The sequence below is a fragment of the Nonomuraea sp. CX421 genome (genome assembly GCF_059358955.1).
Genome location: NZ_JCADBK010000025.1, coordinates 57,092 through 113,397 on the forward strand (window position 1 = coordinate 57,092; position 56,306 = coordinate 113,397).

At 71.7% G+C, this 56,306-nt stretch carries 52 protein-coding genes (2 of these 52 running past the window's edge); 34 read left to right on the top strand and 18 right to left on the bottom strand.

Features of this window, described 5'->3' with window-relative positions:
• Positions 1-285, top strand: the final stretch of a protein-coding gene (locus AC5L3X_RS32080; protein ID WP_494862006.1) for a cytochrome P450. It extends 861 nt beyond the left edge of the window; 285 of the gene's 1,146 nt are visible here — the last part of the coding sequence; its start codon lies off the left edge, out of view; its stop codon occupies positions 283-285.
• A 23-nt stretch (positions 286-308) separates the two neighbouring features.
• Here the strand turns inward: AC5L3X_RS32080 and AC5L3X_RS32085 are convergent, their stop codons facing one another.
• The 4 genes from AC5L3X_RS32085 to AC5L3X_RS32100 all read right to left on the bottom strand — a co-directional run bounded on the left by AC5L3X_RS32085 (position 309) and on the right by AC5L3X_RS32100 (position 4,182).
• On the bottom strand, positions 309-1,346 hold the full coding sequence (locus tag AC5L3X_RS32085) for an LLM class flavin-dependent oxidoreductase (protein ID WP_358486113.1): 1,038 nt from the start codon (positions 1,344-1,346) through the stop codon (positions 309-311).
• A gap of 50 nt (positions 1,347-1,396) precedes the next feature.
• Positions 1,397-2,164 (bottom strand): crotonase/enoyl-CoA hydratase family protein, encoded by a 768-nt coding sequence (locus AC5L3X_RS32090; RefSeq protein ID WP_189128084.1) that lies wholly within the window; start codon positions 2,162-2,164, stop codon positions 1,397-1,399.
• Positions 2,161-2,925 carry an SDR family NAD(P)-dependent oxidoreductase gene (locus AC5L3X_RS32095; protein ID WP_494862008.1) on the bottom strand — a complete coding sequence of 255 codons (765 nt, stop codon included), beginning with the start codon at positions 2,923-2,925 and terminating at the stop codon, positions 2,161-2,163. The genes AC5L3X_RS32090 and AC5L3X_RS32095 overlap by 4 nt, the downstream gene beginning before the upstream one ends.
• Positions 2,926-2,994: 69 nt before the next feature.
• Positions 2,995-4,182 carry a thiolase family protein gene (locus AC5L3X_RS32100; protein WP_494862010.1) on the bottom strand — a complete coding sequence of 396 codons (1,188 nt, stop codon included), beginning with the start codon at positions 4,180-4,182 and terminating at the stop codon, positions 2,995-2,997.
• Between the two features lie 136 nt (positions 4,183-4,318).
• On the opposite strand from AC5L3X_RS32100, the gene AC5L3X_RS32105 reads away from it, so the two are divergent.
• From AC5L3X_RS32105 to AC5L3X_RS32160, 12 genes are all read left to right on the top strand, one after another.
• A complete protein-coding gene (locus tag AC5L3X_RS32105) occupies positions 4,319-5,479 on the top strand; it encodes an acyl-CoA dehydrogenase family protein (protein WP_494862085.1) in 1,161 nt (386 codons plus the stop codon).
• A gap of 32 nt (positions 5,480-5,511) precedes the next feature.
• Positions 5,512-6,285, top strand: coding sequence for an SDR family NAD(P)-dependent oxidoreductase (locus AC5L3X_RS32110; RefSeq protein ID WP_494862011.1), 774 nt, complete (start codon positions 5,512-5,514; stop codon positions 6,283-6,285).
• A gap of 94 nt (positions 6,286-6,379) precedes the next feature.
• A complete protein-coding gene (locus tag AC5L3X_RS32115; RefSeq protein ID WP_494862012.1) occupies positions 6,380-8,029 on the top strand; it encodes an AMP-binding protein in 1,650 nt (549 codons plus the stop codon).
• 26 nt (positions 8,030-8,055) lie between these two features.
• A complete protein-coding gene (locus AC5L3X_RS32120; protein ID WP_494862013.1) occupies positions 8,056-9,222 on the top strand; it encodes an acyl-CoA dehydrogenase family protein in 1,167 nt (388 codons plus the stop codon).
• Positions 9,222-10,145 (top strand): HpcH/HpaI aldolase/citrate lyase family protein, encoded by a 924-nt coding sequence (locus AC5L3X_RS32125; protein ID WP_494862015.1) that lies wholly within the window; start codon positions 9,222-9,224, stop codon positions 10,143-10,145. The genes AC5L3X_RS32120 and AC5L3X_RS32125 overlap by 1 nt, the downstream gene beginning before the upstream one ends.
• A complete protein-coding gene (locus AC5L3X_RS32130) occupies positions 10,142-10,627 on the top strand; it encodes a MaoC family dehydratase (RefSeq protein ID WP_225263988.1) in 486 nt (161 codons plus the stop codon). Before AC5L3X_RS32125 ends, AC5L3X_RS32130 begins: the two co-directional genes overlap by 4 nt.
• Entirely contained in the window at positions 10,624-12,105 is a 1,482-nt protein-coding gene (locus AC5L3X_RS32135; protein ID WP_494862016.1) for an aldehyde dehydrogenase family protein, read from the top strand. The genes AC5L3X_RS32130 and AC5L3X_RS32135 overlap by 4 nt, the downstream gene beginning before the upstream one ends.
• 27 nt (positions 12,106-12,132) lie before the next feature.
• Positions 12,133-13,353 (top strand): CaiB/BaiF CoA transferase family protein, encoded by a 1,221-nt coding sequence (locus tag AC5L3X_RS32140; RefSeq protein ID WP_494862018.1) that lies wholly within the window; start codon positions 12,133-12,135, stop codon positions 13,351-13,353.
• Between the two features lie 33 nt (positions 13,354-13,386).
• A complete protein-coding gene (locus AC5L3X_RS32145) occupies positions 13,387-14,379 on the top strand; it encodes a PAS domain-containing protein (RefSeq protein ID WP_494862020.1) in 993 nt (330 codons plus the stop codon).
• Positions 14,380-14,570: 191 nt separating this feature from the next.
• Complete coding sequence (locus AC5L3X_RS32150) at positions 14,571-18,071, top strand: indolepyruvate ferredoxin oxidoreductase family protein (RefSeq protein WP_494862021.1); 3,501 nt, start codon at positions 14,571-14,573, stop codon at positions 18,069-18,071.
• Between the two features lie 194 nt (positions 18,072-18,265).
• The gene (locus AC5L3X_RS32155) at positions 18,266-19,486 is read left to right on the top strand and encodes a cytochrome P450 (RefSeq protein ID WP_494862023.1); all 1,221 of its coding nucleotides are present in this window, start codon (positions 18,266-18,268) and stop codon (positions 19,484-19,486) included.
• A gap of 50 nt (positions 19,487-19,536) precedes the next feature.
• Positions 19,537-19,755 (top strand): ferredoxin, encoded by a 219-nt coding sequence (locus tag AC5L3X_RS32160; protein ID WP_189128074.1) that lies wholly within the window; start codon positions 19,537-19,539, stop codon positions 19,753-19,755.
• A gap of 157 nt (positions 19,756-19,912) precedes the next feature.
• Here the strand turns inward: AC5L3X_RS32160 and AC5L3X_RS32165 are convergent, their stop codons facing one another.
• The 4 genes from AC5L3X_RS32165 to AC5L3X_RS32180 form a co-directional block, all read right to left on the bottom strand.
• Positions 19,913-20,596, bottom strand: a complete 684-nt coding sequence (locus tag AC5L3X_RS32165) for an SDR family NAD(P)-dependent oxidoreductase (protein WP_494862025.1) — start codon at positions 20,594-20,596, stop codon at positions 19,913-19,915.
• A gap of 70 nt (positions 20,597-20,666) precedes the next feature.
• On the bottom strand, positions 20,667-21,464 hold the full coding sequence (locus tag AC5L3X_RS32170) for a sugar phosphate isomerase/epimerase family protein (protein WP_189128072.1): 798 nt from the start codon (positions 21,462-21,464) through the stop codon (positions 20,667-20,669).
• Between the two features lie 114 nt (positions 21,465-21,578).
• Positions 21,579-22,217 (bottom strand): GyrI-like domain-containing protein, encoded by a 639-nt coding sequence (locus AC5L3X_RS32175; protein WP_494862028.1) that lies wholly within the window; start codon positions 22,215-22,217, stop codon positions 21,579-21,581.
• Positions 22,201-22,734: a PadR family transcriptional regulator gene (locus tag AC5L3X_RS32180; RefSeq protein ID WP_189128070.1), complete on the bottom strand. Its 534-nt coding sequence runs from the start codon at positions 22,732-22,734 to the stop codon at positions 22,201-22,203. Before AC5L3X_RS32180 ends, AC5L3X_RS32175 begins: the two co-directional genes overlap by 17 nt.
• A 231-nt stretch (positions 22,735-22,965) precedes the next feature.
• Between AC5L3X_RS32180 and AC5L3X_RS32185 the strand changes: the two genes are divergently transcribed.
• The 7 genes from AC5L3X_RS32185 to AC5L3X_RS32215 all read left to right on the top strand — a co-directional run bounded on the left by AC5L3X_RS32185 (position 22,966) and on the right by AC5L3X_RS32215 (position 29,646).
• Positions 22,966-24,144 (top strand): ABC transporter substrate-binding protein, encoded by a 1,179-nt coding sequence (locus AC5L3X_RS32185; protein ID WP_494862030.1) that lies wholly within the window; start codon positions 22,966-22,968, stop codon positions 24,142-24,144.
• 107 nt (positions 24,145-24,251) lie between these two features.
• Positions 24,252-25,112: a branched-chain amino acid ABC transporter permease gene (locus AC5L3X_RS32190; RefSeq protein ID WP_494862032.1), complete on the top strand. Its 861-nt coding sequence runs from the start codon at positions 24,252-24,254 to the stop codon at positions 25,110-25,112.
• Positions 25,105-26,181, top strand: coding sequence for a branched-chain amino acid ABC transporter permease (locus AC5L3X_RS32195; RefSeq protein WP_494862034.1), 1,077 nt, complete (start codon positions 25,105-25,107; stop codon positions 26,179-26,181). The genes AC5L3X_RS32190 and AC5L3X_RS32195 overlap by 8 nt, the downstream gene beginning before the upstream one ends.
• Positions 26,178-26,999 (top strand): ABC transporter ATP-binding protein, encoded by an 822-nt coding sequence (locus AC5L3X_RS32200; protein WP_494862036.1) that lies wholly within the window; start codon positions 26,178-26,180, stop codon positions 26,997-26,999. The genes AC5L3X_RS32195 and AC5L3X_RS32200 overlap by 4 nt, the downstream gene beginning before the upstream one ends.
• Positions 26,983-27,687 (top strand): ABC transporter ATP-binding protein, encoded by a 705-nt coding sequence (locus tag AC5L3X_RS32205; RefSeq protein ID WP_494862038.1) that lies wholly within the window; start codon positions 26,983-26,985, stop codon positions 27,685-27,687. The genes AC5L3X_RS32200 and AC5L3X_RS32205 overlap by 17 nt, the downstream gene beginning before the upstream one ends.
• A gap of 28 nt (positions 27,688-27,715) precedes the next feature.
• Complete coding sequence (locus tag AC5L3X_RS32210; RefSeq protein WP_494862040.1) at positions 27,716-28,375, top strand: hypothetical protein; 660 nt, start codon at positions 27,716-27,718, stop codon at positions 28,373-28,375.
• 89 nt (positions 28,376-28,464) lie between these two features.
• Entirely contained in the window at positions 28,465-29,646 is a 1,182-nt protein-coding gene (locus AC5L3X_RS32215) for an MFS transporter (protein ID WP_494862041.1), read from the top strand.
• Here AC5L3X_RS32215 and AC5L3X_RS32220 read toward each other — a convergent pair.
• A complete protein-coding gene (locus AC5L3X_RS32220) occupies positions 29,597-30,622 on the bottom strand; it encodes an amidohydrolase family protein (RefSeq protein ID WP_494862042.1) in 1,026 nt (341 codons plus the stop codon). The genes AC5L3X_RS32215 and AC5L3X_RS32220 overlap by 50 nt on opposite strands.
• Before the next feature lie 197 nt (positions 30,623-30,819).
• On the opposite strand from AC5L3X_RS32220, the gene AC5L3X_RS32225 reads away from it, so the two are divergent.
• Both AC5L3X_RS32225 and AC5L3X_RS32230 read left to right on the top strand, forming a co-directional pair.
• The gene (locus AC5L3X_RS32225) at positions 30,820-31,587 is read left to right on the top strand and encodes an SDR family NAD(P)-dependent oxidoreductase (RefSeq protein WP_494862043.1); all 768 of its coding nucleotides are present in this window, start codon (positions 30,820-30,822) and stop codon (positions 31,585-31,587) included.
• Entirely contained in the window at positions 31,587-32,348 is a 762-nt protein-coding gene (locus AC5L3X_RS32230) for an SDR family NAD(P)-dependent oxidoreductase (RefSeq protein ID WP_189128061.1), read from the top strand. The genes AC5L3X_RS32225 and AC5L3X_RS32230 overlap by 1 nt, the downstream gene beginning before the upstream one ends.
• A 37-nt stretch (positions 32,349-32,385) precedes the next feature.
• Here the strand turns inward: AC5L3X_RS32230 and AC5L3X_RS32235 are convergent, their stop codons facing one another.
• On the bottom strand, positions 32,386-33,096 hold the full coding sequence (locus tag AC5L3X_RS32235; protein ID WP_494862045.1) for a ThuA domain-containing protein: 711 nt from the start codon (positions 33,094-33,096) through the stop codon (positions 32,386-32,388).
• A gap of 216 nt (positions 33,097-33,312) precedes the next feature.
• On the opposite strand from AC5L3X_RS32235, the gene AC5L3X_RS32240 reads away from it, so the two are divergent.
• The 7 genes from AC5L3X_RS32240 to AC5L3X_RS32270 all read left to right on the top strand — a co-directional run bounded on the left by AC5L3X_RS32240 (position 33,313) and on the right by AC5L3X_RS32270 (position 41,043).
• Entirely contained in the window at positions 33,313-34,530 is a 1,218-nt protein-coding gene (locus AC5L3X_RS32240; RefSeq protein ID WP_494862047.1) for an NAD(P)/FAD-dependent oxidoreductase, read from the top strand.
• A 77-nt stretch (positions 34,531-34,607) separates the two neighbouring features.
• Positions 34,608-35,816, top strand: coding sequence for a cytochrome P450 (locus AC5L3X_RS32245; RefSeq protein WP_494862048.1), 1,209 nt, complete (start codon positions 34,608-34,610; stop codon positions 35,814-35,816).
• 131 nt (positions 35,817-35,947) lie between these two features.
• Positions 35,948-37,348 (top strand): metal-dependent hydrolase family protein, encoded by a 1,401-nt coding sequence (locus tag AC5L3X_RS32250; protein ID WP_494862050.1) that lies wholly within the window; start codon positions 35,948-35,950, stop codon positions 37,346-37,348.
• A gap of 171 nt (positions 37,349-37,519) precedes the next feature.
• Entirely contained in the window at positions 37,520-38,452 is a 933-nt protein-coding gene (locus tag AC5L3X_RS32255) for a TrmB family transcriptional regulator (RefSeq protein ID WP_494862052.1), read from the top strand.
• 173 nt (positions 38,453-38,625) lie between these two features.
• Positions 38,626-39,072: an SRPBCC domain-containing protein gene (locus AC5L3X_RS32260; RefSeq protein ID WP_494862054.1), complete on the top strand. Its 447-nt coding sequence runs from the start codon at positions 38,626-38,628 to the stop codon at positions 39,070-39,072.
• Positions 39,069-39,422, top strand: a complete 354-nt coding sequence (locus AC5L3X_RS32265) for an ArsR/SmtB family transcription factor (protein WP_494862055.1) — start codon at positions 39,069-39,071, stop codon at positions 39,420-39,422. Before AC5L3X_RS32260 ends, AC5L3X_RS32265 begins: the two co-directional genes overlap by 4 nt.
• A gap of 205 nt (positions 39,423-39,627) precedes the next feature.
• On the top strand, positions 39,628-41,043 hold the full coding sequence (locus tag AC5L3X_RS32270) for an MFS transporter (RefSeq protein ID WP_494862056.1): 1,416 nt from the start codon (positions 39,628-39,630) through the stop codon (positions 41,041-41,043).
• 21 nt (positions 41,044-41,064) lie between these two features.
• Here AC5L3X_RS32270 and AC5L3X_RS32275 read toward each other — a convergent pair whose 3' ends face one another.
• The 6 genes from AC5L3X_RS32275 to AC5L3X_RS32300 all read right to left on the bottom strand — a co-directional run bounded on the left by AC5L3X_RS32275 (position 41,065) and on the right by AC5L3X_RS32300 (position 48,611).
• Positions 41,065-42,417 (bottom strand): acyltransferase family protein, encoded by a 1,353-nt coding sequence (locus AC5L3X_RS32275; RefSeq protein WP_494862058.1) that lies wholly within the window; start codon positions 42,415-42,417, stop codon positions 41,065-41,067.
• Between the two features lie 134 nt (positions 42,418-42,551).
• Positions 42,552-44,588, bottom strand: a complete 2,037-nt coding sequence (locus AC5L3X_RS32280; RefSeq protein ID WP_494862059.1) for an NACHT domain-containing protein — start codon at positions 44,586-44,588, stop codon at positions 42,552-42,554.
• Between the two features lie 114 nt (positions 44,589-44,702).
• Positions 44,703-45,437 (bottom strand): hypothetical protein, encoded by a 735-nt coding sequence (locus tag AC5L3X_RS32285; protein WP_494862061.1) that lies wholly within the window; start codon positions 45,435-45,437, stop codon positions 44,703-44,705.
• Between the two features lie 143 nt (positions 45,438-45,580).
• A complete protein-coding gene (locus AC5L3X_RS32290; RefSeq protein WP_494862062.1) occupies positions 45,581-46,675 on the bottom strand; it encodes an ADP-ribosylglycohydrolase family protein in 1,095 nt (364 codons plus the stop codon).
• 84 nt (positions 46,676-46,759) lie between these two features.
• A complete protein-coding gene (locus tag AC5L3X_RS32295) occupies positions 46,760-47,530 on the bottom strand; it encodes a GntR family transcriptional regulator (protein WP_494862064.1) in 771 nt (256 codons plus the stop codon).
• Between the two features lie 100 nt (positions 47,531-47,630).
• Positions 47,631-48,611 carry a MaoC family dehydratase gene (locus tag AC5L3X_RS32300; RefSeq protein WP_494862066.1) on the bottom strand — a complete coding sequence of 327 codons (981 nt, stop codon included), beginning with the start codon at positions 48,609-48,611 and terminating at the stop codon, positions 47,631-47,633.
• A gap of 135 nt (positions 48,612-48,746) precedes the next feature.
• Here AC5L3X_RS32300 and AC5L3X_RS32305 point away from each other — a divergent pair, with 135 nt between their 5' ends.
• The 4 genes from AC5L3X_RS32305 to AC5L3X_RS32320 all read left to right on the top strand — a co-directional run bounded on the left by AC5L3X_RS32305 (position 48,747) and on the right by AC5L3X_RS32320 (position 53,229).
• On the top strand, positions 48,747-50,072 hold the full coding sequence (locus AC5L3X_RS32305) for a CoA transferase (protein ID WP_494862067.1): 1,326 nt from the start codon (positions 48,747-48,749) through the stop codon (positions 50,070-50,072).
• Positions 50,069-51,265: an acyl-CoA dehydrogenase family protein gene (locus tag AC5L3X_RS32310; protein WP_494862068.1), complete on the top strand. Its 1,197-nt coding sequence runs from the start codon at positions 50,069-50,071 to the stop codon at positions 51,263-51,265. The genes AC5L3X_RS32305 and AC5L3X_RS32310 overlap by 4 nt, the downstream gene beginning before the upstream one ends.
• Before the next feature lie 72 nt (positions 51,266-51,337).
• On the top strand, positions 51,338-52,216 hold the full coding sequence (locus AC5L3X_RS32315) for an amidohydrolase family protein (RefSeq protein WP_494862070.1): 879 nt from the start codon (positions 51,338-51,340) through the stop codon (positions 52,214-52,216).
• An 11-nt stretch (positions 52,217-52,227) separates the two neighbouring features.
• Positions 52,228-53,229: an LLM class flavin-dependent oxidoreductase gene (locus AC5L3X_RS32320; RefSeq protein WP_494862072.1), complete on the top strand. Its 1,002-nt coding sequence runs from the start codon at positions 52,228-52,230 to the stop codon at positions 53,227-53,229.
• Between the two features lie 45 nt (positions 53,230-53,274).
• Here AC5L3X_RS32320 and AC5L3X_RS32325 read toward each other — a convergent pair whose 3' ends face one another.
• Positions 53,275-54,489, bottom strand: coding sequence for a TIGR04053 family radical SAM/SPASM domain-containing protein (locus AC5L3X_RS32325; RefSeq protein ID WP_494862073.1), 1,215 nt, complete (start codon positions 54,487-54,489; stop codon positions 53,275-53,277).
• A 686-nt stretch (positions 54,490-55,175) separates the two neighbouring features.
• Between AC5L3X_RS32325 and AC5L3X_RS32330 the strand changes: the two genes are divergently transcribed.
• Positions 55,176-55,478 (top strand): hypothetical protein, encoded by a 303-nt coding sequence (locus AC5L3X_RS32330; protein ID WP_494862074.1) that lies wholly within the window; start codon positions 55,176-55,178, stop codon positions 55,476-55,478.
• Positions 55,479-55,962: 484 nt separating this feature from the next.
• Here AC5L3X_RS32330 and AC5L3X_RS32335 read toward each other — a convergent pair whose 3' ends face one another.
• Positions 55,963-56,306, bottom strand: partial view of an ABC transporter permease gene (locus AC5L3X_RS32335; RefSeq protein ID WP_494862076.1) — the final stretch only. It continues 415 nt past the right edge of the window; only the last 344 of its 759 coding nucleotides appear in the window; the start codon falls outside the window, past its right edge; the stop codon is at positions 55,963-55,965.

Genomic DNA, 56,306 nt, shown 5'->3' on the forward strand with positions numbered 1-56,306 from the left:
GAGGCCGGGGGCTTTGAGAACCCCGACGAGCTGGACATCGACCGCTGGCCCAACCGGCACACCGGCTTCGGCGTCGGCCTGCACCGCTGTGCCGGTTCGCACCTCGGGCGGGCCATGGCGCGCAGCCTGATCGGCCAGATCCTCGAGCGGATGCCCGACTACGAGATCGACCTCGACGGTCTCGTCCCCTACGCCCGGCAGGGTGTCAACATCGGGTTCCACAAGATCCCGGCCCGCTTCACCCCCGGACCGCGCCGGTTGCCGCGCGACGACCGGTCCGGGTGACGGCAGGCCGTCGCGCGGACCGGTCAGGCCCGCTGGAGGAAGTCCGCGAACTCCACCGACTCGAGGTCGCGCAGCGGCGCCACGATCTCCCGGCCCACCTCGTCCAGGTAGGCCGTGGCGTCGGCCGCCGACATCCCCGGCCAGTGCGGGCGGACCAGCAGCTGTCCCATCGGCAGGCGGCGTGCCAGCTCGCGCACCTGCCGGCGGCACTCCTCGGCGTCGCCGAGGATCACATGGTCCGCGACGGTCGAGGCGAACCGCTCACGGACCTGCTCCTGGGTCAGCGCCTCCATGCCCCGGTCGGCGTACGCCTCGTACTTGCCTCGGGCGACCGCCTCGAAGCGCCGGAGCGCATCGTCGCGATCGCCGCCGATCATGAGTTCGCGGCGTACCGGGAGCCGGCCGAGCGGCAGCCCGAGGGCGGCTCGCTCGGCGGCGAACACCCGTGCCAGCGCGTCGACCTCGTCCACGGTCTGCTGCGGTGTCACGGTCCACGCGTCCGTCAGCCGCGCGGCGCGGCGCACGCCGAGCTGCTTCTGCGCGCCCATCCAGATCGGCGGGCTCGGCTGCTGTAGCGGCCTGAGGTGCGTAGGCACGTCGTCGAGCTGCCAGAACTTCCCGGAGAACGACACCCGGTCCCGCGACCACAGCAGACGCATGATCGTGAGCAGCTCCTCCAGTCGCTGGTAGCGCTCCTTGAAGGGCACGCCCAGCCGTTCGTACTCGTGGGGCAGGTAGCCGGTGCCGACCGCCACCACGAGCTTGCCGCCGGTCAGGATGTCGAGGGTGGCGAGCTCCTCGGCCAGCATGACCGGGTGGTACAGCGGGCCGATGACGATGCTCGTGCCGAGCTTCACCCCGTCGTCGAGCTCCGCCGCCAGCCGCGACAGCAGCGGGATGGGCTGCATCCACCGGTAGCCGTCGTACAGGAAGTGCTGCCCGATCGTCAGGTAGGTGAAGCCGTTGCGCTGGGCGGCCTCCGCCGTACGGAGGAGGAGGTCGAGGTGCTCGCGTGCGGGCACCTCGACCCGCTCGTCACCCATCAGGATTCCGAATTCCATCTGTCAGCCGGCCTTTCCTCGCGCATCCGGTGGCGTGCTCGGTGGTGTGCTCATCGGCCACGCCACCGAGGTGCCCGCTTCTCCGTGAACGCCAGGGCTCCCTCGCGGGCGTCCTCAGAGGAACGCACCGGCTCGGACAGCTTGCGCTGCTCGTCGAACTCCGTGGCCGAGTCCCAGTCGCGCGCGTTCGTGATGATCTGCTTCGTGGCGCGGACCGCCAGGGGGCCGTTGGCCGCGATCCGTTCCGCCAGTTCGAGCGCGGCGGCCAGCGCCTGGCCGGGCGGGACCAGCCGGTTGACGAGCCCGGCCGCGTCGGCGCGCCTGGCGTCGACCAGTTCGCCGGTCAGCGCCCACTCCATCGCGTGGTGGTAGGGGATCCGCCGGGACAGGCGCATCAGGCCGCCGCCCCCGGCCACCAGGCTCCGCCTGACCTCGGGCAGTCCGAACCTGGCGTCCTCCGCGGCCACCAGCAGGTCGCACGCCAGGGCGATCTCGAAGCCGCCCGCCAGCGCGTAGCCCTCGACGGCGGCGATGATCGGTTTGCGCGGAGGCGCCTCGACGATTCCGGCGAACCCGCGCACCGGCACCGAGGGGCGTTCCCCGGCGAGGAACGCCTTCAGATCCATCCCCGCGCAGAACGTGCCTCCGGCGCCGGTGATGACGCCGGCGAAGAGCGAGTCGTCCTCGTCCAGCAGCCGCATCGCGTCGGCGATCGCCTCGGCGGTCACGGTGTTGATCGCGTTGCGCGCCTCGGGACGGTTGATCGTGACGACCAGAACGTTGCCGTGCCGTTCGGTCAGCACCTGCTGGTCGCTCATCGGGCCTGCATCCTGATCGCGCCGTCCAGCCGGATGGTCTCACCGTTCAGCATGGGGTTCTCCAGGATGTGCATGGCGAGTGCCGCGTACTCGTCCGGCGCTCCGAGGCGGGAGGGGTGCGGCACCGCCGCCGCGAGCTTGTCCAGCACCTCCCGCGGATGCCTGCTCAGGATGGGGGTGTCGAAGACGCCCGGGGCGATGGTGTTCACCCGGACGAGCTTCCGGGCGAGATCGCGGGCGGCGACCAGGGTCATCCCGACCACGCCGGCCTTGGCCGAGGCGTAGGGGATCTGGCCGATCTGCCCTTCCCAGGCGGCGACGGAGGCGGTCAGCACGCAGACGCCGCGCTCCCCGCCGACCGGCTCGTTCGTCACCATCCGGGCCGCGGCCAGTCGTAGCGCGTTGAACGTGCCGACGAGGTTGATCCTGACGATGGCCTCGTAGTCGTCCAGCGATCCGGGGCTGCCGTCGCGCTCCACCACCCGCACGGTGCCTCCGCGTCCGGCGCAGTGCACCAGGGTGCGCAGCGGATGCCGCTCCGCCGCCTGGTCGAAGGCCGCGGACAGAGCGCCGGGATCGGTCACGTCGGCCGGGGCGAAGACGGCGTGTTCGCCGAACTCCTTGGCGACCTCGGCGCCGCTGGAGGCCGGCAGGTCAACGATGACCACGAACACCCCGGCACGGGTGAGCCGGCGGACGGTCGCCAGGCCGAGACCGGAGGCGCCTCCGGTCACCACGGCCGAACTGTCGGTCAGGTCCATGACATCACCATCATTTCCTTTCTGCGAAGTCAGCTTCCGCGCGGCCGCCGAGGGACGGCCGCCGCGAGGTTAGCTGGAGAGGATCTCGACGACGGTGGCGTTCGCCATGCCGCCCGCCTCACACATGGTCTGGAGGCCGAGACGTCCGCCGGTCTGCTCGAGATGGTTGATCATCGTGGTCATCAGCCGGCAGCCGGAGGCGCCCAGCGGATGCCCCAGGGCGATGGCCCCGCCACGCGGATTGAGCCGGTTCTCGGCGATGGGGTGCTCGGCCCGCCAGGCCAGCGGCACGCTGGCGAACGCCTCGTTCACCTCGGCCGCGTCGATGTCGCCGATCGACAGCCCGGCCCGCGCGAGCACCTTGCCGGTCGCGGCGATCGGGCCGGTCAGCATGAGCAGGGGATCGTCGCCGCAGACGGCCGAGGCGAGCAGCCGGGCGCGGGGCCGCAGTCCGAGCTCCCTGGCGCGTTCCTCGCTCATGATCAGCAGAGCGCTCGCGCCGTCGGTGAGCTGGGACGAGTTGCCTGCGGTGACCTTGAAGTCGAGATGGGGGAAGTGCCGGGCGTGCTCGCTCCCGGCGAAGGCGGGAGCGAGCGCGGCGAGCCGTTCGCCGGTGGTGCCGGGGCGGATGGTCTCGTCATTGTCGAAGACTCCCGCCGCGTCCGGCAGGGCGATGGGCACGATCTCGCCCGCGAAGCCGCCGTTCTGAGCGGCCTCGGCGGCGAGGGCGTGCGATCGGGCCGCGTAGTCGTCGAGCTGGGCGCGCGAGAGGGACCACTTATGCGCCACGAGTTCCGCTGAGACGCCCTGCGGGACCAGCAGGGGATAACGCGCCTTCACGCCGGCGCCGAACGGGTCCTTGTCCATCCGGGCGGAGCCCATCGGGACCCGGCTCATGGATTCGACTCCGGCGGCGATCACCATGTCGTACGCCCCCGCCATGACGCCCTGCACCGCGAAGTCGATCGCCTGCTGGCCCGAGCCGCACTTGCGCTCGATGGTCACGGACGGCACATGCTCGGGGAACCCCGCGGCGAGCACGGCCTGGCGTCCCGGGGTGGCCGACTGCTCGCCGGCCTGCCCGACGCAGCCCACCAGCACGTCATCGACGAGACCGGGGTCGATTCCCTGTCGCCGGACCAGCGCGGAGAGCACCTGCGCGAGCAGGTCCACGGGGTGGGTCCCGGCCAACGCTCCGGACTGCTTGCCGCGGCCCATGGGGGACCGCACGGCGTCGACGATCACGGCAGCAGGCACGTTATGTCTCCTATCTATATATATGATTAATATATACCTTCTGAACACCGTCGGGCGAGTGCGGGCTTGACGAATAATCCATGTTCACCAATATCATAGATAACACCTTGATGAGGGAGGTCCCATGAGTGTCCGGATGCCAGACGGTGACACTGACGAACTGAGGGCGCTACGTGAAGCGGCCGCCGCCGTCGCCCTTGACCGGTATGCGCCCGTGGCAGAGGAGTGGGACGAGCGGCGCACCCCGTTCCCCCATGACGAACGCCGCTATCTGGGCGGTCTGGGCTACCTGGGAATCGCGTTGCCTGAGCGGTTCGGCGGCGGCGGGGCGACACTGAGAGAGGCCCTGGTGGTCATCGAGGAACTGGCCAAGCAGTGCCGGCCCGCGGCGTTCCAGGTCTTCGAGTCCAACACCGGGCCCGCCCAGGTGGTCAGCCTCATCGGCACGGACGAGCAGCGGGAGCGCTACCTGCCCGGCATCATCAGCGGTGAAACGACGATGGCGGTGGCCATCTCCGAACCGGACGCCGGATCGGCGGCGACCGACATGACGACCCGCGCCGTCAGGTCCGGCGAGACGTTCGTGGTCAACGGCCTGAAGCGGTGGATCTCGAACGGCGGCGAAGCCGACTCCTATCTGGTCTACGCCCGCATGAGCGAGGAACCAGGCTCCAAGGGCATCGGGGCGGTCATCGTCGACGCCGACACTCCGGGCGTCAGCTTCGGCAAGCCGGAGCGGCTGATGGGCTTTCGCGGCATCCCGTCCGCCGACGTCATCTTCCAGGACGTACGCGTCCCGGCGGAGAACGTCGTGATCGGGCCGGGCGGCTTCCGCCGGCTGTTCACGGCGTTCTCCATCGAGCGGCTCGGCAACTCGACCATGAGCCTCGCCATCGGGCAGGCCGCGTTCGACCGGAGCATCGCCTACGCCCAGGAGCGCGAGCAGTTCGGCAAGCCTTTGGTCGAGTTCCAGAGCGTCCAGATGTCGCTGGCGGACATGGCGATGCAGGTGGAGGCGACCAGGCTGCTGATCCGGCGGGCGGTGGAGAACGCGGGCGCGGGCCTGCCCGACCCGCTGGAGGTCTCGCTCGCCAAGTGCACCGCCAACGAGATGGCCAAGCGGGTCACCGACCTCGCCATGCAGATCCACGGCGGCAACGGCTACACCGAGGAGTACGGCATCGAACGGCTGCACAGGGACGCCCACGGGTGGGCCCTGGCCGGGGGGACCCCTAGCATGCAGCGCATCCGTATCGTCTCCGAACTGCTCGGGCGCACCTTCGACCAGCGGCGCTGACCCACCCGGCACGACCAGACCAGGGAGAACTCATGTCATCACGACTTCAGGGCCGCGTCGCCGCGGTCATCGGCGGCGGTTCGGGGATGGGCCGCGCCATCTGCCACCGGCTCGCCGCCGAGGGGGCGAAGGTCTACGTCGCCGACCTGAACGGCGACTCGGCGACCACCGTGGCCAAGGAGGTCGAGGAGCAGGGCGGCGTCGCCGTGCCCCAGCAGGTCGACGCCACCAGCGTCGCCGCCCTGCGCGCGCTCTACGCGCGCGTCGAGGCGGAGGACGGGGTCCTGCACATCATGCACAACCAGGTGGGCATGCCCGGCGCCGCCGGCCTGGACATCTCCGAAGAGGAGTTCCAGCGCAACATCGACGTCAACGTCAAGAGCGTCTTCTTCAGCGCGACGCTCGCGTTCGACCTGCTCAAGAAGGCCGGCAAGAAGGGCTCCGTCACCATGACGGCGTCGACCTCGGCTCTGGTCGGATCCCCGTTCAGCCCCATCTACTCGCTGACCAAGGCGTCCCTGGTCGGCTTCACCCGGGCACTGGCGCTGGCCGGCGCGCCCGACGGCATCAGGGTCAACTGCATCTGCCCCGGCACGGTGGAGACCCCGATGCTGGCCTCCTTCTTTGGGCGCGAGCGGGGCGCCGACGTGACGGCGCTGGCGGCGGACTTCGTGGCCGGCATCCCACTGGGCCGGGCGGCGCAGCCCGCGGAGATCGCCTCGGTGGTGGCGTTCCTGGCCAGCGACGACGCCAGCTTCGTCACGGGTGTCACGGTCCCGGTTGACGGTGGCCTCGTGGCCAAGTAGGCCGGACGGCCAGTCGACCGCGGAGCAGGCCGCTCCCGTTTCCGCCCGCCGCCGGGTCGCCCGGCATGTCCCCGTCGTTGGAGGTTCCACCGCGATGACCCGCACGTACACGGATTTGAAGCCGACATTCGAGGATGCCGGGCTCTGGACCTCGCCCAAGGTCCTGCGCCACCACGCGGCGCGCCGGCCCGGCGACACCTTTCTGATCGCTCCGGAGGAGGGGCGGCAGTGGACCTACGCCGAGATGCTCGACGCCGCCGAACGCGTGTCCGGTGGTCTGCTCGCGGCGGGCGCCGAGTCCGGTGACCGGGTCCTCGTCATGGCGGCCAACTCCTCCCAGTTCATCCGCACCTGGCTGGGCAGCGCGGTCGCCGGGCTGGTGGAGGTGCCGATCAACACGGCCTACGAGGGCGAGTTCCTGCGCCATCAGAGCACCGTCGTCGCACCCCGGTGGGCGGTGATCGACGACGTGTTCGCCGAGCGGTTCGTCGCCATCGCCGAGCACGTGCGGGGCATCGAGAAGTTCTGGGTCATCGACACGGGCGGCGCCGACCGCGCGGTGTCGGCGTTGCGGGCCCATGGCTGGCAGGCGGAGCCGTGGACCGCCTTCGAGCAGGCGGCGGCGAAGCCGGGAACGGACCCGGAGATGAGCGACCTGGCCTCGATCTTCTTCACCTCCGGCACCACCGGGCCATCCAAGGGGGTGGCCATGCCGCACGCGCAGATGTACTTCTTCGGTGAGGAGGTGGTGTCCCTCACCAGGCTGACGAGCGAGGACACCTACTTCACCTGCACCCCGTTGTTCCACGGCAACGCGAAGTTCATGGCGGCCTACCCGGCGCTGATCGCCGGCGCCCGGCTGGTGGTGCGGTCGAAGTTCAGCGCCAGCCGCTGGATCGACCAGCTCCGCGAACACGACGTGACGGTGACCAACCTGCTCGGCGTGATGATGGACTTCGTCTGGAATCAGGCGCCGAGACAGGACGACCGCGACAACAGGCTCCGCTGCGTCTTCGCCGCCCCCACCGCGTCGTCGATCCTGCGTGAGTTCAAGGAGCGGTTCGGCATCGAGGCCTTCGTCGAGGTCTTCGGCCTCACCGAGACCTCCGCCCCGATCCTGTCGCCGTACGGCGAGGACCGGCCGGCCGGCGCGGCCGGTCTCCAGGCGGCCGACTGGTTCGACATCCGGCTGGTGGACCCGGCGACCGACGAGGAGGTCGCGGTCGGCGAGGTCGGAGAGCTGGTGGTCAGGCCACGGCGGCCGTGGACGTGCAGCATGGGCTACTACGGCATGCCGGACAAGACCGTCGAGGCGTGGCGTAACCTCTGGTTCCACACCGGTGACGCGCTGCGCCAGGACGCCGACGGCTGGTTCTACTTCGTGGACCGCTACAAGGACGCCCTGCGTCGGCGCGGCGAGAACATCAGCTCCTACGAGATCGAGCAGGCGATCTACGGGCACGAGGCCGTCCTCGAATGCGCGGTGATCGGCGTCGCGGCGGACGTCGAGGCGGGAGAGGACGAGGTGATGGCGGTCATCACCGTCTCCCGCCCGGTCGACGCGGCGGGGATCTGGGCCTTCTGCGAGGGCAGGATCCCGGCCTTCGCCGTGCCGCGCTTCATCCGGTTCGTCGAGGCGCTGCCCAAGACGCCGTCGGAGAAGGTGCGCAAGGCGGCGCTCCGCGACGAGGGGATCACGTCCTCGACGTACGACCGGACCGTGTGGGCCGCCGGTCGTGGCTGAAGACAGCAGAGAGAGTGGAGGACACCATGGACTTCCGCGCTGACCCTCTTCACGAGGAGATCCGGCAGGCCGTCCGCAGGGTCTGCGCGGATTTCCCGGACGAATACTGGATGGAGCGCGACGAGAACCAGGAATTCCCCTGGGAGTTCTACGACGCCATCGCCAAGAGCGGCTGGCTCGGGCTGACCATCCCCACCGAGTACGACGGCGGGGGGCTCGGCGTGACCGAGGCGGCGATCGTCGAGCAGGAGATCTCCGCGTCGGGTGCCGGGATGGGCGGCTGCACCGCGGTCCACATCGGCATCTTCGGCTTCGAGTCGCTCATCAAGTACGGAAGCGAGCAGCTCAAGCGGCGGTTCCTGCCCCGGGCGGTGGCCGGCGACCTGCATGTGTCGTTCGCGGTGACCGAGCCGGACGCGGGCACCGACACCACCAACATCTCCACCTTCGCCCGCAAGGTCGACGGAGGCTTCCTCGTCTCCGGCAAGAAGGTGTGGATCAGCAAGGCGCAGGAGGCCGAACGGCTGTTCCTGCTCTGCCGCACGTCGCGGCGGGAGGACTCGCCGAAGCGGACGGCGGGCATGACGCTCTTCTTCGCTCCTCTGGACCGCGAACGGATCACGATTCGCAGGATCCCCAAGATGGGGCGCAACGCGGTCGACACCAACGAACTGTTCATCGACGACCTGTTCGTCCCCGACGAGGACGTCATCGGCGAGGTGGGGCAGGGCTTCAAGGCGATCCTCGCCGGACTCAACGCCGAACGGGTGATCTCGGCGAACGCCGCGCTCGGCCTCGGCAGAGCGGCCCTGCGCCGGGCGACCGAGTACGCCAAGGAGCGCAACGTCTTCGGCCGGCCGATCGGCCAGAACCAGGGCATCGCCTTCCAGCTCGCGGAAGCCCGGATGCGGCTCGACGCGGCCGAGTTGATGTGCCAGAAGGCGGCCTGGCTCATCGACAACGACCTTCCGCACGCCGAACAGGCCAACGAGGCGAAGTACCTGGCCGCGGAGGCGGGATTCCACGCGGCGGACGTCGCCATCTCCGTGCACGGCGGCTACGGATACAGCAAGGAGTTCCACGTGGAGCGGTACTTCCGTGAGGCGCGGCTGATGCGGATCGCGCCGATCAGCCAGGAGATGGTGCTCAACTACCTGGCCGAGCACGTGCTCGGCCTGCCCAGGAGCTACTGATGAGGCCGTACCGATCCATCCTCTTCGTCCCCGGGCACAAACCGGCCTGGGCGGAGAAGGCGCTCAGGGCGGGCGCCGACGCGATCATCCTGGACCTCGAGGACTCCGTCCCCGCCGGGGAGAAGGCCGCCGCCAGAGCGGCGGTGGCCGGCTCGATCGGGCGCCTGCGCTCGCTCGACGCCACGGTCGGCATCGGGGTGCGGGTCAACGGCCTGTCGACCCGCCTGACCGGGGCCGACCTCGAAGAGGTCGTCGTGCCCGGCCTCGACGTCGTCTTCGCCCCCAAGATCGAACGGGCGACCGACGTGCTCAGGTACGACACGCTCCTCGATCACTTCGAGCATCGCAACGGGGTGACCGGCCTGGAGTACATCGTGCCGGTGGAGACGGTCAAGGCGATCCAGAACTGCGCCGAGATCGCCGCCGCCTCCCCGCGGGTCGGGGCGATGATCGGCCCCACCGCCGAGCACGCCGACATCGCTCGCGAGGTCGGGTTCGAATGGACGCCGGAGGGCCTGGAAACGCTGTACCTGCGCAGCCGCGTGCTGCTCGCCTGCCGGGGCGCGGGGCTGCACGCGCTCACCGGCCTCTGGGAGCGGATCGACGACCTGGACGGCCTGGAGACCTTCGCCCGCCAGGGACGCCGGCTCGGGTTCCGCGGCATGATCGCGATCCACCCGAGCCACGTGCCGGTGCTGAACTCGGTGTTCTCCGCCTCACCCGAGGAGATCGACTTCTACGAGGGCATGGTCTCCGCCTACGAGCGGGCGGCGCGGGAGGGCAGCGGCGCCCTGCGCTACCGGGGGCTGCACATCGACCGGGCCCACTACGACAAGGCGCTGCTCTGGCTGGAGAGCGCCCGCGCGCACGAGGAGTCACGCGAGGAGACGCACGAGGAGACGCACGAGGAGGCAGGGCGATGATGCGCGGACTCTACTTCGAGGAGTTCGAGGTGGGCCGGGTCTACCGGCATCCGTTCACCCGGACCGTCACCGAGATGGACAACATCATGTTCACCTCGCTCACCATGAACCTGCAGCCGCTGCATCTCGACGAGGAGTTCTCCAAGAAGACGATCCACGGCCGGCGGGTGGTCAACAGCCTGTTCACCGTCGCCCTGATCGGGGCCTTCCACGTCCCCGAACTCACCATGGGCACGACGCTCGGCAATCTCGGATACGACGAGATCACCTTCCCGCATCCGGTGTTCCACGGTGACACGCTGCGGGCCGAGACGACCATCGTGGACAAGCGGCTCTCCAAGAGCCGGGACGACTCCGGCATCGTGTGGTTCGAGCACCGGGGTTACAACCAGCACGACGTGCTGGTCTGCTTCTGCAAACGAGTCGGTTTGATGATGACCAGGCCGGCTGAGCCGGGCGAGAGTGAAGAAGGCGCGCGATGACCCAGACAGACGCTGCTGCCCACCCGATGCGCGACTGGATCCCCCCGGTCAGGCGGCTCACCATCGGCGACCGGATGGCCGAGCCCGAGGGGGAGCGCTGGGACGTGTACAACCCGGCCACGGAAGAGGTGATCGCGAACGTCGGAGGCGCCTCGGCCGACCAGGTCGACGCGGCCGTGGCCGCCGCCCGCGAGGCGTTCGGCCCCTGGTCCAGGCTGTCGGGCAAGGAGCGGTCCCGGCACCTCCACCGCCTCGCCGACGTCCTTGAGGCCGCCGCCGACCGGCTGCTGCCCTCGATCGTCAACGAGGTCGGCACACCCGTATCGCTGGCGTCGTACCTGCAGGTCAGGATGGCGGTGGAGCAGCACCTGCGATGGGCGGCGGAGGCGGCGAAGATCGACCGCACCCAGCACCTCGGCGGCTGGCACGACCCGGTGCCGACCATGAGCGACGTGGTGCACGAGCCGGTCGGCGTCGTGGCGGCCATCACCGGCTACAACTACCCGCTCAACCTGGCCGTGTTCAAGTTCGGCGCGGCCCTTGCCGCCGGCTGCACCGTCGTGCTGCTGCCGTCTCCCCGTACCCCGCTGACGACGCTCCTGCTCGGGGAGCTCATCCGCGAGGCAGGGCTGCCCCCGGGCGTCATGAACGTGATCATCGGCCAGGCGGACGTCGGCAAGCGGCTCTCCTCGCACCCCGGCGTCGACCGGGTCTCCTTCACCGGCTCCGACGGCGTCGGCGCGCAGATCATGGCCCAGGCGGCCCCCACCCTCAAGGGCGTGACGCTCGAACTCGGCGGCAAGTCCCCGAACATCGTCATGCCCGGCGTGGACGTCCGCAAGATCGCTGTCGAGATGCACCTCCGCTGGTCCCGCAACGCGGGTCAGGGCTGCGCGGCGCTGGCCCGGCTGCTCGTTCACGAGAGCTCCTACGACGAGTTCCTGGAGGCGGGCGCCGCGGCCTTCGACCAGATGATCGTCGGCGATCCGTGGGACCCCGCCACGAACATCGGCCCCATGATCCGGCCCGACCACCAGCAGCGCGTGCGCGGCTTCATCGACCAGGCGGTCGCGGAGGGCGGCTCGAAGCTGCTGGAGGTGACCCGGCCACTGCCGGACAAGGGCTGGTTCGTCAATCCGGTGCTGCTGGGCGGCCTGCCCGCCGACGCCCGTGCCGTGCAGGAGGAGATCTTCGGGCCGGTGGCGGTGATCATGCCGTTCAAGGACACCGAGGATGCGATCCGGCTGGCGAACGACACCCCGTACGGGCTGGCGGCCAACATCTGGTGCGACGACCCCGCGGAGGCGAGGCGCGTCGCCGAGCGGGTGCGCGCGGGCACTGTGTGGATCAACGGTGGCGGGAGCATGCGCCCGGACGCGCCGTTCGGCGGGTACGGCCGGTCCGGACTCGGCCGTGAGCTGGGCGAGTGGGGCATGCGCGAGTACCTCGAGGTCAAGCACATCCAGTGGCGGGTCTGAGCACCCCGTGAAGCGAAGGACAAGCAGGTGAACGAGCAGATGAAAGCGGGGCCGCTCGACGGCATCCGGGTGCTCGAACTGGGCACGATGTACGCCGCGCCCACCGCCGGACGCATGCTGCGCGACTTCGGCGCCCAGGTGATCAAGGTTGAGGATCCGTCGACCGGCGATTTCGCCCGGCACTGGACGCCGCAGAAGGACGGACTGTCCCTCGGGTTCACCCGTCTCAACGCCGGAAAGCGCTCGGTCGGCATCGACCTGCGGACCGATGAGGGCCGTGGGCTGGTGCGCCGGCTCGCGGCCTCCGTCGACGTCGTCATCGAGTCGTTCCGCCCGGGGCGCCTGGAGGCCTGGGGCCTCGGCTACGAGGTGCTGTCGCAGGACAACCCGGGGCTGATCCTGACGCGGGTGTCCGGGTTCGGGCAGACCGGCCCCTACCGGGAACGGCCCGGTTTCGGGACCGTCGCCGAGACGGCCAGTGGGTTCGCCTTCATCAACGGCTGGCCGGAGACGCCCCCCACCTCGCCGCCGTTCGGGTTCGCCGACTCGATCGCGGGGATCTCCGCCGCGATGGGCACGGCGATGGCGTTGTTCAAGAGAGAGCGCGCCGGCACCGGAGAGGTCGTCGACGTCGCGCTCTACGAGCCCCTCCTGTTCATCCTGGGTGACCTGGTTCTGAAGTTCCAGGCCACCGGGGAGATCCAGAGACGTGAGGGCAACGGCACCGGAGCCGCCTCGCCGCGCGGCATCTACCAGGCGTCCGATGGCCGCTGGCTGTCCATCGCGGCGTCCAATCAGGGCATCGCCAGGCGGCTGTTCGACGCCATGGGCCGCCCGGAGCTGATCGAGGATCCGCGCTTCGCGACCAACGCCGACCGGATGGCCAACAACGAGGCCGTCCAGGAGGAGGTGACCGCCTGGGTCGCGTCCCGTCCGCGTGACGAGATCCTCGCCGTCCTGGACACGTTCGAGGTGGTGTCCGCGCCGGTCAACGACGCGAGCGACGTCCTGGCCGATCCGCACTTCCGGGAGCGGACGCTGGTGGAGCTGACGGGCAACTCCATCCTGGGCTCGGTCCTGATGCCGGGGCCCGTCCTGCACCTGGCCGGTTATGAGGGACCCGCCTACGAAGGGGTCCCCGCCATCGGCGAGCACACCAGGGAGGTGCTGGCGGACGTGCTCAAGCTGACGGAGACCGAGCTCGACGCGCTGGCCGAACGGCGGGTGACGGCGCCGGCCTCCGCGTAGCAGGGCTCACGAGGCGTCAGCCAGGTCAAGCAGATGTACGAGCTCGTCGCCGACGTCGAGTCCGAGGCGGCCGGACGCCCCGGGATGAGCCGCCGCGACGTCGCGCGGGTCGGCATGGAGCACCTCGAACAGCTGTCGCTCGGGCTCGGCTTCGGCTCCCTCGACGCCTTCCTCACCGAGGGGCTGACCGCCGAGATCGCGGTGCGCGGCCGGTCAGGGTCCGTGACGTACGCCCGGCCTTCGGCGCGGGGCCCGATCGCGGAGGTCCTGGCCGAGGCGGGAGCGCTGGGAACGCGACTGGCCGACCTGGTCGAGCGGCTGGAAGGCTACCGGGTGCTCAGCGAGCGGCTCGTGCGGTCGTCGGCGCAGGTCCTCGACGTCGCCCGCCGGCTCGACTCCGCGGTCGTCGCCGCCCAGCGGGCCTCCGAGAAGGTCGCCGACACCGCGCCGGTGCTGTCCGACGTCGCCCGGGTGATGGCCACGCCGACCCGCACCGCCGTGACCACGCTGGAGCGCCTGGTGTCCAGGCTCGCCGCGCTGCGCTCGCACGTCACGGATCTGCGGCTGGGGATCGCGCTGGCGAGCCTGCACAACGACATGGTCGCCGCGTTCGCCGCCGAGGTCGTGGACGGCGTCGCGCCGCCGGCCTCGCTGAACGATGTGCCGCTGATCTGCGACGCCATGCGGGACAGCGTGCTGGAGATGTCGGCCAGGGCGCGGCAGGTCAACCTGACGCTCCGCGAGATCGTCTCCGAGGTCGCCGAGGCGAACGACCGGCTGGAGGAGTTCCGCCTGTTCCTCGGGCAGTGGCGGATCCTCTTCATACGTCACCGGGCCGAGGACGCGATCGGCGGCCTGGTCCGTCCGATCGACGAGGAGTTCGCCGCGAGCCGGGGCGGCATGGACCTGCTGTACGCCCTGGGCAACGAGCTGGAGGCGTCAGCCGTCCCGTTCGATGTGGTGGCGTTCGAAGCTCATCTCGCCAGGATCCGCACCGAGGCCATCCGCTCCCGCGACGCCTCCTGAGCCTGAGCGCGATCAGGAGCTCCGCGTCGAGCCGGTCGATGCTGGTCGCTGTGCTCACCTGTCATCGCTCGTGGTGGCCGCTGACTGCGCAGCATGCTCAAAATTCTGGAAGAACGTTGACTGGCTGGATGCTCCAACCGCACATTAGCGCACAAATAAGTCAGCTATCTCAGCTTGATGAAAGAGGCGCCGTGACCCAGACCGCCGAGCCCGTCACCGGTGCGGACGCCCGGATCAGCCTCGCCGATCGCTACCGCCCGGGGGCCCGGCCGGTGCTGCTGACGGGCGTCCAGGCCGTCGCCCGGTTGATCGCCGAGCAGCACGAGCGCGACGGACGGGCCGGCCTGCGCACCGCCACCTTCGTGTCCGGATACCAGGGCAGCCCGCTGGCCGGGCTCGACAAGACGCTCGCGGGCCTGAAGTCCCTGCGCGAGGAGCATGACCTGCGCCTGCTCCCCGGCCTCAACGAGGAGCTGGGCGCCACGGCCGTCTGGGGCAGCCAGTCCACGCTGCCCGCCGGGCGGCGGACCCATGACGGCGTCGTCGGCATCTGGTACGGCAAGGGCCCCGGCGTCGACCGGTCGGGCGACGCGATCCGCCACGCCTCCATGTACGGCGTCGACCCGCGCGGCGGGGTGCTGGCCCTGGCGGGCGACGATCCCGGGTCGTCGTCGTCCACGCTGCCGTGCGTCAGCGAGCGCGCGCTGGCCGCGATGGGGCTGCCCGTGCTCTACCCGCGCGACGCCGGAGAGCTCGTCACCCTCGGCCTGTACGGCATCGCGCTGTCCCGGGCCTCCGGCTGCTGGGTGGGCGTCAAGGTGGTCAGCGGTGTCGCGGACGGGATCTTCACCGTCGACCGCGACTTCGCCGGCCAGCGGATCGAGATCCCCTCGATCGAGTGGGAGGGGCGGCCGTGGACCTACCGGCAGCGCACCCTGCTCTCGCCGACCGACAGCCTGCTCGCCGAGGACGACCTGTTCGGCCCCCGGTGGGCGATGGTCGAGGCGTTCGGCGCCGCCAACCCGCTGGACGTGGTCGAGGTCGACCCCGCCGACGCCTGGCTCGGGATCGCGGCTCCCGGCGCGACGTACGACGCGGTGCGGCAGGCCCTGCTGGATCTCGGCCTGGACGACGCGGGTCTGGAGCGGGCCGGGATCCGGCTCATGCGCGTCGGCATGCCGTACCCGCTCGGGGCGGCCACGCTGCGGTCGTTCGCCCGCGGACTGCGCCGGATCGTCGTCGTCGAGGAGAAGACCGCCTTCGTCGAGAGCCAGGTGCGCGACCTCCTGTACGGCTCGCCCGGCGCGCCGGAGGTGCTGGGGAAGCGCGACGCCGACGGCAGGACGCTGGTGCCCGCCGGCGGGCTGCTGACCGCCGACCGGCTGGGCGGCCCGCTGCGCCGGCTGCTGGCCGGCCGGGTCGAGCTGGCGCCGCCCCCGCCGGCGCCCCGGATGACGCTCAGCCTGACCCCGGTGGCCGCCCGCAAGCCGTACTTCTGCAGCGGCTGCCCGCACAACCGCTCGACGGTGCTGCCCGAAGGGTCGCTGGGCGCGGGCGGCATCGGCTGCCACACCATGGTCACCATCGCCGACCGCGAGACCTCGCACGTCACGTCGCTGACGCAGATGGGCGGCGAGGGAGTGCAGTGGCTGGGGCAGGCGCAGTTCACCGACGTGCCGCACATCTTCCAGAACGTCGGCGACGGCACCTTCTTCCACTCCGGCCAGCTCGCGCTGCAGGCCTGTGTGGCGGCCGGGGCGAACATCACGTACAAGATCCTCTACAACCAGGTCGTCGCGATGACCGGCGCGCAGGATCCCCAGGGCGGCCTGAGCGTCCCGGCGCTGACGCGCAAACTGCACGCCGAGGGCGTGTCGAGGATCATCGTCTGCTCCGAGCGGCCGCGCGGCTACGCCAGGCGGGACCGGTTCGCGCCCGGGACCCTCGTCTGGCACCGTGACCGGCTCGACGAGGCGCAGCGGCTGCTGCGCGACGTCCCGGGCGTCACCGTGCTGATCTACGACCAGCAGTGCGCGGCCGAGGCCAGGCGGCTGCGCAAGCGCGGCGCGCTCGCCGAGCGCGCCGAGCGCGTGGTGATCAACGAGAGTGTCTGCGAGGGGTGCGGCGACTGCGGCGTGCAGAGCAACTGCCTGTCCGTGCAGCCCGTCGAGACCGAGCTGGGCCGCAAGACCCGGATCGACCAGACCTCCTGCAACACCGACTACACCTGTCTGCGGGGAGACTGCCCGTCGTTCGTCACGGTGCGGACCGGCGCTGCCCGCGGCCACGCCTCCGGCGCGCGGCCCGAGCCCCCGGCGGTGCCCGACCCCCGCCTGCCCGCGGCGAGCCCGACGTTCGATGTGTTCCTGGCCGGGATCGGCGGCACCGGCATCGTGACGGTCAACGCCGTCCTGGCCACCGCCGCGCTGCACGACGGGCTGCGCAGCGCCGGTCTCGACCAGACCGGCCTGTCGCAGAAGGCCGGCCCGGTGACGTCGCACCTGCGGCTGTCGACCGGCGACGGTGAGCCGGCCAACCGGGTCGGCACCGGCCGGGCCGACGCGGTGCTGGCGTTCGACCTGCTTGTGGCCACCGACGCCCGGCACCTGGCCCTCGGCGATCCCGGCCGCACCGTCGCGATCGCCTCGACCAGCCGGACACCGACGGGGGAGATGGTGTACGACCCCGGGGTCGCCTACCCGGACACCGAGCCGATGCTGGCCCGGCTGCGCAGCGCCACGTCCACCCTGCACGAGCTGGACGCGCTGGGCGCGGCTGAGGCGCTGTTCGGCTCCACCGACGTGGCCAACCTGCTGGTCGTCGGCGCCGCGTTCCAGGCCGGGGCGCTGCCGCTGACCGCGCGGGCGATCGAGAGGGCGATCGCGCTCAACGGGGTGAAGGTCGACCTCAACACCGCGGCCTTCCGCTGGGGCCGGGTCAGCGTGGCCGACCCCGCCGCGTTCGCCCGCGCCGTCTCGGGAGGCTCCGGGGAGCCCGCGCGGCCGGCCGTACCCGACGGGTCGGAGTTCCTGACCGGCCGGCCGATGCGGGGCGAGACCGCCCGGCTGGCGGGCATCAGGGCGGCGGAGCTCCGCGCGCACTCCGGCGCCGCGGCGGCCCGGCGCTACGCCGGCCTCGTCGAGGCCGCGTGGACGGCGGAGCGGGCCGTGGGCGAGGCGACGGCCTTCGGCGAGGCCGTGGCCCGGGGCGCGCACCGGCTGTGGGCCTACAAGGACGAGTACGAGGTGGCCCGGCTGCTCACCGACCCCGCCATGGAGGCGGCGGTCGCCGCGCAGGCGCCGGGCGGCACGAAGGCGACCTACAACCTGCACCCGCCGATGCTGCGGTCGATGGGCGTCGGCCGCAAGCTCAAGCTGGGGCCCTGGTTCCGGCCGGTGCTGCGCGGGCTGGCGAGGGGCCGCGTGCTGAGGGGCACGCCGCTGGACCCGTTCGGGTACGCGCGCGTCCGCCGTGTCGAGCGCGCGCTGGCGGCCGAGTACGAGGCCGTGGTCACCGAGCTGGCGCGGACGCTCGACGCCGACGGCTATGACCGGGCGGTGGCCGTCGCCGAGTCCGCCGAGTTGGTGCGCGGCTACGAGGGCGTCAAGCTGGCGAACGTCGAACGCTACCGGGAGCGGCGGGCCGAGCTGGGCGTCCCGCTCGGCGACGAGGTGCTGCGGCTGCTGCGCTGACCACCGCTTCCGGCCTCGGTCTGGTGGCGGATGCCGCCCTCGCGCGCCTCCGTAGTGTCAAGGGTTCTAACCACCCTTGTGTGTAGCGTTCCACACCTGCCCGCGATCTTTGCGCTAACCGGCGGAAAAGTCTTGACGTGAGTGTTCTACCGACTACATGCTGAACGCCAGGCCCGATCCGGAGGATGTCGCGCATGATCACCCCTGAAGCCAGCGTCGCCACGTTCACCATCAGCAGCTTCGAGGCGGCCAAGGACGTGTACCGCCAGAAGGACCTGAGGCAGGCGCTGTACGACGAGGGAGAGGTCGTCATGAGCGACGTCCTGGTCAACCTGCACGGCGATGAGCACCGCAAACGCCGCCGGGTCGAGAACCGCATCTTCCGTCGCGAGACCTTCGACCACTACGAGCGAGACCTGTTCCCCAAGGTGACGGAGCGGACCCTGGCGCCGTACGTCGTCAAGGGCGGCGTCGACCTGGTGCACCTGGGGCACGAGCTGATGCTCAACCTGGCCGCGCTGACCGCCGGGATCGACCGGCCGGAGGGCACCGCGGAGGAGACCCGGCGGCTGTACGACTACATGCAGTGGTTCATCAAGGGCGCGACGCTCGCGCACTCCACCGAGGACAAGCAGGCCCTGGCGGCCAGGATCAGCCAGGCCCTCGACGAGTGGGACGAGGAGTTCCTGCAGCCGTCCATCGCCCGCCGGAAGAAGGCGCTGGCGGCGCTGGAGGCGGGCGAGATCAGCGAGAACGACCTGCCGAAGGACGTTCTCATGACGCTGCTGCGCGGCAACGCCGAGCTGGAGCTGCCCGCCCACGTGCTGCGGCGCGAGATCGCCTTCTTCCTGCTGGCCGGCGCGCACACCAGCGCGACCGCGTTCGTCCGGTCCATCGACCACATCCTGGGCTGGCTGGCCGACCACCCCGAGGACGCCGGGCGCGTCGCCACCGACCCGCTGTTCGTGCAGCGGTGCGTCCACGAGACCGTCCGGCTCAACCCCTCCAGCCCCGTCGGCATGCGGTGGGCGCTGGCCCCCGTCTCGCTGAAGTCCGGGACGCGGATCCCGCAGGGCGCCAAGGTCATCGTCGACCTGCAGGCGGTCAACCGCGACCCCGAGGTGTTCGGGCCCGACGCCGCGGAGTTCAACCCGTACCGCGAGCTGCCGGCGGGCGTCGGTCCGTTCGGCCTGTCGTTCGCCGCCGGCATCCACGTGTGCATCGGCCAGGACCTGGCGGCCGGCGTGGTGCCGCGCGCGGACACCGACCCCGACGCGCACCTGTTCGGCCTCGTGCCCGGCGCGGTGCAGTATCTGTTCAACCAGGGAGTCCGGCGCGACCCGGCGAACCCGCCGCAGCGCGACGCCCACACACAGCGCCCGTACTGGGGCACCTACCCGGCCTTGCTGGGCTGAGCGGGCACCGGGCGGGCATCAAGTTCGGCAGCGATCAGGTGAGGGAGCAGATGGGTTTCGAGGTACGGGTCGACAAGGACGTCTGCATCAGCTCGGGCAAGTGCGTCGCGGACGCGCCGGCGGCCTTCCGGTTCGATGACGACGAGATCGCCGAGCCCGCGGCCGGCGTGAGCGCGCTGAGCGACGACCATCTCGTCGAGATCGCGCGGAGCTGCCCGTCCGGCGCCATCCAGGTGTTCGACCAGGGGGCCGAGGTCGCGCTCGACTGAGCTCGAGCGCCGCCCACAGCGGCTGGAACAGGACCACGGCCGACGCCACTCGGCCGAGCGCGCCGGCGCGGCCCGCGTCGGCGTCGCTCAGCAGGTCACGAGCACCGTGAGGTTCGGGATGCTCGGGTCCGCCGTGAGCGCGCGGCCGGCGAGCACGTCAGCTCGCCGTCCACCCGCCGTCGACCGGCAGCAGGACCCCGTTGACGTACGACGCGGCGTCGGACAGCAGGAACGCGGCCACGGTGGCGATCTCCTCCGGCTCCCCGGCCCGGCCCGCCGGCACGCGGGACATCAGCCAGGCCGTCTGACCGGGATCGCCCAGCCGGTCGGCGGTCATCGGGGTGCGGATGACGCCGGGCGCGATGGCGTTCACCCGGGCGCCGACCGGGGCCAGCTCCACGGCGGCGGCCCGCGTCATCGCGGCGATCGCCCCCTTGGCGGCCACGTAGTGGATCTGCCCGGCGACGGCGTTCGTGGCCACGACCGAGGCGATGTTGACCACCGCGCCGGTGCGCCGCTCGGCCGCCCAGCGCCGCGCCATGCCCCGGATGCCGAGGAACGTGCCGACGACGTGCACGTCGAGCATCCGGTGGAACTCCACCAGGTCCAGGTCGGCGATGTCGACCCGGCTGCGGATCCCGGCGCAGTTGACCAGGCCGTCGAGCGGGCCGGCCGCGTCGAGTGCCCGCTCCCAGGCGGCCTCGTCGGTCGTGTCGAGGACCAGCCCGCCCTCGGGCGGGCGGAGGTCGGCCGCGATGGCGGTCCACCCGGTGTCGTTCAGGTGGCGGCAGACCGCCGCGCCGATCCCCGACCCGCCACCTGTCACGAGAACTCTCGCCATGACACTCCTTACCTCGTCCTGAATCGTCGAGCTGAATCGTTGAGCTGAATCCTTGAGCTGGATCGTCGGGTCAGACCGTCGAGCGGCCCGGCCCGGCGGCGGACGCCAGCACCCGGCGGGTGTCGGCGAGCAGGCGCCCGGCCCTGGCGACGGGGGCCGACCGGGCGGTGAGCCGGTCGGACTGGACCTCGACACTGAGCGGAACGGCGGGGCCCACCTGGGCCAGCAGCCGGCCGAGGGGCAGTTCGCCCTCGCCGGGGGCCAGGCGGTCGTGCCTCGCCTCCCAGGACAGCGCGTCGAGCCCCCGCGGCGGGTGCGCCGGCGCGTCGCAGAGCTGCACGTAGCCGATCCGTTCCGCCGGGACGGCCGCGAGATCCTCGGGAGGCTCGCCGGCCCGGTGCAGGTGCAGCGCGTCCACGACCACGACGGCGTCGGCCAGGCCGTTCCCGTCCAGCAGGGCGAGCGCGGCGGCCAGGGTCGGCACGCCGGTGAACCGCATGAACTCCAGGGCGATCCGGGTGCTGTGGCCCCGCGCCGCCTCGTGGAGCCGGGTGAGGTCGGCCGCCGTGGCACCCTCGTCCCGGTGCTCGCTCACGGTCAGCAGGAACCGGGCGCCGAGCATCCCGGCCAGGTCGAGCAGCCGCCGCTGGTCGTCGAGATGGCTGTCCGGCCGCAGCCGCACCACCTCGACGTCGAGCACCGTCAGCCCGCTATCGTCCGCCCGGCGGCGCAGCCGCGCCGCCTCGGCCAGGCTGACGGACGCCGGGTCGAGCCGCAGACCCGCCGCGTCGTAACCGGCGGTGCTCGCCGCCTGGAGGACCTGCGCGGGACCGGCGTCACGTACGGTTCCCGCCGCGAGTGAGATCACCCTGGCGCCCTTCGGTCGGAGCGAGCGTCACTAGGACCCTAGCGCCGGAACGTCCGTACGGCTAGCCTCCGCCCGATCCTCCCTCGCCCCGGCCGCCGTTCCCCCGCCTGACGCTCACCCGGCGGCGACGGGGCGGGCCGCGCTGACCGGTTGCCTGAGGATGGTGCGCTGCCTGTCGGGCGCGGTCCTGCGAAAGTCGCTGAGGTAGATCTCGTGATGCTTGCCGGCCATGTGGAACCCGTTGTCCGGGATGAACTCCTGATGCATCCGCGCCAGCACGCCGGCCTCGTCGTCGAACGAACCGACATGCAACGTCTGCGCGCAGCGCCCCTCGGACAGAGTCTCCAGACGGACGTCACCAAGGCGGGCGGGCCGGTTCTTGACCCCGGCCCGCTCGACGGCGGTGGCGAACATCTTCTCGTCCGTCCAGTCCGGAACCATGATCATCATGGTCCAGTCCCACCGGGACTTGTCACGCGACACTGTGAACGAGTCCATGTCCCGGGCCCACCACAGACCTTCCAGGGGCATGACGACGTAGTCGCGGTCCAGGTCTCGTTTGCTGGCGAACTTCAGCTTGTAGGCCACCGGATAGAGCGCTTCGACCGCCTCGGAGAAGGCCGCCGAGGTGTTCGGGTCACCGTGGCCGTCGATCATGAGGTACTGCAGGTCGGGGACCTCCACGATCCGGAACCTGCCTTGTTTCGCCTGGTAGGCGTCAAGGCTCTTCTTGAAATCAGACTTGTTCGTCATGGGTCACCTGGACTCGATCGACGAGCCACGACCTTTCCGCCTCCAGGAGGCTCAGTGAGTACGAGAACACCTCGCGCGCCGGCGGCGGGAGAGGGGCCTGGGCCTGCTCGGCCGCCCGGACCGAGGCGATACGCCCTTCCACTCGCGTCAGCCTGACGCGTAGCGCCTGTGCGTATTCCTCCTCCGTGAGTAGGGGCAGGTTCGCGAGGCCGACCAGAAGCGGGTGCGGAGCCGGGCGCGGCTCCGCTATGAGGGCGAGCACGTTGCCGGCCGCGACCTCGCGGCCGGCGGGCGTGGCGTGGAAGACACGGCGGGACTTCGCGGCGGCGGGAGCCTCCGGGACGTGGACCAGGCCGCGCTTCTCCAGTCTGGCGAGCAGGTAGTAGATCGAGGAGAACCCGATGTCGGCCCACTGCCGGATGCCGCGTTGCTCGATCTCCCGTTCCAGGTCATATCCGTGCCGGGGCCGTTCGATGATCAGACCCAGCACGGTCAGTTCGGATGGGGTCACCTCCATGAGGAATATTCTAGTACTGGAATAGGAGGCTCCGGGCCACGGCGCCGGGCGCTCGGGGCCGCCTCCATGTGACGGGCGTGATCACTCGACAGGCGATCGTCGTTAGACTCTTGACGACGCTGAAGCGCGCTTCGTAGATTAACGGCACGTTACACGCGTAACGCCATTCCCCCACGGCCCCTTTCGGAGGACCGGATGGCTCGCACGTCACACAGGGTCACAGCGGCTCTCTTGGTCGCCGTACTCGCATCAGCCTGCGGAAACGTCTCAAGCGACGCCGGCGCTTCCGGCGACTCGGGCGAGGCGCCTCCAGGGATCACCACAGACGAGATCACACTCGGCGCGACCCTGCCCCTGACGGGCACGGCGGCGGTCGCCGGGCAGGGACTCGAAGCCGGCCTGCGGATCGCCGCCGACGAGATCAACGCGGCCGGCGGGATCAACGGCCGCAAGGTCAAGCTGGTCCTGCTCGACGACGGGTTCGCGCCGGACCGGGTCGTCACCAACGTGCGCCGCCTGGTCTCCCAGGAGAAGGTGTACGCGCTGGTCGCGCCGTCCGGCTCACAGGGCCTGCCGGGCACGTGGTCCTTCATCGCCGACAACGGCACCCCGGTCTGGGGACCGGTCTCCCCGGCCGACCCCAAGCAGCAGGAGGTCTACCTGCTGAGCGCCACCCGGGCGAGCCAGCAGCAGGTCGCGATCGACTACTTCGCCGAGCAGGGCTCCACCAAGCTCGCGGTCATCAAGCAGGACAACGACCTCGGCGTCTCCATGAAACTGGCGCTCGACCTCCAGACGCCCAAGCACCCCGACGTGAAGATCGTGGCGAACGAGGACGTCCAGCCCGGCTCGACCGACGTCAGCTCGGCGGTGAACAAGGTCATCGCCGCCAAGCCTGAGGCGCTGCTGCTGGCGACCGACAACAACCAGGTCGCGCTGATCCTGCAGCACCTGCGCCAGCGCAACATCACCATCCCCGTCTTCGCCGACCAGGGCGGGGCGGGCACCGGCGGCACGAGCGCGGTGGGACCCGCCGGCGCCGCGGCCGAGGGCCTCATCGGCGGCATGCAGGCCGACGTCGTCTCGACCGACAACCCGAGCGTCGAGCACTGGCGCTCCCTGGCCAAGAAGTACCAGGGCCAGCAGGGGGAGAGCGGCTTCTCGCTGCAGACCTACAGCTTCCTGAAGGCCTTCGCCGAGCTGGTCAAGCGGCTGGGCGGTGACGTCTCCTACGCCAACTTCAACAAGACCGCCGAAAGTCTGGCCGACAACCCGATCTCGCTGGGCTCCATCCCGGACATCGCCTGCGGCAAGCTGCCCAACGGCCACACCTGCGTGCAACAGGCGGGTCTGGCGGAGTTCAAGGACGGCAAGTGGACGGTCCTGCGGAAGTTCACGCCGCCGAAGTAGGCCGCCCTCGACCGGCCGGGCGGGCCTCCCGCGCCGGCCGGTCCCCGAAGTCGTCCTGCCCCGAACTCGTCCTGCCCCGAAGTCGTCCTGCACCGAAGCGGAGAGACATGTTGCAGACAGTGCTCAGCGGACTGGAGTCCGGGAGCTGGTTCGCGCTGCTGGGCCTGGCCATCGTGGTGGTGATGAAGGCGGCCGACGTCCCCAACTTCGCCATGGCGGAGATCGGCCTGGTGGCCACCTACGTGGGCACGGTGCTGAACGCCGCCGGGATCTCCTTCTGGCCGGCCGTGGTCGTCACCCTGGTCATCGGCACCCTGCTCGCGATCGTCATCGACCTGGCGTTGATGCGCAAGCTGGCGAAGCACGGCCACTTCCCGCTGCTCCTCATGACCATCGGCCTGTCCCTGGCGTTGAACGCCCTCATCGGGCTGATCTGGGGGCACGAGCCGCGCAGCTTCACCGCCCCGTGGTCCGGCAACCACCTCGACGTCGGCGGGCTCGACGTCAGCTGGGCGCAGGTCGTCACCATCGCGGTCGGCGCGCTCGGCGCGATCGGCATCACCGCCTTCTTCCGCTCGCCGATGGGCGCGCAGATGCGGGCCGTGGCCGAGAACCGGGAGACCGCGCGGCTGATCGGCGTCAACGCCGGCCGGCTGTCCGCGATCGCCTGGGGACTGGGCGGCCTCATCGCGAGCACGGCCGTCATGCTGCAGGCGCAGTCGACGCTGGTCTCGACCCACTCGGCGGCCTCGCTCATCATCTACGGGTTCGTCGCCGCCACCATGGGCGGCTTCGTCTCGCTGTTCGGCACCTTCGCCGGAGGTCTCGCGCTGGGCATCATCCAGCAGGTGGTCGGCACCTACATCTCGACGTCGGCGCAGTTCGCCGTCGCGCTGCTGGCCGTCTTCCTGGTGCTCATGCTCCGCCCCGGCGGGTTCACCAAGGGGATGAGGCTGAGAGATGTCTGAGCCGGGACGGGCCACCGCGACGACCACGCACACGGAGGATCCGACCATGGTCACTGCCGGCGCCGAGGCGGTCACCGAGCAGAGCGCGCACGCCGTTGGGCGCACCAAGGGCCTGGTGGCGGTCGGGGCCCTGCTGCTGCTGTTCGCCGCGCCCTTCGTGCTCAACTCCTACCTGCTGTTCGTGCTGAACCTCACCCTCGTGTACGCCGTCGCCACCCTCGGCTTCAACCTGCTCGTGGGCTGGTCGGGCCAGATCGGGCTGGCGCACGCCGCGCTGTTCGCGATCGGCGCGTACGGCAGCGCGATCGCCATGGAGCAGGGGGTGCCGTTCCTCGTCACGATCCCGCTCGTCGGGCTCGCCGCGGGCGGCCTGGCCGTGCTCATCGGCTTCCCGGCCATCCGGCTCACGGGCTTCTTCCTGGCCATCGCCACCCTGGCGCTGGGCATGGCCATCGTCGAGCTGCTCAAGGGGGCACGCGCGGTGACCGGCGGCGGAGGCGGCCTGAACGTCGAGGTGTTCACGCTGCCCGGCATCAACGGCAGCGCGTCGACGTACTTCGTCACCCTCGCCGTCGCCGCGGTCGCCTTCTTCCTGGTGCGCAGGTCGCTGATCGGGCGGTTCGGCCGCACCCTGCAGGCGGTGCGGCACCTGGGGCAGCTGTCCGGGTCGCTCGGGGTCTCGGCGCTGAGGTACCGGCTGATCGCCTTCGGGCTGTCGGGCTTCATCGCCGCCGTCGCCGGATCGCTGTACGGCCAGCTGCAGACGTTCGTGTTCCCGGCCATGTTCGAGATGAACCTGCTGGTCCCCATGCTCGTCATGGTGTTCGTGGGCGGGGCGGGCTCGCACTGGGGGCCGCTCATCGGCGCGGCGTTCGCGGTGGTGCTGATCGAGCTCTTCCAGGACCTGGGAGACCTGCAGGCCATCGCCTACGGCGTGGTCCTCATGGTGGCCATCGCCGTCCTGCCCGGAGGGCTCGTCTCCCTGTTCGCCACATTCAGAGACTCACGGCTGGTCGGGCGGCTTCTCGCGCGACGGACCGCGCCGGAGCGTTCGGAGGTGAGGGCATGACGCCCATGGACACGTCGACGGCGACGCCGGACTCCGCCGCGGGCCACCCGATCGTCGAGCTGGACGGGATCCGGATGTCGTTCGGCGGCAACGTCGTCCTCGACGACGTCACGCTCCCGGTGCGGCCCGGGTTCACCGGCCTGATCGGCCCGAACGGCGCCGGCAAGACCACCTGCCTCAACGTGATCTCGGGCTACCTGCGTCCCGACCAGGGGGACGTACGGCTCGGCGGGCGGAGCGTCGTGGGCGGGCCGGCCCACCAGATCGCCAGGCTCGGCGTGTCGCGCACCTTCCAGACCCCGCGCCTGATCCCGCACCTGTCGGCCACCGAGAACGTGCTGACCGGCGCCGGACGCCACTACCGCGGCGGGCACCTGTCGGAGCTGTTCGGCCTCCCGGCCGCGCGGCGCGACGAGAGGCGGCTGCGCGGCCAGGCCCGCGACCTGCTGGAGACGTTCGGGCTGGGCGAGTACCCGGGCCGCGCGGCGAGCCGGTTCCCCATCGGCAGCCAGAAGATCATCGAGGTCGCCCGGGCGCTGCTGAACGAGCCCCGGCTGCTCCTGCTGGACGAGCCGGCGGCGGGTCTCGGCGCGGAGGACGTCGACCGGCTGGTCACCGGGCTCACCGACTGGGCGGCGGACCGCGACGCGGCCGTACTGATCATCGAACACGACCTCGAACTGATCACCCGGCTCTGCCCGGCGGTCGCCGTCCTGCACTTCGGCCGCATCATCCAGTCCGGCGCCCCGGCGGACGTGCTGCGCGACCCCGTCGTCGTCGAGGCCTACCTAGGAGCCGACTTTGCTGCTGGAGATTGAGGACGCCCGCACCGGCTACGGGCGGCTGGAGGTCCTGCACGGCGTCTCGCTGAACGTGGCCGAAGGCGAGATCATCACCGTGCTCGGTCCCAACGGCACCGGCAAGACCACGCTGATGCGGCTGCTGTCCGGCGTGGTGCCGCTGTGGTCCGGCCGGGTCCGCTTCGACGGCTCCGACCTGCTCAAGGCGACCCCGGAGAAGCGCGCGTCACTCGGCCTGTGCCAGCTGCCCGAGGGGCGCGGCATCTTCCAGACCCTGACCGTGGGGGAGAACCTCCACCTCGGGACGGCGAGCCGCAAGGCGTCCGCCGCGCGGGTCCGCGCCGACCGCGACCGCGTCCTGGGCGTCTTCCCCGAGCTGGCCGGGCGCCTGACGGCCTCGGCGTCCTCCCTGTCGGGAGGGCAGCAGCAGATGCTCGCCCTGGCCCGCGCGATGATGGGCCGGCCGCGGCTGCTGCTGATCGACGAGCTGTCGTTCGGGCTGGCTCCCAGGATCGTGCACGACCTGTTCGAGGTGGTGCGCGAGCTGCGCGACGACGGCGTCACCTTCCTCATCGTCGAGCAGCAGGCCTCGGCGCTGCGCGTCTCCGACCGTACGTACGTCATGCGCAACGGCCGCAACGAGCTCGACCGCGCCTCGGCCGACCTCCTGGCCTCGGACGAGCTCGTCGCGTCCTACCTGCGCTGACACCTGCCCGCGCCGAAGAGGAGACACCGTGGCTGCCGACCCTCCGCACCTGACGCCTCTGCCGGAGCGGTTGCGGCTGATGGATCCACCGCCCGAGGACGCCGTCCTCGCGCTGGTCGAGGAGGAGCACGCCCGGTGGCGGCAGCTGCACGACCGGCTGATCTCCCTCATCGCCGGCCTGCTGGACATAGCGGCCACCGACCGCCCCCTCGACGACGTCATCTCCCGGCTGGTCGGCGAGGCCAGCGTCGGGCTGGACGAGCTGGTCGGCACGCGCGTCGACGCGGGTGAGGTGGCGGCGCTGCTGCGCGCCCACGGCTCGGTGGGCACGGTCGAGACCGACGGCGCGACGACGACGTTCCGACATGCCTGCGGCAGCGGGGGCCGGTACTGGCGCGACAACCCCGCGACGGCGACGGTGGCCGAAGGGGAGGTGCCGGGAGTCCCGGCGGGACGCCCGAGATACTGCGCCCGGTGCGTGCGCACCATCGACACCCACGGCGGGCGAGCCTGGACGGTCACGCCGCCGGTCGCGCCGGACCTGCCGTGCGTATGGACGGTGTCCACGGACATCACCGCAGATCCGGGCCACGATCCGGGCCACGGTCCGGGCGTCGCTCCGAGACAGGGACCGGGTGCCGGTCCGGGCGATGGCCTGAACGACGGCCTGAGCGACGGGGCGTCCTGAGTCGCGACCGCCCGGCCGGTCCCGAGGGGGCCGCGTCCGAGGTCCGGACGGCGGGCGGGCGGTCTCCGCGCGGCCGGGGGATGTGGGCGGTGATCACCGTGTGCGGCCTGGCCATCGGGCTCGGCGCCGGCCCGGGCTTCCTGTTCGGCTTCGTCGGCCCGGCCCTGCAGGCGGAGCTGCGCGTCAGCCGTGCCGGCCTGGGCCTGCTCATCGGGTTGTTCTTCGGGTTCACCGGCCTGACGTCGCTGCTCGCGGCCCGCTGGGGGGCGCGGCTCGGCGCCCGGAACTGCCTGGCCCTGAACATGGTCACCGTGGCCCTGGGCGGGGCCGCCGCCGCGTCGTGGGGGAACTATCCGGTTCTGGCGGTCGTGGCCGTGACGGCCGGCGCGGCGTACGCGTTCGGCAACGTGGGCACCAACCTCGCCGTCATGGCGGTCGTCCGGCCGGGCATCGGCGGGTTCGCGCTGACCCTCAAGACGGCCGGCGTGCCGGCGATCGCGAGCGTGCTGGCGCTGGGCGGCGGGTGGGCCGAGACGGCCGGCTGGCGCGCGGTGGCCTGGGCGCTGGCGGCCGCGGGCGGCGTCGTGGCGCTCGCCGTGCTCCTCACGCTGCCCCGGAGCGGCGGCTCCACGGTCACGGCCCGCGCGGAGCCGCCCCTGCGGCGGGGCTTCTGGACGCTGCCCCTCGCCGCCTTCCTGTTCATCTGCGGCACGCAGCCGCTGCAGTCGTGGATGGTGACGTACGTGCACGACGAAGCCGGGCTGCCGCTGGCGCAGGCCGGGCAGCTCATGGCCGCCGGGACGGCGTTCGGCCTGACCGGCATGCTCGGCGCGGCGCGATGGGCGGACCGGCTGGGCGCTCGGCGGCGGGCGGTGTTCGTCGCGCTGGTCTGCGTGGTGGCGGCGGTGGGCATCGCCGGGCTGCTCGCCGGGGCCCGCTGGTGGCTGCCTCTCCTCGCGGCCGGGGCGGTGCTGGGCGTGTCGGCGAACCTCGCCGGCGCGGGGTTGACGCACGCGGTCGTCATCGACCGGGCGCCCGAATCCGTGGGCCGGGCGTCCGGGGTCACGATGACCGGGTACTACGCGGGCGCCCTGGTCGCGCCCTGGGGCTTCGGCGCGCTGGCCGACGCCACCGACGGCTACGAGGCGCCCTGGGCGGTCTGCCTCGTGCTCCTGCTGCTCGCGGCCGCCGCGTACGGCTGGGCCCACCGGGTGCTGCCCGTCACGCCAGGCGCAGCAGCCGGGCGGCGTTGCCGGACAGGACCGGCATGAGGTCGCCCACCTCGTCCGTCACCCGGGCGCCCCCGGCGTCCCACCCGGCGAAGTTGGTGCCGAAGACGAGCCTGTCGGTGCCCACCACGTCGACGAGGAGCTCCAGCGAACGCCCGCTGTGCACGTGCGTGTCGAGCCACAGCCGGCGCAGGTACGGCTCGATTCCGTTCTCCAGCAGGAAGCCGGGCACCCACGGCCGCGGCGCCGCCACCGCCCGGGCGAACCGGCCGGCGACGTACGCCAGCGCGCCGCCGCCGTGCGACAGGCACACGTCCAGCCGGGGATGCCGGTCGAGCACGCCGCCGAAGACCAGGGCGGCCACCGCGAGCGTCTCGTCGTAGGCGAACCCGAACAGCAGGTCGAGGTCGAACCTGCGCAGCCGGGGATCGTCGGGCGGGCCGCCCGCGCCGATGGGCGTCGGGTGCACGAACACCGGTACGTCCAGGCCGACGGCCGCCTCGTACAGGGCGTCCATCGCCGGGTCGTCCAGCGGGCGTCCGGGGTCGGTGTCGATGTAGGCGGCCAGCAGCCCCAGGTCGCGTACGGCCCGCTCCAGCTCGGCGACCGACGCGCCGACGTCCCGCAGGGGGAGCTGCGCCGCGCCCATCAACCGTCCGGGGTGGGCGCCGACCAGCTCGGCCAGAGCGTCGTTGTGCGCCCGGCAGTAGCGGACGGCCGTGGCCGGGTCGAGGTCGTTGAAGTAGGTCAGCGGGTTGGGGGACAGCAGCTGGCGGTGGATGCCGGCGGCGTCCATGCCGTCGAGCCGGACGTTCACGTCCATGAACGCGCTTCCCTCGTACCGGACCCCGTGCAGCACGTACTCGCCGACCCGGTAGAACGGCCGCCCGTCGGGTGCGCTGCCCAGCTCGGGGCCGGCCGCCCCGGCGGCTCCCTGCGTCATGGGGAGCACCGCGTGGGCGTGCACGTCGATCACGCCGGGGTCTCGCGTGGGAACGGACTGGTCGTGATCGGTCACAGTGGCTCCTTCGGCGGCCGCGAGCGGGAAATCGCGGTGAGCGGTATGGACGGATGCGCCTATGTCATACTAGCGTCGTTGGTGTTATAGCGACGCATGTGCACAGGTGCGAACGCACCCGCGGGAGCCCGTTCCCATCCGGCGAGGGAGCCGGCGGATGTGTCTGCTGGGGGATGACGAACGCGAAGGAGAGCGAGATGGGCTTGGCGGTTGTCACGGGGGCCGGCAGCGGGATCGGAGCGGTCATAGCCCGCCACGCCGCCAAGGCGGGGTACCGGGTCGCTCTCTGGGACGTCGACGAGCCGTCGGTGCGGGAGGTCGCGGCCGACATCGGCGAGTCCGCCGTGGCCCGCAAGGTGGACGTCACGTCCGAGCCGTCGGTCGTCGCCGCGTTCGAGGCCCTCGACGAGGCGCCCGCGCTGGTGGTCAACAACGCGGGGCTGGTGCGGTTCGGCCCGTTGCGGACCCTGAGCCTCGACGACTGGGAGGCCGTGCTCAAGGTCAACCTCACCGGCACCTTCCTGGTGTCCCGCCAGGCGGCGGCGATGATGGAGCCCGCGAGCGGCGGCGCCATCGTGAACATCGCCTCGATCAACGGCATCGCGGCGGCGCCCAACGCCGGCGCCTACACCGCCACCAAGGCCGCCGTCATCCGCCTGACCGAGCAGATGGCGCTGGAATGGGGACCGGCCGGCATCCGGGTCAACACCGTGGCCCCCGGCCTCATCCTGGCCGGCATGTCGGACGCGATCTATGCCGACGAGCAGGTACGCGAGCAGCGCCAGGCGCAGGTGCCGCTTGGGCGGCTCGGCACCGCCGAGCAGGTCGCCGACTGCGTGCTGTTCCTGGGGTCCGCCGGCGCGGCGTACATCACCGGGCAGGTGCTCGCCGTCGACGGCGGTCTGACCAAGTCCGCCCTGCGGAACCTGGCCCGTCCGAAGACCGTCGACTCCGTGGGGCTCTGATGCGGGACATCGCCGGCACGTCGATCCTGGTGACCGGCGGCGGCTCGGGCATCGGGGCGGGGGTGGCGCGGACCCTGGTCGAGCGCGGCGCCCGCGTCACCATCTCCGGCAGGCGCGAGCACAAGATCCGGCAGGTCGCCGGCGAGCTGGGGCCGGCCTGCCTGGCGGTGCCCGGCGACGTCACGGTCGCGGCCGACCGCGAGCGGCTGGTGGAGGCCGCCGTCGAGCACGGTGGCGGCCTCGACACGCTGGTCAACGCCGCGGGCAACATGTACCGGGGCGCGCTGGCCGAGCTCGACGAGCAGCGGATGCTCGACCTCTACCACGCCAACGTGGTGGGCCCGGTGCAGCTGTCCGGCCTCGCCCTGCCGGCTCTGGCGCGGAGCAAGGGGTCGATCATCTTCTTCGGCTCGGTGCACACCCAGCGGGCCTTTCCCGGGGCGTCCCCGTACGCGGCGACCAAGGGCGCGCTCGAGTCGCTCACCGGGGTGCTGGCGTCCGAGCTCGGGGCGCAGGGCGTGCGCGTCAACTGCGTGCGGCCGGGCGCGGTCTACACCGAGATCAACGAACGCGCCGGCCTGGGCACCCCCGAGGAGGCCCACGCCCGCCTGCAGGGCCTGGCCGGCGCGCACGCGCTCGGCCGGATCGGCACCCCCGAGGAGGTCGCCGAGGCGGTCGTGTACCTCGCCGGAGCCGAGTGGGTGACCGGCGGCATCCTGACCGTCGACGGAGGGCTGGCCCTCGGCGTCACCCACGCCTGAGGAACATCCCCGGGGAAGACCGTCGGCGGTCTCCACCTCAGTACGACGGCGCGCCGGCCGCCCACTCCGCGGCGCGGCGCACGATGAGGCGGTGCTCGGGCGCGTCGTAGGAGCGCCCGTCGTGTCCCAGCGCGTCGTACACCACGCGGCCGGAGCCGACCTCGCGCGCCCAGAGCAGCGGATGGTCGGCGCCGCCGTGCGGCGAGCTCATCAGGCCGCGCACGTCCGGCGCGCGGTCGAGGAAGCCGTAGACCTCGTCGACGACGTCGAAGTCGCCGATCCCGTCGACGATCGGGTGACCGCCCGTGGCCACGGTGACGCGCACGGGACCGTCGAGCGGCGGATGCGAGGACCGGTCCCACCGCCAGACCCCGCCCAGCAGGTCGCGCCAGCCGGGCCAGTCGTCGAAGCAGATGCTGGCCCCGTGCATGGCGAGCAGCCCGCCGCCGTCCCGCACGTGGCCGGACAGCGCCTCCCGCGCGGCGTCGCTCAGCGAGATCGACCACTCGGCCCGCAGGTGGGCGTAACGCTCGACCAGCATCGTCCACCTGAGCATGTTGAGCACCAGCAGCGCCGGCCGCCGGTCACGATCGGCCAGGCCGAGACACGCCCCCTCGACGTCCGTGGTCACGCCGACCGCGAACCCGGCCTCCTCCAGAACACCCGCCAGGGCCGCGCTGCTCGCCGGGAAGTCGTGCGCCACGCCTCCCGAGAGGATCAGTGCCGATCTCGGTGTCGTCTCCGGCATGCTTGTGACCCTTCTTGACGTGAGGCGTCTAACGACTACATTCTGACGCAGCGGGGCCGTCGCTGGAAAGGCTCCTCGCCCGCCGCCCGGCGACGCCGTTCCGGGTGACCGGGCCCGCATGCGGAAGGGAGTGCGCGTGTTCCGTCACGTGGTGCTGTTCAGATGGTCCGACGCGGCCGGTGAGCCGGAGCGCGCAGCCGCGGTGCGGCACGGGCTGTGAGCGCGCGCGGCCCGGCGATCGTCGTCGGCGCGAGCCTGGCCGGCGCCACCGTCGCCCTCGCGCTGCGGCGTCACGGCTGGAGTGAGCCCATCCTGCTGATCGGCGAGGAGGACTGCCTGCCGTACGAGCGTCCCCAGCTGTCCAAGGGCTACCTGGCGGGCACGCGCGACCCGGGCCACCTGCTGGTCGCGCCGGAGCGGCGGTACGCCGACGGCGACATCGAGCTGGTGCTCGGGCAGCGCGTGACCGAGCTGCACCCCGGCGACCACTGCGTCACGGTCGGCGGGCGCCGCCTGCCGTACGGCGTGCTGGTGCTGTGCACCGGCGCGACCGCCCGGCGACCCGCCCTCCCCGGCGCCGGCCTGCGCGGCGTGCATCTCCTGCGGACCCTCGCCGACGCCGACCGGCTGCGCGCCGAGGTCGCGCCGGGGACCCCGGTCGTGGTCGTGGGGATGGGGCTGATCGGCTCCGAGGTCGCCGCCACGCTGAACCGGATCGGCGCCGACGTCGTCGCCGTCGATCCGCTGCCCGCGCCGCTGCACCGCCTGGTGCCCGCCCCGGTGGGGGAGATGCTGGCCGACCTGCACCGCGGCCACGGCGTGCGGTTACGGCTCGGCCGGTCGGTGCGGGAGATCACCGGGCGCGACCGGGTGGAGGCCGTCGTCCTGGAGGACGGCGAGCGGCTGCCGGCCCGGGTGGTGGTCGCCGGCCTCGGCGCCGTGCCCAACACGGGGCCGGCCGCGGCGGCGGGGCTGGACGTGGGCGCGGGCATCCGCACCGACGCGTTCGGCCGCACCAGCGCACCCGACGTGTACGCCGCGGGCGACGTGACCGAGCAGTTCGTCCCCCACCGAGGCCGCCACCAGCGCGTGGAGCACTGGAAGCACGCGATCCAGCAGGCCGGAGCCGTCGCGGCGGCCATCACCGGCACTCCCGCCCCGCTGGACGAGTCGCCCTGGTTCTGGACCGACCAGTACGACGTGCACCTCGAGGTGGCCGGCTGGCCGGACGCCACCGCGCCGGTGGTCGTCGACGGTGTCGTGGGAGCCGGTGGGCAGGCCGGAGAGTTCCTCGCCAGGACCGTGGCGGACGGGCGGGTCCAGGCGGTCACGGGCGTGGGAAGAGGCCGGGAACTGCGCGCCCTCGGCCGCGCGCTCCCCGGCGGCGTGCCCCACGAGGACCCGCTTGAGGGCCCGCTTGAGGAGATCGCATGAGGTCATGGCATGACCATGGACGGCGTCCACCAGGCTCTCCAGCAGCAGCAGACACAGACCGACGGCAGGAGTGACACATGCTCAGCGATTCGACCGTGACCCTGAGGCGCTACCAGGAGCTCTGGGACGGTTTCCGGCAGCGCGGACTGCGCCAGGGTCTCTACACGGCGGGCGGCGTGGTCATGCGGGACACCTTGCTCGACCTGCACGGGCCCGACCACCAGTTGCGCCGCCGGGTCGAGAACCGGCTCTTCCGGCGAGGCACGTTCAAGACCTGGGAGGCCGACCTCGTCCCGCGGATCATCGACGAGGCCTTCACTCCCGTCATCAAGCAGGGGCACGCCGACCTGGTGCTGCTCGGCACCCGGACCGTCATGAACCTCACCGCGAAGGTCGCCGGCATCGACCGGACGACCGGCTCGGTCGAGGAGACCGACGCGCTGCAGGAGTTCGCGATCAAGTTCTCCGAGGGCGCGACCCTGATCCACACCACCCGCGACCCCGAGGTCGTACGGGCCGAGGTGGCGGAGGCGCTTGGCCGGTTCGACGCGATGTTCTTCACGCCGTCGTACGAGCGGCGGGTGGCGCTGGCCGAGGACCCGGAGGTCCCCGAGGACGCCTACCCCGGCGACGTGCTGATGGCGCTGGTCCGCAACCGCGAGGAACTGCGGATCGAGCGGGACGTCATGCTCCGCGAGGTGGCCTTCTACCTCCAGGCGGGCTCGCACAGCACCTCCGACGCCTTCACGCACGCGGTCGACGAGATCCTGCGCTGGGCGGAGCGGCATCCGGAGCAGGCGCACCGCCTCGACGACGACCTGTTCGTCCAGCGTTGCGTACACGAGGCCCTGCGGCTGCACCCGGCGAGCCCCGAGGCGCTGCGCGAGGCCGTCGAGGACGTGACGCTACGGGACGGGCGGTCGATCCCGGCCGGTACGCGCGTCCGGATGGACATCAAGGCGGCCAACACCGACCCGGAGGTGTTCGGGCCGGACGCGGCGGTGTTCGACCCCGACCGGGTGACGCCCGCCGGCGTCCAGCCGTGGGGCCACACCTTCGGGGGCGGCATGCACGCCTGCATCGGCATGGAGCTCGACGGCGGCACCGTGCCCAAGGAGGGCGAGGCGGAGCACGTGCTCGGCACGGTTCCGCTGATGGTGCGCGAGCTGCTGCGCCACGGCGTACGCCTCGACCCGGCCAGCCCGCCGGTGAAGGAGGCGCACTCCAAGCGGGACCACTTCGGGGGTTACCCGGTGCTGTTCGGAGCGGCTGTCACGCCGGAGTGACACTGGTCGTTAAGCTCCTTGACACTAAGCAACGTACCGACGCAGGATCAGCAGAGGTCCGGCGGCGGATCGCGGGCGGTCACGGCCGTGCCCCGATCGGCCGGCCCCGGCTTTCTCGTGAGGAGAGTTGAATGTCGCAGATGATCGCCATCGAGGGCGGAACCGTCATCGACGGAACCGGCGCTCCCGCGCGCGCCGGCGAGACCGTGCTGATCAGTGAGGGGAAGATCGCGGCGCTGGGCGCCGCGGCCGACGAGCTCGCGGCGCGCGCGCCCGACCTCCAGCGGATCGACGCCACCGGCAAGACCGTCATGCCGGGCCTCATCGACGCGCACACCCACCTGTCCTTCGGCGAGCCGACCGGCAACGACGAGCTGTTCTTCCACCGCACCGAGGCGTACAGCTCCATGCTGTCCGCCCACAACTCCGGCAAGGTGCTCCGGGCCGGCGTCACCGGCGTCATGGACGCCGACTGCCTCTGGAACATCGGGGTCGAGCTCCGGGACGCGATCGAGGCCGGCATTGTGGAGGGCCCCCGGATGCGCGCCGGCGGCAACGCCCTGATGACCATGCTCGGCGGCACCGCCGGCCGGCTGATCAAGGACGAGGGCACGACGGGTTACGCCACGGTCGTCCACAACCTGGACGGCATGACCCGCGAGGTGCGCCGCCAGGTCAAGCACGGGGTCGACTGGATCAAGATCATGGTCACCGGGCTCATCCCCTCGGTGAAGGGCCCCGAGGTCAAGGTCTGGTCGCAGCGCGAGATCAGAGCCGTCGTCGAGGCCGCCCACGAGCTCAACACGCCGGTCGTCGGCCACTGCCGCAACTCCGTCAGCACGAAGGAGTCCGCCGAGGCGGGCATCGACATGATCTACCACTCCAGCTACATGGACGAGGCCGCGCTCGAGGCGGTGCTGGAGAACGGCACCACGCTCTGCCCGACGCTGACGCTGCTCGGCAACCTCGTCGACTACGGCGAGAAGGTGGGCACGGCACCGGCGCTGCTCGACATCTTCAAGGCCGAGCTGGAGGTAACCGGCGAGATGATCGGCAAGGCGCACCGGCTCGGCGCGCGGGTCATCACGGGCTCGGAGACCGGCTTCGCGGTCACGCCGTGCGGCGAGTGGCACGCCCGCGAGCTCGACATGCTCGTGCGTTACGCCGGCTTCTCGCCCATGGAGGCGATCACCGCCGCCACCTCCAAGGCCGCGTGGGCCATGAAGATGGAGGGGGAGGTCGGCGCGCTGGCCGAGGGCTACCTCGCGGACGTGATCGTGGTCGACGGCGACCCGCTGGCCGACATCACCGTGCTGACCCGCGAAGGGGCCATCCACGAGGTGATCAAGGACGGCGTGCGCGTCGACCTGTCGCGGCCGATCCCCGAGCGCCGTCCGCGCGCCGGCGAGAAGGTGGCCTTCCTCGCGGCCTGCCCGCTGACGCGGGCGTTCGCGTTCGAGGACACCGCCCTCGGGCGGGCCGAGGGCAAGACCCTGACCGACGACGAACTGCTCCGCCTGTCGCGTGCCTGAACGGGGATCATCCGGGGCCGCACCCGACCGAGCGCGGGCGGCCGGGGCTGTAATGTGTACGTGCACCCGACGCCACGACCGGTCGCCGCGGACGGTTCACGGCCCCCACGGCCCCCACGTCACCCACCAGTTGCCCGGCCCCACGCAACGGCAGGAAAGGTCAGGCCAGCCATGAGTACCGAGGGCATCATCGAGCGCCTGCAGGTGCTCGGCATGTCGGGCTACGAGGCGAAGGCCTACATCGCGCTGGTGGCGGCCGGCGAGCCGCTCAACGGCTACGAGGTGGCCAAGCGCTCGGGAGTGCCGCGCAGCACCGTCTACGAGACGCTCGGCAAGCTGACCGCGTCCGGCGCGATCTACGAGGTGCGCACCCGCGAAGACGCCGTGAGCTACCTGCCGCTGCCGCCCAAGTCGCTGCTCGACCGGCTCGGCCGGCACTACGAGTCGACCCTCGACTCGCTGCGCGAGTCGCTGCCGGGCATCGCGGCGCCGCCGCGCCTGCACCTGATCCACAACCTCACCGGGCGCGAGGCCCTGCTGGAGCGGGCCGGCGACATTGTCGCCGGCGCCCAGCGCGACCTGTTCCTGTCGCTGTGGCCCGAGGAGAACAACCCGCTCGACCCGTTGATCCACGACGCGCACGACCGGGGGGTCTCCGTGACCGTCATGTCGTTCGCCGAGGAGGAAGACCCGTCGGCCATCCCGCGCACCTACATCCACCGGCTCTCGCCCCCGCCCGTCGTCCTGGAGAACCTCGGCTGCCGGTTGTTCGTCGCGGTGGGCGACCGGCAGGAGTGCGTCATCGGCGGCTTCGTCGGCGCCGACGCCTGGGGCATCTTCTCCGACAACCCGGCGGTCGTCATGGTCGCGGTCGAATACGTCCGCCACGACATCGCGCTGCAGCTCATGGCGGCCAACTTCCCGGAGCAGGACGTGTCGAGCTTCTGGAGCGACGACCCCGACCTCTCGCGGCTGCGATCCGACCACGGCTTCGCCGCCGTGGCCCTGCGAGGCGGGCGCAACGGGGCAAAGAACGGCGCCGGCTCCGACGTGCCGCCGGTGCGCAAGCGCGCCTCGGGCCGTCAGGGCGCCCGCAAGCGCTGAGTTCGCGCCGGCCGCCGTCCAGAGCGGGCTCCGGTCGTCGGGTTCCTCGCTGGTGACGATCACCCCGGCTTCCTGGCGCGGGCGGCCAGGTGCAACTCTAGGGTTGCGCGTGGAGGGTGGACGTGCAATTCTGGGGTTGCACATCCAATGGCGGCAGCGAAGGAGCCCTTGTCATGAGCGAGGACCGGATTGAGCGCGAAACCCTGATCGCGGCACCCCTGGAGCGGGTCTGGTCGCTGGTGACCGAGCCCGGGTTCTGGGTGGCCGACGAGGCGAACGGGTCCGGCGGCGTGGCCAGAGAAGGCGAGGTGACGATGGCGAAGAACGCCGAGTACGGCGACTTCCCGGTGCGGGTGGAGAAGATCGAGCCGCCGACGTACGTGGCCTATCGCTGGGCCAGCGCGTTCCCTGGAGAGCAACCGCGCGAGGACAACAGCACCCTCGTGGAGTTCACGTTGACCACCGAGGGCGACAAGACGCGGCTGCGAGTCGTCGAGAGCGGGTTCGCGGCGCTGGCGGGGAGCGAGGAGCTGCGCAGCCGGGCGCTGAAGGACAACACCGGCGGGTGGCCGCAGGTCCTCGACGCGTTCAGGACGCGTGCCGAGCGCGCATCGGTGTGACGGACGAACGTCGCGGCGACGTCGCGTCGGTCGACAGCGTCCTCGTCGCGCTGGCCGACCCGACGCGACGTCAGCTGCTTGATCTGCTCGCCGCACAGGGCGAGGCGACCGCGACGACGCTCGCCGGACAACTCCCCGTCACGCGGCAGGCGGTGGTCAAGCACCTCGCCGTCCTGGACGCCGCCGGGCTGGTCTCCGGCGGCCGGGTCGGTCGCGAAGTGCGCTACGCGGTGCGGCCCGCGGCGCTGGACGCGACGGCGCGGTGGATGGCCGGGCTCGCGGCCGACTGGGATCGGCGGTTGGCGAACATCAAGCGCATCGCTGAGGCAGCGGAGCGGGATTCGCCCTAGCTCACCGCCTTCCCCCTACCCGCCGGGTCGTTCCGCTCCGCTGGAGCGCTCCCCGCGCCGGCTCGCTCCGCCGGGCGGCGCGGGGGCCCGGCTTCCCTGATCGCCAGGCGTTGAGCCTGCCATGCCCTCATTTCCGTCCGGCTGAGCCGTCCGGCTGAGCCGTGCTGCGTGCTGATCTCTGGCTTCCTTCAGAAGGGAACGTCTCGTGACCACCTCGCCTCTCCCCGTCACCGGCAGGCAGCGGTTGATCCTGCTCGTCCTGCTCGGTGCCGGGTTCCTGCTGTCCGTCGACTTCTCGATCCTGAACGTCGCCCTGCCGCAGGTCGGGGCGGGCGTCGGGATGGGATCGACCGGGCTGCCCTGGATCACCGCCGCGTACGCGCTGCCCGCGGCCGGCTTCACTCTGCTGTTCGGCCGGTTGGCGGACCTGTTCGGCCGCCGCAGGCTGTTCCTGTCCGGCATGGTCCTGCTCACCGGGGCCTCGTTACTCGGCGGCTTCGCGGCCAATCCCGAAATGCTCCTGACCGCGCGCGTGCTGCAGGGCTTCGCCACCGCGATGGCGATCCCCGCCTCGTTGTCGCTGCTCACCACCACCTTCGCGGAAGGCGCGACTCGCGACCGCATCCTCGGACTCAACGGCGCGCTGCTGTCCGCCGGCTTCACTGTCGGCGCGCTGGTCGGTGGCACCCTCGTCGGCCTGCTGAGCTGGCGGGCCGCGTTCCTCATCAACGTCCCGGTCGCCGTGGCCATCCTGCTGCTCACCCCCTTCCTGATCAGGGAGAGCAGCCTGCCCGAGCGGGTGAGGCTGGACCTGCCCGGAGCGGTGACCGTGACCGGCGGTCTGCTGGCCGTGATCTACGCGGTCATCGAGAAGAACGTCCCCTCGGCCGTCGTCGGCGTGCTGTTGCTGGCCGCGTTCTGGATGATCGAGCTGCGGTCGCCCGCGCCGCTGGCCCCGGTGCGCATTCTCCGGCGGCCAACGGTGAAGTGGGGCAACTACGCGGGTTTCGTGGTCTTCACCATGGAGACCGCCATGATCTTCCTGACCACGCTCTACCTGCAGAAGGTCCTGGGCTTCTCCCCGCTGGCCACCGGCCTGATCTTCGGTGTCCCGGGCCTGGCGTCCGTGGCCGCCGGGGTGATCGCGGGCCGCTTCATCGGGCGCTTCGGCAGCCGCGAGGTCCTGGCCGCGGGCCTGGCCGTGCAGGGCCTGGCGACCCTCCCCCTGGTGTTCCTCGGCACCGACCGAATGGCGCTCGTGATCCTGATCCCCGCCCTGTTCATCGGATTCTTCGGGCACGTCAGCTCCATCGTCGCGTACACGGTGACCGCGACCTCGGGGCTGCCGAACGAGGAGCAGGGCCTGGCTACGGGCCTGACCTCGATGACCCAGCAGGTGGCCATCACCGTCGGCATCCCGCTCCTGAGCTCGCTCGCCGCGACGCAGAGCGGGGAACTGACCGGCATCCAGCTCGGGCTGAGCGCGAACGTGGCCGTGACGCTCGTCAGCGTGGTCCTCATCTGGTTCGGGCTGCGTCGGCGCGGCGAGCCCCGTACGGCGGCGGCAGCCGTACCGGCAGCCAAGGAAGCCGGGAAGGAACCGGCCGCGTCTTCGCAGTGAGCCGGAAATCGCCCGGCGACGTCACCGGGAGCCGGGACAGACGCGGGCGAGCCGGAGCAGGGCCGCGCCGCAGAGATAGACCGGGAGCATCAGGACGGGCAGCGCTCCCTGCCCCGCCAGGGCGGCGCCCAGCAGCCCGGCGATGACGGCCGCCGCGCCGGTGACGGTGGCGGCCGTGCGGAGCCCGCCGTTCGCCTGGGGCAGGGTGATCGGCCGTGCGCGCCGTTCGACCCAGCCGAACAGCGCGACGAGCACCGTGAGGAGCACGGCCAGGATCGCCAGCCAGGGCAGCCGGAGCAGCAGCCACTCCGACGAGCCCGTGGCGGGCTGCGGCATCAGGCCGGTCGGATAGAGGGCCAGTGCGGCGATCACGACGGCCGTCAGGTGCCAGAGGAAAACCGTCATGATCACGGAGTTGACCGCCACGATGACCAGCCACGGACGCGGCCGTCCGAGCCACCGGATGCCGCGATCGTGCAGCAGGAAGACGATGCCGGCCTGCGTGACGGCCAGGGCGAGCAGCGCGAGCGTCGGGGGCGAGGTGTTCTGCAGCCGCTCACCCGGGATCGCCACCATGCTGATCGGATAGGGACCGGCGACGGTGAGCGCGACGAGAGCCGCGAGCCCGCCGGCCGCCATCGGCAGGGCCACGGCGCGGCGGACGGGCAGGGTGCCCTCCCGCCAGGCGATGCCGAGCTGATGGACGGCCAGCCAGGCGAGCAGGAAGTTGGCCTGGCCGAGAGAGGGCCGGCCGAGCAGCCTGGCGACGTCTCCGAGAGCGACCAGCGCCATGAGCACGACGGGCACGGCGAGCCCCGCCCGCCGGTCGAGCGCGAGCATCACCGGCGTGAGAAAGACGGCGGCGAGGTACACGATCAGGAACCACAGCGGCACGCAGGCCAGCCACACGGCCGTCCCCACCGACTTCGGGTCGGCGCCGAAGACCAGGGCCAGGCAGGCCACGCCGCTCAGGACGAGGACGAGCATGCTGGTGGGGGCGACCAGTCGGGCCGTACGGCTCAGCAGCCAGCTCACGGCGGTGCCGCCCCGGCGGCGCTGGGAGTCCAGGGAGGCCGCGTTCGCGAACCCGCCCACCAGAAAGAAGACCGGCATGACCTGGAACAGCCAGGTCAGGGGGCGGGTCCACGGCAGCACCTCCAGGGCGCTCGCGCCGCCGAACCCGCCCCGGTAGGTCACCGAGACCGACAGCCAGTGCCCGAGCACGACCATCGAGATCGCGACCGCGCGCAGCAGGTCGATGAGGCGCTCCCGCTCGGGTGGAGTGCGGTCGGCGGCCTGCCTGAGCGCGCGGGCGACGCCGTGCGAGCGGCGGAACAGCGCCTGGAGCACGCCAGTCGTCCTCTCATCCGGCATCAGGGATCATCTGAATTATCAGGAATATGGTTCTGACCTGCCCATATTCGCCGGCGTCTAGACGTTTCCCGAGTGGCGCCGCTCCCGTCAGGTCCTCGGATCCCCCGGTGAGCATCACCGGGGGATCCGGAGGCTCAGCCCTGCCGTCGGGCCAGATGCTCCTGCAACTCGGCGTGGCGGAACTGGTAGAACGGGCCGGCCGCGCGCAGCAGTCCGCGCCGGTGCAGGCTGTCCAGCAGCCGCGCCAGCCGCAGGGGGCCTCGGCCCAGCAGGGCCAGGTGCCCCTGAAAGATCACCGATCTGAGCCAGGTGTCCCGCCGCCGGGCCATGAAACCGAAGGAGAAGGCGAACACGGCGACGAGCAGTGCGTCGTTGGCCGGGCGCATCCCGCGCTGCGCGTCCACGAAGCTGAACAGCTCGACCGCGAAGGCGAGCACCGTGCCGAGGATCACGCTGTTCACGAGGTGCAGGCCGGTCAGCGCCCGGTTCACCCGCCACGTGGACACGGGTGTCACGGCGGCGGTGAACACCGGCGGCCGCTCGTCGGGCGCGGCGGAGCGAATCTGCATCACCTGGAGCGTGAGCCAGTTGAGCACGGCGACGGCCACGAGGGTCGCCAGGCCCATCAGGGGGCCCTCCGCCCACCACATGTAACCGGCCACCGGTAGCCCGAGCGGCATTCCGAACATCATGAGCGGGCTGTTCGCCGCGACCATGCGGACGAAGTCGAGCAGCCGGCGGCGTGCCCGCAGCGGCGCGAAGTCGGGCGAGTCGGTGGCCGACAGCCTGGGCATGCTGATGCCCAGGCAGAAGCCCAGACCGAGCATCGCCCCGAAGTGGACGTCGTCGATCAAGGCTCCCATGACCGCGGCGGGCAGGCTGATCACGGCCCCGGCCAGGACCCCGACCCACTCGGAGACCAGCTGGCGGCCTCGCCCGGGGAAGACATAGTCGACCATCCGCCACCAGGCCAGGTCCTGCGCCCCGTTCCTGGACAGCAGGCCGGCCAGCCAGGCGAGCCGTTCGGCGTCTCGGGCGGGAACAGGTCCGCCATGACCGAGCCGGGCCTCGACGAGACCGTCCAGCAAGTGCTCCCGCAGTGCCCCGCTCTCCTCGCCCGGCACGCTCAGCAGCGGAGCGGGATCGGCGTCCCGATCGACGTAGACGACCTTGACCAGCCAGAGCCCCCAGGCGGCGGAGGTGACGTACGCCAGGGCGGGCGCCTTGCCCTCCCGCAGCGCGTCCAGCGCCTTCACCCACGCCGGGGAGGGCTCCGCGGTGAAGCACGCGTCCAGATACGCCGCGGCGGCCTGCTGGTCCAGGTCCTTCGGCGCGATGACGGTCGCCCCCTTGAGCGCCCGCGTCGTGCCCACGGTGTCCTTGTACGCCCTGGTGCGCGAGGTGATGATCACCTGGTCGCGGTCTCCCAGCGTCCGCGAGAGCTCGCGCAGCACACCGGCGCGGGCGTCCTCGGGCAGTTCGTCCAGCCCGTCGAGCACGGCCAGGACGTGCCCGCGGCCGGCCAGCAGGTCGGTCCCGTCAGCGCCCTTCCCGATCCCGCGCAACGCCGCGTAGTCCGCACGCACGCGGGAGGCCACCCACTCATGGAAACGCGGGTGCGTCTTGACGTTCCATTCGGCGATCGGCAGCAGCACGGGGACGGGTTCGTCGGCGGTGCGCGTCTCGATCAGGTGCAGCAGCAGCTCGATGGCCAGCGTGGTCTTGCCCGTCCCCGGCCCGCCTGTGATCACCAGCCGGCGGCGGGGAAGCCCGCGGAAGAAGGCGGCCAGCCCGGCGACCTCGTCCGAACGCAGGCAGGGGTCCGTCCCGCGCGGCCGCCCGCCGGACCTGGGGCCGTGCGTCACACTCCACGAGACCGGGATCAGCGCGTCCCCCTGCCGCCGCGCCGCGGCCTCATCCGCCCATTGGTGGGCCACCAGCTCGGCCAGATGGGTCTTGGCCTCGGACAGGGTCGGGGTCGTGGCGGTGACCAGGGTGAACCGGTAACTCAGCCAGCAGCCGAGTGCCGTCACCCCGCAGGCGATCGCGATCCACTTCGGGCTCCACACCCCGTCGTTGAGCACCTGGTTCAGAGCCACCGCTCCTGCCGCGCTGGTGAAGGTGGCGACCGCGAACAGGAGCCGAGGGCTTGATAAGCCTCCGCTGCGCATAGCGAAGCATGCTAGCTTGCGCGATCACGAACCATGCGTGATTCGCGCCCGTGACGCTTCGCGGTGGCGGCCCGGTCTCGTCCTGCCGGTCGCACCCACCACGACGCCCCGGTGTCAGGCGAAGCGCTCGATCGTCACGGGGATCAGCCCCGAGTGGCGCAGCACCGTCACCAGCTCCCGCAGCAGCGGCCGGACGGTGTCGTCCGACGCGCTCGCCAGGCAGGCGGTCAGGTCGAGACACCAGGCCACGCCGGGACCGATCCGGCGAAGGTCCCAGGTGAAGTCGTCGCCGGCGACGCGGCGGTGCGCCGTGCCGGCCACGCGGGCCGGCGGATCGGCGAGTGTCATCCGCCAGGCCGACCGCAGCCGGGGCGGGCCGTCCTCGCGAAGGTCGTTCGCGAACAGGACGCGATAGACCCGCCGGTCGCGAAACCCGTCGGGGACCCGCTCGGGGCCGAGCCGCAGGGGAGCCGAGCCGCCCAGGGGCTGGTGGTCATGGAAGTGGCCGCGCAACGCCGCTTCGCCGGGCAGCTCGCCCCCGCCGAGCCGGCGGTAGACGACCTCGGCGTCGTCACGGCGGACCGCGACGAGCCGGGCGCGCAGGCGCGCGTCCGTGCGCATCCCGCGGCTGAACGCCGCCGAACTCCACCAGCCGTCCGTCGCCGTCCACCCGGCGCTGTCGAGGCCGATCGCCGTGTGGTCGCCGGCCAGCGTGAACTCCTCGACCACGATCCCGCCGGGCCGCGGGGAGGGAGCACCGGTCTCCGGCAGGATCAGGTAGTAGTCGAGCCGGGGCTCCTCGGCATCGGTGATCGTCGGCCCTTCGGACCGGCGGATCCCAGCGGTCATTCGTCCGTGCCTCTCTCCAGTGTTCGGGCGGCTCGCCGAGACTACTGAACGGCCCCCTTCCGGCGCCGCCGGACCGGTGGCCGGCCGTGCCGGATCCGGCGTGGGCCCCGCGAGCGGATGATGCGCGCGGGCGTCACCACGGGTCAGCAGCCGGGGTACGTGTCCCACGCCACCCGGCCGCCGGTGAACTGGGTGGTGAAGTCGTCGGCGAGTTCGGTGATCGTCTCTCTGCCCTCCAGCCGGGACAGCCACCGCTGAGGCAGGGCGGCCTCGCCGTGTCGGGCGCCGAGAAGGTTGCCGCAGACGGCGCCGGTGGAGTCACTGTCGCCGGAATGGTTGACGGCCAGCAGCAGCGCCCGCCGCATGTCGTCCTCGCTCACTAGGGCGCAGTAGACCGCGATGGCGAGTGCCTCCTCGGCGACCCACGCGCCGCCGAGCCGCTCCACCTGCTCCGGCGACGGCCGTCCTTCGGCGGCGAGGGCGACCGCGGCCCGGAGCGCGGCGCTGGTCTCCTCATGCGCGGGCTGCTCGGCGAGCAGGTCAAGAGTCTCCTGTACGGCCTGCGCCAGCGTCCGGCTCTGGACGAGGAAGTGGACGAGCGCGGCGCAGGCCCCGGCCGCGAGGTAACCGGTGGGATGCCCGTGGGTGATCTGAGCGCAGTCGGCCGCGAGCCTGAAAGCCGCACGCGCGTCACGCGCGGCCAGGCCGAACGGGGCCGAACGCATGACGGTGCCGCATCCCTTGGAATCGGGATTCACCGGCCCGGGCGCCCCGGGGGCGGCGACAGGGCCCGTCTCGGCGCGCAGTCCGGACAGGCAGGCGTTGCCCGGCGCGCGGCGTGAGTACAGCCACGTTCGGGTGCGCAGCCGGCCGGTGCGGACGAGAGCGTCCGCCGGGGGTGGGGAGCGGTGCTCCTGGGTGTCAAGCCACCGCAGGTAGGCGTGGCGCACGACCGCCGTCTCGCCGCCGCCGATGCCTCTCTCCTGAACACGGACATTCGCCCGGATCAGGCCCTCGACCGTGAACAACGTCATCTGGGTGTCGTCGGTGATCGAGCCGATCGTGCCGCGCCAGTCGGGCGCGAGATCGGTCAGCCCGGCCCGGCCGTGGTCGCGGCGGATGGCGGCGATCGAGCTGAACTCGACGGGCGCGCCCAACGCGTCACCGATCGCCCCGCCGAGCAGGCAGCCGCGCACCCTGCTCCGCAACGCCGGACCTCCTGTTGCGACATCGCTCACCAGGATGGGCTCCTCTCTTGTGGACGGCCCGACGAGCGTAGCGGCGGAGTGGCGCGCGGACGAGGGCCTGGCCCGGCCGTGCGCTCAGGTGACGCTGCGGCGCAGGTTGGTGCGGTAGGAGTAGTGCTCGGGCAGGAAGTGGCTGATCGCCAGCTCGACCGGCCGCCCGCCGGTGTCGAGGTAGAGCCGGTCGATCCGCAGCAGGGGATGCCCGGCGGCGCAGCCGAGCTGCCGCGCGGTCGGCTCATCGGCGAGCGCGACCGTGATGCTCTGGTCGGCCTCGGCGATGGGCGCCTCCAGCCGGGTGTCCAGCAGGCCGATGATGGTCACCTCGCTGGTCGAGCCCTCGGCCGCCAGCTCGGGCAGCCCGGCCAGGGTCCGGCCGACATCCGGCGGGAGGTAGACCGTGGTCAGGCAGAACGGCGTGCTGTCGTGCAGCCGGCGGAAGGCCAGGCCGTAGACGACGTCGCTGGACAGCCGCAGCCGGCCGGCCGCGTCGACGTCGACCTCCCGGTGCAGCGGCACGGTGATGTCCATCCGGGTGTCGACGGACAGGCCCATGAGGTCGTCGACCGAGCCGAACTGCCGGATGTAGGCGCCCTCCCTGGGCATCGCGAACGTGCCGCGTCCCGGGATGCGGTAGACCATGCCCTCGGCGACCAGGTCCTGGAACGCGCGGCGTACCGTCTGGCGGCTCACCCGGTGGCGCTCGGCCAGCTCGGCCTCCGTCGGGAGCCGACGGCCACCGGAGTAGCGCCCCTGCAGGATCTCGTTGCGGACCTCGCGGGCGAGCGCCACGTAGCTGCTCTCCCGGCGACCGGTGCTCGCAGCCATCCCCACCTCGGTCTCACTCACGCAGCGCGTCACCCTGGATCGGCATGCAGCCTATCCGGCCTTTCCCCGGTCCGCCGCCCGCCGGCGCCGCCCACGCCAAGGCGGCTCGCGCCGGTACGGCTCATGCCAGGACGGCGACGAAGCGCCAGTCGAGGACGTCGGCGGGGTCTTCGCCCGCCCGGGTCGCCTGGACGTGCGAGCGCAGGTGGACGAGCCCTCCCCGGGGGAGGGGGTCGATCCGCTCCACCTCGATCGTGCTGCGCAGCGTGTCGTTCTCCCGGACCGGGCCGAGATGGTCGCAGCCGTGCCAGCCGACGACGGTGACGATGTCCGGCAGCGCGCGAAGTGCCTGGTGCAGCGCGAGCCCGATGGTGTGGCCGCCGTACACGAGCCGGTCGGGCGCGTCGTGGTGGACCCTGGCGACGTTGAGCGTGAGCCGGGCCAGCTCGGGCGCCGACGTGACGACGTCGCCGCCCGCCACCTCGAAGACCGTGCCCGGCGTGAGGCCGTCGAGGTGGGGGCCGGGCCGCTCGGCGCGGTAGGCGTCCAGGTCCCACCCCGCCGTCACTCCGGCGAGGTCCTCGGGGGCGGGGGCGGTGCCGATGCCGGTCAGATCGTCGGCGTGCCCGGTCTCCAGGGTGCCGTCGCGCAGCGGCAGCATCGCGCAGCGCCAGAAGTCGAGCACCGGGCGGCCGTCCTGGTCGGTGGTGCTGATCCGCAGCGCGGCCAGGCCGGTGGCGGCGCGGCCGGGCCGCCGGGAGTTCTGCCGCAGCCCGACGACCTCGGTGACGGTACGCAGCGTGTCGCCGAGAGCGGGCGCCCGGCGGAACACGACGCCCCGGTAGAACAGGTTGGCCACCACGGTGTGCGTCGCGCCCGTGGACTGCCCGATGGCCACGTCCCACACCAGGTGCGGCGCGGCCAGCACGTCCCCGACGACCCGGCGCGACAGGCGGCGGTCCAGCGCCAGCGGCAGCCGGCAGCCGACGATCGCCTGGTGCGCGGCCGCCAGCCCCTCGGTGAGCGTGGCCGCCGGGGCGTCGAACCGCTGCCCGATCCGCAGATCCTCGAAGTACGGTCCGTCCACCGGGACGCGAGTCATCGCGCACCTCCCACACCAGGTCACCAAATGTCCGGCCAAAGTCTCATGTCGGAGGGGATTACGTCAATAGTGGCCGTTGACAGCCGTTGTGGCTACGCCCCAATATGGCCGTACAAATAGTGAGAAGGGTGCTTGATGATGGTCGAAGGAACCGTTCCGGCCGCCGGCAAGCCGCTGGCCGGCCTGCGGATCGTTGAGATCTCGACGTTCGTCGCGGCGCCGCTCGGCGGGATGACGCTGGCGCAGCTCGGGGCCGACGTGGTGCGGGTCGATCCGCTCGGCGGGGCGCCGGACCACTCGCGGTGGCCGCTGGCCCCCTCCGGGACGAGCATGTACTGGACGGGGCTGAACAAGGCGAAGCGCTCGCTCTGCCTCGACCTCCGGTCCGCCGAGGGCCAGGCGCTGGTCGCCAGGTTGGTCGCCGACAGCGGCATCGTGCTGACCAACTCGGCCGGCCGGCCCTGGCTGGCCTACGAGGCGCTCGCCGAGCACCGGCCGGACCTGATCCACCTGCGGATCGAGGGCCACCACGACGGCACTCCGGCGGTGGACTACACGGTCAACGCGGCCGTCGGCTTCCCCATGGTGACCGGTCCGGAGGGGCACGCCGACCCGATCAACCACGTGCTGCCCGCCTGGGACATGGCCTGCGGGCTGTACGCGGCGATCGGCATCCTCAGCGCCGAGCGCCGCCGGCGGCTCACCGGGCAGGGGCAGGCGATGAGCGTGGCGCTCTACGACGTGGCCCTCGCCATGGCCGGCAACCTGGGGTTCCTCGCCGAGGCCCAGGTCGGCGGCGTCACCCGGCCGCGCGTCGGCAACCACCTGTACGGCGGCTTCGGCCGCGACTTCACCACGCGCGACGGCCGGCGGGTGATGGTGGTGGCGCTGACCTCCCGGCACTGGCGCGACCTGCTCGCGGTGACCGGATTCGGCGACGCCGTCGCCGCGCTCGAACACGCCCTGGGCACCGACTTCTCGCTGGAGGGCGACCGCTTCACCTACCGCGAGGCGCTGGCCGGGCTGCTCCAGCGCTGGTTCGGCGAGCACGACCTGGCACACGTCGAGGCCCGGCTCCGGACGACCTCCGTGCTGTGGTCCGCGTACGGGACGTTCGCCGACCTGGTGGGGGAGCGGGCCGGCGAGGTGCGCGCCAACCCGATGATGGCCGTCATCGACCAGCCCGGCGTCGGCGAGCACCTCGCCCCGGGCTCACCCATCGCGGCGGACGCGGCCGGGCGCGACGTGGTGCGCGCGCCGGTGCTCGGCGAGCACACCGGCGAGATCCTGCGCGGCCTCGGGCTGCGCGACGACGAGATCCGGGACCTGCGCGAACGCCGCATCGTGGCCGTGCCGGGCCCCGACGCCCAGGCTCCCCACGCGCCGGCACCTGACACCCAGACGCCGGACACCCAGACGCCCGACGTCCAGACGCCCGACAAGGAAGGAAACGGCCGATGACCCGGCTCGCGCAGACCGCGGGACTCACCGACGTCCAGCAGGAGATCCTCGACACCGTACGGGACTTCGTCGACCGGGAGATCATCCCGCAGGCGCAGCGGCTGGAGCACGCCGACGAGTACCCGCAGGAGATCGTCGACCGGATGCGGGAGATGGGCCTGTTCGGCCTGACCATCCCGGAGGAGTACGGCGGCCTCGGCGAGTCGCTGCTGACCTACGCCCTGGTCGTGGAGGAGATCTCGCGGGGCTGGATGAGCGTGTCCGGGATCGTCAACACGCACTTCATCGTCGCGTACATGCTGATGCGGCACGGAACCGAGGCGCAGAAGCGGCACTACCTGCCGCGGATGGCGACCGGTGAGGTGCGTGGCGCCTTCTCGATGTCCGAGCCGGGCTGCGGGTCGGATGTGTCGGCCATCAGGACCAGGGCGGTGCGGGACGGCGACGGCTACGTCATCGACGGCCAGAAGATGTGGCTGACGAACGGCGGCTCGGCCACGCTCGTCGCGGTGCTGGTGAAGACCGACGAGGGCGCCGACTCGGTCTACCGGAACATGACCACCTTCCTCGTCGAGAAGCCGCAGGGATTCGGTGAGGTCGCGCCGGGGCTCACGGTGCCGGGCAAGATCGAGAAGATGGGCTACAAGGGCGTCGACACCACCGAGCTGCTCTTCGATGGCTACCGTGTCCCCACCGCGGCGGTTCTCGGCGAGGCGCCGGGCCGCGGCTTCTACCAGATGATGGACGGCGTCGAGGTGGGCCGGGTCAACGTCGCCGCCCGCGGCTGCGGCGTCGCGCTGCGCGCCTTCGAGCTGGGCGTCAGGTACGCGCAGCAGCGCGAGACGTTCGGCAAGCCGATCGCCGAGCACCAGGCGGTGCTGTTCCGGCTGGCGGACATGGCGACCAAGGTCGAGGCGGCCCACCAGATGATGGTGATGGCCGCACGCAAGAAGGACTCCGGCGAGCGCAACGACCTGGAGGCAGGCATGGCCAAGTACCTGGCGTCCGAATACTGCCGCGACGTCGTCGAGGAGTCGTTCCGCATCCACGGCGGCTACGGCTTCTCGAAGGAGTACGAGATCGAGCGGCTCTACCGCGAGGCGCCGATGCTGCTGATCGGCGAGGGCACGGCGGACATCCAGCGGATGATCATCGGCCGCCGGGTGCTGGAGGACTACAGGCTGCGGACCTGACATTCCATGGACATCATCTGTGATGGACAGTATCTTTACTATCCTTACGATGATGGAGAGCGAGGTTGCTCGATGTCCGACGTCCGGTTCGTAGACAGCCACATGCATCTGTGGCATCTGACCGCGCACAAGTGGTATCCGGCGCTCGACCCACCCGAGGGCGAGGACGACTTCGGCATCGGGGACATGGCGGGTCTCCGGCGTGACTACCTGCCGGCCGACTACCGGGCGGACGTCTCCGGCTCCGGGGTCAGCGTGGACAAGGCGGTTCACATCTCCGCCGTCACCGCCCCCGGCAGCCACCTGGACGAAGCCCGCTGGCTCGACACCCTCGCCCCCGCCGGCGGCCTGGTCGGCGCGGTCGTCGGCGCCGTCGAGCCGGGATCCGACGCGGCCACCGTCGAGGCCGACCTCGCCGCCCAGGCCGAGAGCCCGCTCTTCCGCGGCATCCGGGTGCTCTACGGGTTCGACCCGGCCGACCCGGTCACCCGGCGGCTGGTCCAGCTGCTCGACCAGGGCGGCCACCTGCTCGACGTGGTCATCCACCCCGCCGAGGTCGAAGGCTGGCTGCCGGTGCTGCGCGACGCGCCCGGCCTGTCGGTCGTCCTGGAGCACGCCGGCTGGCCGGACAGCGCCGACCCCGGGCATCTGCCCGTCTGGCGTGACGGCCTGACGGCGCTGGCCCGGCTGGACAACGTCAGCTGCAAGATCTCCGGCCTGCCGATGGCACTGCACACCATGGACGCCGCCACCCTGCGCCCCTGGATCGAGACCTGCCTGGAGGTCTTCGGCACCGACCGCGCCTTCTTCGGCAGCAACTTCCCCGTCGACTCGCTCTTCGGCACGTACGCCCAGCTCGCCGGCGCGTACCTGAACGCGACCAGCGGGCTCACCGCCGCCGAGCGGGACCAGGTGTTCGCCGCCAACGCCGAGCGCTGCTACCGGATCTGAGGGAGATCGCGATGAAAGTCGGCTTCACCATGGACATGCGCAACCCCCTCGGGCGGCCGTGGCGCGAACACTGGGAGGACTGCCTCAAGCTGATGTGCGAGTCGGAGGCCATGGGCTTCGACTACGTCATGGTGCAGGAGCACTTCTTCCAGCCCGACGGCTACGCCCCGTCGGTGCCGGTCTTCCTGACGCTGCTCGCCGAGCGCACCAGCACCATCCGGATCGGCTCCTACATCTACATCCTCCCGCTGCACCACGCCGCCATGCTGGCGCAGGAGACCGCGGTGCTCGACCAGCTCTCCGAGGGACGGCTCGACGTCACCGTCGGCTCGGGGCACAGCGCGGCCGAGTACCGCGCGCTCGGCTACTCGCCGAAGACCCGCCCGTCCCGCATGGAGGAGGGGCTGGAGGTGCTGAAGCTGGCCTGGACCCAGCGGCCGTTCAGCTACACCGGCCGCTACTACGACCTCCAGGACGTCTCCGTCGCGCCGGCGCCCGCGCAGGACCCCCACCCGCCGCTGTGGGTCGCCGCCACCGCCCCGCCCGCCGCCCGCCGCGCCGGCCGCGTGGGGGCGCACCTGCACGGCGCCGCCGTCGACCCGGAGTTCCACGAGGCGTACTTCGCCGGGCTGGCCGAGGCCGGGATCCCGCGCGAGCAGGCCCGGATCTCCAACCCGTGGTCGATCACCGTCACGGACGAGCACCCGGACAAGGTGTGGGAACGGCGCAAGGACCTCATCTTCGAGCGGTGGGACTTCTACCGGCGCATCCGCAACGAGATGGGCGACAAGGACCTGCAGTACGGTCTGCCGCCGTCGGCCGACGCCTACCGGGACTTCGAGCTGATCGGCGACGCCGAGACGGTGATCGGGACCCTGGAAGGGTTCGTCAAGTCGCTTCCGCTGACCGACATCGTGCACTCGGGGCCGGCCGGCGGGACTCCGCCCGAGGAGGCGTACGCCGACCTGAAGCGGTTCGCCGACCGCGTCCTGCCCACCCTCAAGAGCTGGTAGGCCCCTCCGGGGCCCGCACGAGGACCGGCGGTCGGCGCGAACCCCTCACCCTCCCGTATAAGGCCCGAGCTCCTGCTGGTACGGGAAGCTGCCCGGCTGGTAGTCGCACCAGGGCTCCTCGCCGAACACGTCACCCGTGCAGGCGAAGGCGCGAGACCGTGATCCGCCACAGATGGCCCGGAACTCACAGGCGCCGCAGCGTCCCGCCAGCCGATCGGGGTCGCGCAACGCGCGGAACAGCGGAGCCGATCGGTAGATCTCGGTCAGCGGCCGCTCGCGCACGTCGCCGGCGGCCACCGGGAGAAAGCCCGACGGATGCACGGTCCCGGTGTGGGAGACGAACACGAGACCACGGCCGGCGTTGACGTCGATGGGCGGGCGGCGGGTCCGCCGCTCCTCGATGAGCCCGGCCTGCCGGGCCCGCCGGCGCAGGTCGTGGTAGAGCGGGCCGAGGTTCAGCTCGTCGGCGTGGTCGGCTTCGTGTCCGGCCAGGATGAGGCGCTGCACGGCGACGCGCCGGAAGTGGTGCGCCTCGGTGGTCTTGACCGGGATGACGGTGCCGAGGTCGTAGACGAAGTGCAGCACGTCCTCGGCCTCCCTCGGGCTCAGCGCGGCGAGGGAACGGCCGCGGCCGGTGGGCACGAGGAAGAAGACGCTCCACAGCATGGCGCCCTGATCGCGCACCAGCCGGGCGATGTCCGGCAATTGGGTGAGGGTGCCGCGCGTCACGGTGGTGTTGATCTGCACCTTGAGACCGGCCTGTCGTGCCGCTCGCCAGGCCGCCAGGGTGCGGGAGAAGACGCCGTCGTAGCCGCGGAAGCGGTCGTGGCGGGCGGGCGTGGCCGCGTCCAGGCTGAGCGAGATCGCCGCCGCGCCCGCCTCCCGCAACCGGCTGAGGTTGGCGGGGGTGAGGGCGGGCGTGGCCGAGGGCGACACGGCGGGGGCCAGGCCGAGCTCGCGGCCGTGCCGTACCAGGTCGAACAGGTCGGGACGCTCGAAGGGGTCACCTCCGGTGATCACGAACAGGGGCGCCGGGCGGCCGAAGGCCGCGATCTGGCGCATCAGCTCCCGCGCCTCGGCGGTGCTCAGCTCGCCGGGATGACGGTCGGGCTGGGCTTCGGCGCGGCAGTGCAGGCAGGCCAGCGGGCAGGCGCGGGTGGCCTCCCAGATGACGATGAACGGGCTGGCCGCCAGGTCGCGCCGGGCGTGGCGCAACGGCCGCATGGGTGCGGTGGACGGGGCGCCGGGCTGTCCGGTCACGGTGCCACCTGGCACGGGAGGCGGTTCGCGGCTTGCCCGTGCGGAATCACCGGGGCACGCCGGTGGTGGTGGTCACGGCTCATCGCTTCGCCCTGGTGCGCATGGGTCCAGACTTGCCGCGCCTGACCCGTTCATGGCAGGGACCAAAGTCCCGTCCGGGGCGTCCGATGGACCCCTCAGGTTCCCAGCGCCGGCACGGCCTGCCGCGGTGGCGTGGTTTCTGTGGGTGGCCGCGGAGGCGGGTGGGCGTTCCGGCCGACCGCGATTGCCCGGGGTCTGGTGTTTTCGCCTTCGGCGTTGTTGCGGGCGCGGGGTACTTGGCACGGTCTTAAGTCGGCCGGAACGCCCACCCGCCTCCGCTCCACTGCCCCCGCCGTCCTGTCTGCCCGCCGCAGAACGGGCGGGGCTTCGACGCCTTCCTGCTCGCCGATGCTGAAGCGCCTGTTTCCGCCCTTTGGGCTTGGTCGCCGTAGCTGAAGCCTTCACTTGCCGGCACAGTGCGGGCCGGGCGCCGTAGTCGTGGCCGGCCTTGCCGAGGAGGCCGGCATTGAGCTGCCCGCTGATCCGGGCACCGGGAATCCGCTTTCATGACTGCCTGGCGCAGATGCGCGCGATGGGTGCGGGCGCTGCCGCCGAAATGACCAGTTCGGATGACCGCCACGACATGACGCGGAAGGATGAGGTCAGTGAAGTACGTGATTCTGGAGACGTTGGACGAAGATGGCATCCCGTCCACCTGGCTTGATCCCGTCCCCTATCTTGAAAAGTTGCCGCAACTGGCCGAGGAGTTGCCGCCCGGAGCCCGCGATTTCGCGTTGCAGCCGGCTCATTACGCGTTCGGCGACCCGGAATGCGTCAAGAACCTGAGCGCGGTCGAGGTCGCCTTCGACGGCGGCCGGCGATCGGCGACGATCCGCCTGTCGCCCAACCCGTGGATGCAGCCCATGCGCCGGGACCAGCGCAGGATGAGTAGCGTCATCGTGGCGTAGAGCGCAAGGTAGAAGCCGACCGTGATCCACGCGGGCACGACGGACTCCAGCTTGAATCCCCACCAGGGCGAGCAAGCTGGGGAGCCAGAACGCCAGCCCGGCCGCGATGGTGATCGCGAAGACGGTCCATGGGCTGGCCGGCGTGGCCGGGAGGAGGGGGCGGCGGAATCGGACGGACAGGAACGCGGCGATGAGCCAGGGCGTGTCCGGCCGGCGTGAGCCCGCCTCTACCATCGAGATCGGCACCGCGATGCTCCACATCCCATGGATGGCCAGAACGAACACGGTCCAGTGGGCGCCGATGCCCAGCGCCGGAATGAACCCGTAATCGAGCAACCGCAACCCGACATAGTCGGGATTGAACAGCGACTGGGTCAACAGGCCCTCCTCGATCACGGCATAGGCGAGCCCGAGCAGGATGATCCCCGGCGCGCGAGAACCAGCAGGCCGAGTGCCGGCAGAATGCGTTTGAACACGTCTACCCTCACCGGTTGTAGAGTCTGCGTGCCCACAGGTACCCGCCCAGTGCGATGGCCGCGCTCCAGAGTGCCGCCGCCGCGAATCTGGATCCCGCGGGCTGCCCGGCCAGCAGCGCGCGCAGGGTTTCGATGACCGGCGTGAACGGCTGGTGTTCGGCGAACAAGCGCAGCGGGCCCGGCATCGACTCCGGCGGGACTACGCCGCTGCCCAGGAATGGCAGCAGCATCAGCGGCATCGGCAGGTTGCTGGCCGTGGCCACGTTCTTGGTGACCATGCCCAGCGCGGCCGACAGCCAGGTGATCGCGAAGGTGAACATCGCCAGCACCCCCACCACCCCGAGCCAGTCCA

What these genes read in the sequence shown, in the direction of transcription:
- AC5L3X_RS32085 (WP_358486113.1), bottom strand. Translation starts at nt 1,346, where the DNA reads ATGGAATTCGGAATCCTGATGGGTGACGAGCGGGTCGAGGTGCCCGCA.
- AC5L3X_RS32090 (WP_189128084.1), bottom strand. Translation starts at nt 2,164, where the DNA reads ATGAGCGACCAGCAGGTGCTGACCGAACGGCACGGCAACGTTCTGGTC.
- AC5L3X_RS32095 (WP_494862008.1), bottom strand. Translation starts at nt 2,925, where the DNA reads ATGGACCTGACCGACAGTTCGGCCGTGGTGACCGGAGGCGCCTCCGGT.
- AC5L3X_RS32105 (WP_494862085.1), top strand. Translation starts at nt 4,319, where the DNA reads ATGCCAGACGGTGACACTGACGAACTGAGGGCGCTACGTGAAGCGGCC.
- AC5L3X_RS32110 (WP_494862011.1), top strand. Translation starts at nt 5,512, where the DNA reads ATGTCATCACGACTTCAGGGCCGCGTCGCCGCGGTCATCGGCGGCGGT.
- AC5L3X_RS32115 (WP_494862012.1), top strand. Translation starts at nt 6,380, where the DNA reads ATGACCCGCACGTACACGGATTTGAAGCCGACATTCGAGGATGCCGGG.
- AC5L3X_RS32120 (WP_494862013.1), top strand. Translation starts at nt 8,056, where the DNA reads ATGGACTTCCGCGCTGACCCTCTTCACGAGGAGATCCGGCAGGCCGTC.
- AC5L3X_RS32125 (WP_494862015.1), top strand. Translation starts at nt 9,222, where the DNA reads ATGAGGCCGTACCGATCCATCCTCTTCGTCCCCGGGCACAAACCGGCC.
- AC5L3X_RS32130 (WP_225263988.1), top strand. Translation starts at nt 10,142, where the DNA reads ATGATGCGCGGACTCTACTTCGAGGAGTTCGAGGTGGGCCGGGTCTAC.
- AC5L3X_RS32135 (WP_494862016.1), top strand. Translation starts at nt 10,624, where the DNA reads ATGACCCAGACAGACGCTGCTGCCCACCCGATGCGCGACTGGATCCCC.
- AC5L3X_RS32145 (WP_494862020.1), top strand. Translation starts at nt 13,387, where the DNA reads ATGTACGAGCTCGTCGCCGACGTCGAGTCCGAGGCGGCCGGACGCCCC.
- AC5L3X_RS32155 (WP_494862023.1), top strand. Translation starts at nt 18,266, where the DNA reads ATGATCACCCCTGAAGCCAGCGTCGCCACGTTCACCATCAGCAGCTTC.
- AC5L3X_RS32160 (WP_189128074.1), top strand. Translation starts at nt 19,537, where the DNA reads ATGGGTTTCGAGGTACGGGTCGACAAGGACGTCTGCATCAGCTCGGGC.
- AC5L3X_RS32165 (WP_494862025.1), bottom strand. Translation starts at nt 20,596, where the DNA reads ATGGCGAGAGTTCTCGTGACAGGTGGCGGGTCGGGGATCGGCGCGGCG.
- AC5L3X_RS32175 (WP_494862028.1), bottom strand. Translation starts at nt 22,217, where the DNA reads ATGACGAACAAGTCTGATTTCAAGAAGAGCCTTGACGCCTACCAGGCG.
- AC5L3X_RS32180 (WP_189128070.1), bottom strand. Translation starts at nt 22,734, where the DNA reads ATGGAGGTGACCCCATCCGAACTGACCGTGCTGGGTCTGATCATCGAA.
- AC5L3X_RS32190 (WP_494862032.1), top strand. Translation starts at nt 24,252, where the DNA reads ATGTTGCAGACAGTGCTCAGCGGACTGGAGTCCGGGAGCTGGTTCGCG.
- AC5L3X_RS32195 (WP_494862034.1), top strand. Translation starts at nt 25,105, where the DNA reads ATGTCTGAGCCGGGACGGGCCACCGCGACGACCACGCACACGGAGGAT.
- AC5L3X_RS32200 (WP_494862036.1), top strand. Translation starts at nt 26,178, where the DNA reads ATGACGCCCATGGACACGTCGACGGCGACGCCGGACTCCGCCGCGGGC.
- AC5L3X_RS32225 (WP_494862043.1), top strand. Translation starts at nt 30,820, where the DNA reads ATGGGCTTGGCGGTTGTCACGGGGGCCGGCAGCGGGATCGGAGCGGTC.
- AC5L3X_RS32230 (WP_189128061.1), top strand. Translation starts at nt 31,587, where the DNA reads ATGCGGGACATCGCCGGCACGTCGATCCTGGTGACCGGCGGCGGCTCG.
- AC5L3X_RS32235 (WP_494862045.1), bottom strand. Translation starts at nt 33,096, where the DNA reads ATGCCGGAGACGACACCGAGATCGGCACTGATCCTCTCGGGAGGCGTG.
- AC5L3X_RS32245 (WP_494862048.1), top strand. Translation starts at nt 34,608, where the DNA reads ATGCTCAGCGATTCGACCGTGACCCTGAGGCGCTACCAGGAGCTCTGG.
- AC5L3X_RS32250 (WP_494862050.1), top strand. Translation starts at nt 35,948, where the DNA reads ATGTCGCAGATGATCGCCATCGAGGGCGGAACCGTCATCGACGGAACC.
- AC5L3X_RS32255 (WP_494862052.1), top strand. Translation starts at nt 37,520, where the DNA reads ATGAGTACCGAGGGCATCATCGAGCGCCTGCAGGTGCTCGGCATGTCG.
- AC5L3X_RS32260 (WP_494862054.1), top strand. Translation starts at nt 38,626, where the DNA reads ATGAGCGAGGACCGGATTGAGCGCGAAACCCTGATCGCGGCACCCCTG.
- AC5L3X_RS32275 (WP_494862058.1), bottom strand. Translation starts at nt 42,417, where the DNA reads ATGCCGGATGAGAGGACGACTGGCGTGCTCCAGGCGCTGTTCCGCCGC.
- AC5L3X_RS32280 (WP_494862059.1), bottom strand. Translation starts at nt 44,588, where the DNA reads ATGCGCAGCGGAGGCTTATCAAGCCCTCGGCTCCTGTTCGCGGTCGCC.
- AC5L3X_RS32285 (WP_494862061.1), bottom strand. Translation starts at nt 45,437, where the DNA reads ATGACCGCTGGGATCCGCCGGTCCGAAGGGCCGACGATCACCGATGCC.
- AC5L3X_RS32300 (WP_494862066.1), bottom strand. Translation starts at nt 48,611, where the DNA reads ATGACTCGCGTCCCGGTGGACGGACCGTACTTCGAGGATCTGCGGATC.
- AC5L3X_RS32305 (WP_494862067.1), top strand. Translation starts at nt 48,747, where the DNA reads ATGATGGTCGAAGGAACCGTTCCGGCCGCCGGCAAGCCGCTGGCCGGC.
- AC5L3X_RS32310 (WP_494862068.1), top strand. Translation starts at nt 50,069, where the DNA reads ATGACCCGGCTCGCGCAGACCGCGGGACTCACCGACGTCCAGCAGGAG.
- AC5L3X_RS32315 (WP_494862070.1), top strand. Translation starts at nt 51,338, where the DNA reads ATGTCCGACGTCCGGTTCGTAGACAGCCACATGCATCTGTGGCATCTG.
- AC5L3X_RS32320 (WP_494862072.1), top strand. Translation starts at nt 52,228, where the DNA reads ATGAAAGTCGGCTTCACCATGGACATGCGCAACCCCCTCGGGCGGCCG.